Genomic DNA, 57671 nt, shown 5'->3' on the forward strand with positions numbered 1-57671 from the left:
ACAGACCAAGATTCGACATTTATGCGCATGAAAGACGACTATATGCAAAACGGGCAATTAAAAGCGGGCTATAACGTACAAGTGGCGACCGAAGGGCAATACACGTTGGCTTACGGTGTATTTGCCAATCCAACGGATACGAAAACACTCATTCCATTCCTAGATCAAATAGAAGAACAGTACTTTGAATTACCAGAACATATCGTTGCGGATGCGGGCTACGGCAGTGAACAAAATTACGATGATATCTTAACGAAGCGCAAACGCACACCACTCATTACGTACAACCATTATTTGAACGAACAAAAGAAGAAGTATAAAAACGATCCGTTCAAAACAAGTAACTGGGCATATGATGAGGAAAAGGACAGCTATACTTGCCCAAATGAAAAGCAGCTGACATTCCAATACAACGCCACACGTACCGATAAAACAGGATTCCAACGCCAATTCAAAATGTATGAATGTGAAGACTGTACAGGTTGTCCACTGCGAACGTTATGTACAAAGGCGCAAGAAGGTACGAACCGTAAACTCATGGTCAATAAGAAATGGGAACAACAAAAAGAATATGTACGAACACAGCTTTCAGAAGAAAAAACAGGTGCCATTTACCGTCAACGTAAGATAGACGTGGAACCAGTTTTTGGATTCTTGAAGGCTAATTTAGGTTTTACGCGATTTTCTGTTCGTGGTAAATCTAAGGTCGAACACGAAATCGGCCTCGCATTAATGGCCGTGAATATTCGAAAATATGCGGCAAGAGTATAAGCTCTTGTCCGTATAATCTTAAAATAAAATGAAAAAAGTGAAATCGCACGCGATTTCACTTTTTTCATTGATTGAGGCTACTTCTGTCCCAGCCTCTTTTCTATTTTATTAGGAATTTTCTCGCGCTCGCATACCTGCAAATTTCTTTTTCGTTTCTTTGAAAAGTTCGTCCAATTGCTTGAAGGCGGTATAATTATGTTTATTGTTTCGAATAAACGTAAATCGTTCTGAAAAGTTAATAGGAGTTAGATCCCCTGCTTTCCCTACCATATCTTCTAGTAGCTGAATTCCTTGCTCCATTAGCTCCACTCTAGTAATATCTTTTTCTTTAAAAAGCATCGCTAATTGTGGCCGCAAATCATCCCACTTCTCAAATTCGATAGTATTAAGCATTGACAATCTTTTTCATCCTTTTGGCACCTTCTCTACATACAGATAATAAAGGGCATTCAGGACAATTAGGGTTTTGTGCTTTACAGTGATAGCGACCAAAGAAAATAAGTTGGTGATGCGTTTTGGACCATAATTCGATTGGCGTTTTTTTCATAATTGTTTCTTCCACTTGAAGTACAGAATCTTTCCATCTGCATAGCCCTAATCGTTTCGTCACCCGTTCTACATGTGTATCCACTGCAATGGCGGGAATATCAAACGCAACAGATACGACGACATTGGCCGTTTTACGTCCGACACCTGGAAAAGTCGTAAGCAAGTCTCGATCTGCCGGTACTTCTCCATTGTATAAGTCGATCAGCTGTTGACTTAATGCTTGAATGTTTTTGGCTTTATTGCGATATAATCCAATCGAACGGATATCATTCTGTAATTCTTCTATGGGTACTGCTACGTAATCTTCGGGCTTTGTGTATTTTTGAAATAAGTCTTTTGTTACTTTGTTCACTAGTACATCGGTACACTGAGCAGACAGTAATGTTGCAACTAGTAACTCAAACGGATTTTTATGAACGAGTTCACAATGGGCATTTGGGAACATTCGCTCCATCTCATCTAGGCAATATTGCCATTGTACTTTTGAAAGCAAAACTCTTCCACCTACTCTCTCTCTTCTAACCAGTTATAAAAAGATACTTTAGCTGAACTTGGTGATGGTTGTTCCGCTTGTTTTTGAACTGGAATTTGCTGTCTAAATTGAGCTGTCTGATTTTCTGCTGCTTCTACGGTTTTAATATTTTTCTTTTTCCATTCAAATAAAATACGATCTATATAACGCAAGCTAAGTTTTTGCGATAACACTGCTTCTTTTAATGCTAGTCGAATTAACGCAGCGGAGTGTTTATCCTGATCAAACCACATACCAATTGTTTCGTATTCCATCGGTGATAATAGCCTTCCAAATTCTTGTTCAAACAGTTTATAAATTTCGCCTTCTTCTTCTTTTTCTTGTACGTCTTCAAAATGATTTTCTTCTTGTTCCACATGATCTAGTAAAAGCTCCCATAAATGATGGAAAGCATAGTACTCATAATGAACGCCATCCGCATCCATATGCTGATCAATTTGGACAAGCCCTTTTTGAACGAGGCGCTGTAAGATAGTGACTACTTTATGTTCATTGAAATGCGTACGATCTACCAAGTTTTGTGGCGTTGGAAAATGATTTCCCGCTTCTCCATAAGCGATTAAATGCAATAAAAGAATCGCTTCCTCATCTTTCACATTAATCGCTTTATAATGACTAAAAAAAAGCTGGGAAATGGTTACATTTCCCTGCTCAGTCCAAATACGGAGTCGATCTCGCTTTTGCATACTCATCGTCTCCTTATTTCTATATTCCAATGTATATATAACTTATTACGGATATAAACGGTTTAACAGACGTGGGAATGGAATCGTTTCACGGATATGTTCTACTCCACTTAGCCAAGCAACTGTTCGTTCTAATCCAAGGCCAAAACCAGAATGCGGTACTGAACCTTGCTTGCGAAGCTCTAAATACCAAGCATAGGCAGCTTCATCTAAACCATGTTCTTGTATACGTTGTTTTAGAAGATCATAGTCCCAAATACGCTCGGAACCACCGATAATTTCACCATATCCTTCTGGTGCGATTAAATCGGCACATAATACAACATCATCTCGTGTTGGATGTGGTTGCATATAGAATGGTTTAATGCCTACTGGATAATGCGTGATGAATACTGGTTTATCAAAACTTTCAGCAATAGCTGTTTCATGCGGAGCACCGAAATCATCTCCCCACTCGATATCATCAAATCCTTTTTCATGTAATAACTTGATGGCATCATCATAAGTAATACGAGGGAACGGCGCTTGAATATTTTCCAATTTCGATAAATCGCGACCAAGACGTTCTAACTCTAATGTACAGTTTTTCAAAACAGCTTGGGCGATAAATGCTACATATTGTTCTTGTATTTCTAAGTTTTCTTCCAGTTCACAAAAAGCCATTTCCTGTTCAATCATCCAGAACTCGATTAAATGACGACGTGTTTTGGATTTTTCTGCACGGAAAGTTGGTCCGAAAGAAAATACTTTTCCAAGTGCCATTGCTGAAGCTTCTAAATATAATTGGCCAGATTGAGAAAGATATGCATCTTCGTCAAAATATTTCGTATGGAATAATTCAGACGTTCCTTCTGGTGATGACCCTGTTAAAATAGGTGGATCCGCTTTGACGTAACCATTATTATTAAAAAACTCATACGTTGCACGAATTATTTCGTTGCGGATTTTCATCACTGCATGTTGTTTTCTTGAACGTAACCATAAATGACGGTTGTCCATTAAAAATTCAGTTCCATGTTCTTTTGGTGTAATTGGGAAATCAACAGCAGCTTGGATAACTTCAATTTCTTTTACTTGTAATTCATATCCAAATGCAGATCTTTCATCTTTTGTTACTTCCCCAATTACATACATAGAAGTTTCTTGTGTTAACCCTTTAGCTGTTTGGAAAATTTCTTCTCCAACTTCTTCTTTTACTACTACACCTTGTACGAAACCAGAACCATCACGTAATTGTAAAAATGCGATTTTACCACTTGAACGTTTGTTTGCAAGCCACGCACCAAGTTTTACAGTTTCGCCTACATGGTTTGCCATTTCATTAATCATTATTTTTTTCATAGTTTCCTCCATAAGAACAAAAGTTTAGTTATAAATTCGAAATTTTCTTCCACCAATCCCCGTTATCAAATAAAAGATAGACATAATTGAGATTGTTTTTTTCGTTTACATAGGTTACTTCCCAAACAGGACCAACTTCTTCAACGCCGAGCTTTGCATGCAATAATTTACCATTCTTTTCATTACTCATTGCAAGTTCAATTGCCTTCTCTTTCGAAATGCCGTCTTTTAAGTTCACTTCCATAATGGCGTCATCGTTTTTTTTCACTGGGACGAAAAATGCTTTTTCTTGTCCCTTTGCTGTTTTGCCGATAACGGTATGAAAAGTACTCGTACTATTATATACATAAGAGTCGTCTACTTGAGCGAGTAAATGGTTTTGCGTTACATAGATTTCCGCGTTTTCATTCGCTTCTGTAAATGGTTTTTTTGCTTGGAAATAAATAAGTAAACTAAGAATCACTGTTAAGCTAATTGCAAAAATAACGATAAACAGGAGCCATCTTTTAAGTACCATACGTTACGTCCTATAAATTGTAAAGACAGCTTTTTCTTGATCATCTTTATCCAGTGCTAAGCCAAACATCAAATCTTGCTGTTTTAATGTTCGATTCAATGCATCCACTAGTTTATATAAGTCAGATTGATAATTGACTGTGACAGTGGATAACACTTCTATTTTGTTTTCCATATTTCTACCCGCTTTCTAAAACTCATCCTTCATTAGTATACCAATTTTCAAGCTCCAAGACCATATTTTCTAGGGTCACTTTCTTAATAGGAATATTAGGAATTGCCTGTAAAAAATCACTCCCATAAGATTTTGTTTCAATTCGTCTATCCAATACGATAAAAACTCCTTTATCATTCGATGATCGTATTAAACGACCGAACCCTTGTCTAAATCGCAATACAGCTTCTGGAAGGGAATACGCGGTAAACGGATTTTGACCGTTTACACTCAATAATTCTGCTCGTTTTTTATACAAAGGATCATCTGGAGAAGAAAACGGCAAACGTACCATAATAATAACAGACAGTGCATCCCCTGGTACGTCTACACCTTCCCAAAAGCTATTTGTCCCAAATAGAACAGATTTTGAAAAGCGTTGAAATGATTTCAAAATACGCATTCTGCTACCCGAGGTCATTCCTTGAGCAAATAACATATAGTCTTCGAGTAAATTCGTGTCTTGTATGATTTCTACTGTTTTTCTTAGCATATCTTGCGATGTAAATAAAACGAAGCATCTACCTTCTGTTACGAGAACGGTTTGAACTATTGCTTCTGCTACAGCTTCAATATAATCACTTTGAGATACTTGTTTAATATCTGGCATATCCTCCATGATTAATAGCTCCGCTCCATTATAATAATCGGAAGCTGCTCTATATTGGTGAATCGGGACATTCGTGCTTAACCCTAATTGAGACGTGATAAAATGACGGTTAGAAGGCACTGTGAGCGTACCAGAAGTCCAGATTACTGCTCCAGATTCCCTCAATGGATCTAACGCCTCTTTAATATCTTTTTGATAGTTAAGCGATCGTTTAATAATGGTTAAACTTCCCGGAATACTTCTCGTATCCATTTCTAGCCATTTAGCCTCCACTGCCTCATCCTGCAAGAAAATTTCATCCCATTCACTTACTTTAATCTCAAGTTCTCTAATCCAATATTCCCATTCGTTCAATAATACATTAGCTTGATCGTCTAGCTTACTGTTACCATAAGCGGTGATAATAGATTTGGCAGATAAAATAAATGTTTGCAGCGAACTAGCAACTATAAGGAAAATGGAAGCTTGCAAATCTAAATCTTCTAATGCTGACATTCTTTTCGTCGTTTTGGAATGCCCTTTTATAGTAGGTACCGATCGAATAATAATAGAAATAGCTTGGTCAAATGACTCGACAACTTCTACGAATTGTTTTTCCAATCGAATTCGTAGCGCTAACGGAATATGTAGCAATGCAAGGTTACCGAGCAAGTGATCCGTATCTAGTGTACCAAATTGGCCTAGGACATACTTCCAGGTCGTATAAGAGAATATGCGTTCTTTACGAGACATACTTGCATGAATGACTTGATGTGCCTCGTCTATAATCATTGCACAACCATGTGATAATAATTTTTTATCCCGGTCGCGTTCTGCCATAATCATCGCATGATTCGTCACTAAAATATCGCATTTTTCGCTTTTGCGCAGCGCTCTTTCATAAAAATCTATTTCCCGCTCTTCCACAGCTTTTGAAAATGATGTTTTTCTAATTTTATCTACGAATAATTGCCCGCCACCAGAAACATTTAACTCTGTCAAATCCCCTTCATCAGTTATTGTGAGCCAAACTAATATTTGCATAATCGTAAATGTTTCGTCGTACGATTCATCGTCTAACTGTACATGCTGCCAAAAACGATACAAATCAATATAATGTTGCATTCCTTTTAGTTTGGCAACACGTATAGGAATGCTTAGAATAGTTGTTAGTTTCGGTATTTCTTCTAATACTAATTGATCGATTAAATGGGTTGTATATGTACTAATAATGACCGGTTTTTGTTGAGTAAGCCCGTAAATCGTGGCAGGTAATAAATAGCCTAATGTTTTACCAATTCCAGTCTCTGCTTCACAAACCGTTTCGGACCGTTTTTCTAAAGCGTATTGAATTTCGTCCATAAACGCAAACTGCCCTTGTCTTTCTTCAAAATGGGGAAGTCCTTTTAGAAAAAGAGTCGTTTTTAATTCTTTTGTATTTGGATAAGAAATTGAAAAAATGTGACTTGCAGCATGCTCTTTTTCCACTTCTTTTAATGGAATTCCCCGGTACATAGGATACTTAGCTGCATCATATTGTTTTCTTTTTTCCGCTAATACATCAAAAAATAATATCGATAAATTCGATTTTAATTGAAAGGATCTTTTATGTAATAACTCAATAGTTTTTAAAGGTAAACTTTCTAATCGTTCAATGCATTTTAATAATAAGTATCCAGTAGCTAACGCATCATCGTCTGCACGATGGGCTACCTCTAGTGGGATATGTAATTCGGTTGCAATATCTTGTAATTTATAACTAAACAGATTCGGGAACATAAGCTTTGTAAATTCTACCGTATCCATTGTTTTACATACAAGTTTTGGCAAGCCGACTCGTTGCAATTCTTTTTGCAAAAATGGAAGATCGAAGTGAATATTATGTGCAACAAAAATATGGTCTTGCAGTAGGTCTAACACTTTCGATCCTATTACTTCGAACAATGGTGCATGCTGTACATCTTTGTCCGTAATTTTCGTTAAATCTTGAATAAAGAAAGGGATTGATTTTTCGGGATTGATAAAGGTTGTAAATGTATCCACTATTTTACTATTTTCAATAAATACAATTGCAAGTTGAATAATACGGTCACCACTCGCCGATGAATGGCCTGTTGTTTCAATATCAACAACTGCATATTTATGATTTTCCATTATTCCTCAACTCGCTATCCATAATGTTCTAAAAAAATTGTACCACATTCGGGAATTAGAAACGAAAAATATGCAAAAAGAAAAGTTGCATATTCTAGAATATTTCTTTATAGGGATTGACTTAAGTTTATGTACGTTATAGGAATACTGCTTCCTAATGAAGTTTCCGTTAGGATTTCCACTGCAGGGCGGACGCGTCCGCCCGCGGAGTACCCCCCTTCCGCTCCAATCCATAAAACTTGCTAGCTAATCAGCGGCACTGTTTTAAGTTCAATCATATGTAGTAATTCCTGAAAGTGAAATTCAATAAACAGTTGAATGGACTAAATACGCTGTAGTATTTCGATGCATTGGTATCCAGTAAATGGGTAAGAGCAATCAATCAGTTATGGAAAGCAATCAGTTCTATTCGAAAAGCAACTAAATTAGCAATAGAGCAACCAAATTGCCGGTGAAAGCAACCAACTCATAAAATTTGGGTAGGTTTTATAAATATTGCGTAGTGGATTTGATAAATTTAAATCTCTGAAAACTGCAGACACCAAATTAGTGAGAAATTTCCATTGATTAGAGCACAAGGCGGAAAAATAAACAAGAAACTTCCCTTGCAAAAACAAAAGAGCTCCCGAAATTGCGTCTTCGGGAGCTTACATAATAAATAGAAGAGTATCTATTCTTTTATTTTCCTATATTACAAAACAGTAGCTTCTGGTTCATAATGAATTATTTGATTAATTGTGTTATCTGCATTCATAATTGCTACAGTTGGTTGATGTCCTGCGGCTTCTTCGTTCATCACATATGCATACGATAAAATAATGACAATATCTCCGCGTTGTACAAGACGAGCGGCTGCTCCGTTTACACAGATTACCCCGCTGCCTCTTTCTCCAGCAATAATATACGTTTCAAAACGTGCTCCGTTATTATTGTTCACAATATGCACTTTTTCATTTGGCAGCATGCCTACCGCATCTAAAATATTTTGGTCAATCGTAATACTTCCAACATAATTTAGATCCGCTTCCATTACGGTCGCACGGTGAATTTTACTATTTAACATCATTCGTAACATCACTTACACTCCCTTTACATCTACAAGAATATTATCGATTAAACGTGCTTTTTCAAAAAATACGGCTGTTGCAAATAAAAGCTGGCTCGCATGCTCGGAAACTGGTTGCAATAGCGGGTATGTTACGACTTCAAAATAATCTATTTTACCAGCTGTATGTTCTTCAATATGTGCTTTACCTACTGCGATGGCTTCATCCACATTTTTCGTTTGCTTCCATTGCTCTGTTGCTAGTGTAAGAGCTTTGTGTAAATGAATAGCCTCTGCTCTTTCCGATTCACTTAAAAACACATTACGAGAACTTTTTGCAAGGCCGTCTGCTTCACGAACTGTTTGGACACGAACAATTTGTACCGGGAAATTATAAGCATGTACAAATGTTTCAATAATGGCTAATTGCTGTGCATCTTTTTGACCAAAATACGCATTTGTTGGTTGTACAAGGTTAAATAATTTTGTGATAACTTTTAATACACCATCGAAATGCCCTGGTCTACTTTCTCCACATAGTTTGGTAGAAAGATTTCCTACTTGTATCGTAATCCCACTTTCAAATGGATACATTTCTTCTGGCGTAGGATTAAATATAAGATCCACACCAGCTTCTGTAGCAATTTTCAAATCGCGCTCGATGTCTCGTGGATATCGATCTAAATCTTCATTTGGTCCAAATTGTGCAGGATTGACGAAAATGCTCGCAACGACGAAGTCATTTTCTTTTCTTGCTCTATTTAACAATGCTTGATGGCCTTCATGTAAATATCCCATCGTTGGGACAAGACCGATTGTTTTATTTTTATTTGCTTTGAGTATATGTTTTAGCTCATCTATTGTTTGAACTGTTTGCATGAGTAGTGCCTCCGTACAATTGGTTTAGTTGCTCTTCTTTCATTGTAAATGAATGCTCTAAGGCTGGAAAAACTCCACTTTTGACTTCTTCCACATATTGCCTGATACCTGCTGCAATAGGCTCGCCAACATTGGCATATTCCTTTACAAATTTCGGAATATGATGCGTGCCGTATTTCACTAAATCGTGGAATACTAATACTTGACCGTCAGCTGTAGCCCCTGCTCCGATACCAATTGTCGGAATAATTAGAACTTCTGAAATTTTTTCGGTTAATTGATGCGGAATACATTCCAATACGACTGCACAAGCTCCTGCTAGTTCACATTTTTTCGCATCTTCGATTAATTTCTCTGCTGCTTCTGCGGTCTTTCCTTGTACTTTATATCCTCCAAGCACACCTGCAGACTGTGGTGTTAAGCCTAGATGCGCCACAACCGGGATTCCTGCTGATGTCAACTTCTCAATAACTAGCAGAACATCATCTGCACCTTCGACTTTTACTGCTTGAGCACCAGTTTGTTGCATAATTTTCACGGCATTTGCAAGTGACTGATCTAGTGATCCGTGATACGTACCAAATGGCATATCCACGACTAGAAATGTATTCGGTGCGCCTCTTCTTGTTGCTTTTCCGTGATGAATCATATCATCCATCGTAACAAGTACAGTAGAATCATATCCTAGCACAACCATTCCAACAGAATCTCCTACTAAAATCATGTCGATTCCCGCTTCTTCCGCAAATTTGGCAGTCGGGTGGTCATACGCTGTCATCATCGTAATCTTCTCTTCTTTTTTCTTCATTTCTACAAAATTACTCGTCGTTTTCAATTAAATTCCTCCTCTTTTAAGTGGAGAGAAAACCAACTAAAAAGCCCTCTGTTCCAAAAGTGGACAGAAGGGCAGAAAATGTAAAATCAAAGGTTTTCTCCGTCCCTGTCATCGTAGATCAAGGCAGACTATTCAATTACTTGTGCTATTTACTACTGGTGCAGTTCGCCAAACGATACTGCCCTTCGCTTACAGAATAACAGAAATTTGCTTTGGCGTCCAAATGATTTTACTTAACGGGTTGAACTTTTATACCCCAACGACACCTACCTCATGGATGCTTGTACTGTTTGTCCAATGAACATTAGCCTTCTTTTTCTAAAAAAAGACGTACTTCTCTTGGAGATTTTAAAACAATGATTTTCTTATTTTTAGGCAATTGCTCAAGCTTCTTTAAAACAATAGGTTTCTTTGTTTTCGGATAATCCCAAACCCATTTCAGAAAGCTAATATCTAACCTTTCTTTCATACCTACAGCCATATCTGGTCTTGATTTACCTTGGTAACGAACCATTCGTTTAAAAACACGATAGATGCATATTATTCGACTAATATCTACAAAAATAATAGTGTCTGCAGCATTTAATCTTATATCCAATGTACCGTTATAATTTCCATCAATAATCCATTCTTCTTGTGTAACTAATTCATTCTGCACTTTTCTTTGTTCCTCTTTTGATGTCATCACCCAATTTGGTTTCCAAAACAATGCATCCAAATGATAAACCTCTATGTTCAACTTTTCCCCTAGTTTTCTAGCAAGAGTGGACTTTCCAGACCCTCCTGAACCAATTAAAGCTATCTTTTTCATAATCCACCTCTTTGTAAATATCCCTTGCCTTCTATACTAAACAATTTGAACAATTTTTTGAATAATAGACTGAATCTCATCTGGTCTTTTGATGACAAATAAATGCTCTGCCTCGCCTTCTCTTGGTTCAATCACATCGCTATTATTTGTCTCTTCTTGCTGTCGTGACAACACTTCTTCAAAAGTTGAAGCAGTTCTTAATATCGCTGTACTACGCTGACTTTTCACAATCCGCTCATTAAGCACTGATTCTGGAAGATCAAAATACACTAGGATGGATGTGAATCCATTGTTCCGAAAATGATCAAGCAGTTTCAAACGAGCTTTGAGATTGCGATTTGCATTGCAAAGAATGAGATGGCAACTAGTATCATTCACTGCATAATTTACAATGGTTTGCGTGAGAGCGTACTTTATTATATTGCTTCCTTCTTTTGGTAGTAATGATTCGTAGTATGTATGAAGGAATTCAGCATGTATATCTTGATCGATCACCACTGAGTTAGGTAACTCTTTTTCTAAAGCTTTTGCAAATGTAGTTTTTCCACTATGGGTTAAACCGACAGTCATAATTATGAGCCTATTCATGACAATCGCTCCATTCTCAAAGATTATTTAATATTCTTCTAAATCATTGCTCTTATTTCACAACAGCACGGAAATGAGTTTTAAGTAAATCTTTCGCTTTTTTTGTATTAAGAGAAGTATCCAATGGTAAATGTCGTGCGTGCCCTTCTTCAATTAAATACGGATGTACAGCACTTCGATCATACCCAAGTTGCGTCAATCGCTTTTGATAAAAGGAATAATAGCTTTCTTTTTGCATAGGTCCCACATGTAACATGCCAGTAAATTCTTTCATTGCCACTTCAAGTACCGCATTTGATAAATCAACAACGTGCACAAAGGTTTTATATAAATTGGAAGCAGCTTTTGTTGGTTGACCTTCTTTGATTTGTTTGAGAATCCTTTTAGTTCGCTGTTCAATGTTTTGATTGAAGTTCTCACCATAAAGTGGGCCTGTCCGGAGTATGACATGATTTATATGGCAACTTCTAATTATATTTTCAGCCTTCATTTTAGCATTAACATAAGTTGACAAAGGTGCATCACTAGGAAGTGAGCCTGTCTTGTCTGATTCTACAAAGCCCCCAGTACCATCTACAAATAGGGCATCCGTTGATAGGAAAATAAGCCTGGTTTCCTTTTGGATAATTGTCAATAAATTTGTAAGACCTAAATCTGTAAGCAAGTTCTCTTTTTCCCCATCCATAATAGACCAAATTATTATTTCAGGCTCAAGTTGCGAGATAACATTTTCTATTGATAGTTTATCTGTTACATCTACTTGAATAATATTTACATTTTCATTTGGATAACGCGAGGTACCGTATACTACCACATTTTCTTTTCTTGAAGCCAAATCAAATAGAGTTGAACCTAAGTAGCCGGTTGCTCCTAATATGAGGATTTTCACTTTTTATCTACTCCTAAGTCTCTAGTTAATAGTCACAGTTTCTTATTTCGAGAATGACATCAATGATTCCTCTTTATTGTTTGTTTTATTCAATTCTTTATAATGTTCCGTAATTTTAGCGAATTTTAATAGGACTCGCAATATAGATGCAGCAGATCACTCCACAAAATACAAAAAAGCTCCCGAAATCATATTCTCGGGAGCTTGGATTATTTATTTATTCATCAAATGGATATCCGCCGAATAAATACCTCGGATTTCGCCATTATCCAGTTTAAGCTCTAGCACGCCATCATTCGTAATACCCAGTGCGACACCTTCTAATGTTTCGCGTAGCATGTTTGCACGAATGCGTTTTCCAATCGTACAATTATAACTTTCCCAAAGTAATTTAATCGGTTCAAAGCCATTTTCAACATATATATCTGCGTATTTTTCTAGATAGTATAATATTTTTGCTACGAGTTCTGCACGGTCTACTTCTTGTCCGGATTCCATTTTCAACGAAGTGGCAATCGATTGAATCGACTCATCAAATTCATCTACATCTTGATTGACGTTTACACCAATGCCGATAATAATCGCTTGTACACGGTCCATATCTGCTTGAAGTTCGGTCAAAATGCCTGTTACTTTTTTGCCATTGATTAATAAATCATTTGGCCATTTGATTGCTGGCGAACAATTGGTCAAATCTTCAATTGCACGTGTAATCGCAACTGCAGAAACGAGTGTAAATTGTGCCGCATACTGAGGACTTATTTCTGGGCGAATGATGACGCTCATCCAAATTCCTTTATTTGCCGAAGAATCCCACGGTCGTTCCAGCCTTCCACGACCAGCTGTTTGCTGTTCTGTAATGACGACCGTTCCATGAGATGCATGTTCACTTGCTTTTTCGGTTGCAATCGTTTGCGTCGATTCACAAACCGGATAATAGACTATATTTCTTCCAATAGACTTCGTTTCTAAATAAGATGTAATTCGTTCTTGTGACACAATATCCGGAATGGATTGCAAAATATAGCCTTTTTTCTTAATTGCCTCAATAACATACCCGTCTTCTTCTATGCTTTTTAAGTGTTTCCAAATCATTGTTCGTGAAATATTCAATTCATCGGCCAATTTTTGACCTGAAATTGGTTCACCATTTGCACTAATAAGTTGGGAAAGTATCTTTTCTTTTACTGACATATTCACGAAAAAACCATTCCTTTATCTAATTGTATTTTTCAAATTCTCCATACTTTTACAAATTAGCTTATCTATTACTCCCCTAATCACATCCGTAATTAAGGGTATTAATTTTGCTGGCGAAAAAACCATTCTTTTATCTGTTTTCTATCATTGGTCAATTCACCATTTACAATAGAGATGATTAATTTTTCAAGAACTTCTCTAATCCATGGGCCTCTTTTTTTCTGTGTCCACTCCATTAAATCATTGCCGTTTACGACTATTTCTTTGACGGATGAAATAGGAAGTGCAGCTTTTATCTGCTGTATTTGTTCAACTGTATATGCTACTTCCATGTTCATCAGTTGTTTTGCATAACTTGCGGCTGCTATTAACACATCCTCGTTAAATTGAAAAAAGTTATAAGGACTCCAATACCCTTTTTCTAGCTGCTCCACTGCAGCTAAAACATGTTTCACATGTGCTTTTTCGGCGTTCGAACATTTATAAAGGGAAAGGTAAGTCCCTAGTTCACTAGGCGGTTGCATAAGTGCAAAATATGCCCATCCGTTTGCTGCATTTCCGAAGCTAGAAAAACGTTCCCAACTATGGTAATACGTTTTCCAATCACCTCGAAAACTGTCTGATAACTGACTGGAAACAAATAAATTCATGCCATTTCCCACAAAATCACTTATCCAAATTTTCTCCAACTCTACTTTAACTCGTTCTAAGGAAACATGAGCAATCAAAGGATGAAGCGATTGAATGGCTTCCATTGTATCCGAGTGCAGAGAATAGTTCAGCTGTGCGGAAAATCGAATAGCTCGAAGCATACGAAGTGCATCCTCAGAAAAACGTTTAGTTGGATCCCCAACGGCTCTTATAATGTTATTTTCGATGTCTTCCCTGCCACCAAAATAATCGATGAGCTCATCCGACTTAGATAATGCCATTGCATTCATCGTGAAATCTCGTCTTTGTAAATCTTCGTGAAGTGTTCGAACAAATGTAACAGCGTCCGGTCTTCTATAATCGGTGTATGTGGCTTCAGTACGAAATGTCGTCACTTCAATCGACTCTTTTAATACAACAAGCACGGTACCATGTTCGATTCCTACGTCAATTGTGTGAGGAAATAACTGTTTGACCTCATTCGGTGTGGCATTCGTTGTCACATCTATATCATTTGCATCCACATTCCTTATGAAATCACGGACTGCACCTCCGACAACATATGCTTCAAAACCAGCATTTTCAAGTGTTTCGATTACTTTATAAGCTTCTGGCCACCGAGTTTTCATCATTTTATTTCTTCGCCACTCTTTCGTACATCGCTTCGTACTGTTCTACAATTTTTTTCGAACTAAATCGTTCTTCAATGAACTTTAATGAAGTTTCGACCATTTGTTTATGTAAAGTGGGATCTTGTAATAATTGAATCCCGTATTCCCCTACTTTTTCAATATCTCCAAGCTCTACTAAATAGCCATTTTCTCCGTGCATGATCACTTCAGGAATACCACCAACATTTGTACCTATACATGGTACTTCACAAGCCATTGCTTCTAATAATACTAAACCGAACGATTCTTTTTGTGAAAGTAGAAGCATTAAATCGGAAATGGAATATAGCTCGGACAAATTTTCTTGTTTCCCAAGAAATAAAACATCTCGTTCAAAAGACGTTCCTTTAACATATTCCATTACTGGATGTTTTTCAGGACCATCTCCAACTAAAAGAAGCTTTGCGGGTACCTCTTTACGGATTAGTTCAAAACTTTTCACTATATCAGGAACACGCTTCACTTTCCTAAAATTAGAAACATGAATTACTACTTTTTCATTTGGCGCAATCCCTAATAATTCTTTCAAATTACCTGCATCTTTTTTGTAATATTCTTGTTCATCTACAAAGTTGTAAATTGTTTCTATTTCTTGTTGTGGCGCTATTAATTCCATTGTTTGATTTACCAATGAATGCGAAACGGCTGTAACAACATCGGATTGTTCAATACCATATCGGATTGCTCCGGAAAGAGAAGAATCATCCCCTAATACGGTAATATCTGTTCCGTGCAATGTCGTCACAATGCCAATATCCGATTTTGCCATATCTTTCGCTAGAATTGCACACACTGCATGTGGCATTGCATAATGCACATGCAGTACGTCTAATTCTTCGTCTATAATCACTTCTGCCATTTTATTTGCTAAAGCAATATCATACGGCGCATATTGAAAAACAGAATAACTATTTACTTCCACTTGATGAAATGTAATGGATGGATACATTTTGTTTAATCGAAATGGCATACTGGAAGTGATGAAATGTATTTCATGTCCTTTTTCAGCAAGCATTTTACCAAGTTCCGTGGCAATTACACCCGATCCACCAACAGATGGATAGCATGTAATCCCAATTTTTAATTTACGCATACAATCACTTCCTAACGAGCGCGTCTTTCTTCCAATAAACGCCAATCTAAAAATCCTTTTTCAATACCTTTTAATAAAATCTCTGCTGTTCCCATATTCGTTGCAAGTGGGATTTGGTATACATCGCAAAGACGAATGAGTGCAGACACATCCGGTTCATGAGGTTGTGCTGTTAATGGATCGCGGAAAAAGATAACCATGTCCATTTCATTATTTGCGATTGCCGACCCAATTTGTTGGTCCCCGCCTAGTGGACCTGATTTATATCTAAATACCGATAGTCCAACCTCATTTATAATGCGCGTGCCCGTCGTACCTGTCGCAAATAATTCATGTTCGCCTAAAATTGATTTATAGGCAGTTACAAATTGGACTAAATCTTCTTTTTTCTTGTCATGTGCTACTAATGCAATTCTCATGCTGTCACGTCACTCCTATAAAATAATTTCTTCTAAGCCGTATATAAGTGTATTTCGTTTCATTATTTCTTGAATCGACAAAACGATACCAGACATGAACGAAGTACGATTAAACGAGTCGTGGCGAAGTGTGAGGAGTTGTCCCTCCCCACCCAGTAATACTTGTTGATGCGCTACTAAACCTGGCAAACGGACGCTATGAATATGCATTCCTTCAATATTGGCTCCTCTTGCACCAGCAAATATTTCTTCTTCCTCTGGATGTCCTTGTTCAAATGGATTCCTAGTATCTTGGATCATTTGCGCGGTTTTAATCGCCGTTCCTGACGGAGCATCAACTTTTCGATCATGGTGCATTTCAATTATTTCAACATCTGGCAAATATTTTGCTGCCGTTTGCGCAAATTTCATCATAAGAACTGCTCCGATCGAGAAATTCGGAGCGATAATACAACCAACCTGTTTTTCTTCTACTTTGCTACGTATCTCGTCTAATTGTAAATCAGTAAAGCCTGTAGTACCAATAACTGGCCTTACACCATATTCTAAAGCTGTCATAGCATGCCCAAAAACCGCTGTAGGTATAGTTAAATCCACTAAAACATCCGGCTCGGTTTGTTCAATCAGTTCCTCTAGTGACGTGAAAATTGGAATATTATCACCTGAATACTCTTCCTCTTTTTTATTATCTAGCAATCCTACTAAAAGAAATTCCTCATTCTTAACGATTGTTGCAACCGCTTCTTTCCCCATTCTACCTCTTGGTCCTGCTATCACTACTTTAATAACCAAAGTTAGTCCTCCTTCTTTGTCCATCGATCTTTATCACGTGTATTGAATTTATGTAAAACATTCTGCAAAGCGGTTTGTAAATCAATACCTTCTGCGTTTGCCATACATATCAATACAAAAAAGAAATCTCCCATTTCCTCCGCCAGTTCTTTTTCTACTTCTGTATGCTTCTTTTTCTTCATGCCATACTTATGTTGAACCTCTCGTGAAAGTTCTCCTAGTTCTTCTGTTAGTCTTGCTAACATTTCCATCGGAGGAAAGTATCCTTCTTTATATTGTTTTATGTAAGAGTCTACTTCTTGTTGTAGTTCAAATAATGTTTTATTTTTCGACATGTTTCTCACTCTCCTCTCTTCATCGTAATAAATTTAGACACCAGTTGTCAAAAGCAATCAAATAAAAGATAATAACTTTAGTATGAACTATAAAAAGAGGTGGAACAATGGGGCTTGGCTTAAAAATTAAAAATATCATCATGATCGTAATAGGATCCGCTATTTATAGTTTCGGGTTTGTTCATTTTAATATGCAAAATGAGCTTGGTGAAGGCGGTTTTGCAGGAATTACGTTAATATTATATTTCGTTTTTAAATGGGATGTAGCATTAATGAATCTTCTATTAAATATTCCGATGTTCATTATTGGATGGAAGCTATTAGGTAGAAAGGTATTTATGTATACAATAATCGGTACAGTTTCCGTTTCTGTGTTTTTGAAAATCTTTCATCTTTATGAAATACAAATCGGATTACAGGATGATATGTTTCTTGTTTCTTTATTTGCAGGGGTTTTTGTCGGAGTCGGATTAGGTATTATTTTCAGGTTCGGCGGGACTACGGGTGGTGTGGATATTATCGCAAGACTTGGACAAAAGTATCTTGGCTGGAGTATGGGGAAAACGATGTTCATGTTCGATGCGTGTGTCATTTTACTTTCCTGGCTCACATTTTTAGATATTCGGTCGGTGATGTATACACTAGTGGCAGTTTTTGTCGGAGCACGTGTAATCGATTTTGTACAGGAAGGTGGTTATGCGGCGCGTGGAGCATTTATCATCTCTGAACATCAAGACGCCATTGCAAACCGTATAACGAACGAAATGGACCGTGGAGTGACTGTATTAAAAGGTTATGGTCATTATACGAAGAAGGAACGCGAAATTTTATATTGTGTTATTGCTAAAAATGAAATAGTTCGTCTCAAATCGATTATTACAGCGGTTGATCCGCATGCTTTTGTATCGGTCACGGAAACGAATGATGTAATGGGCGAAGGATTCACACTCGACGACGAGAAAAAACCAATTGATTAAACGGTAAAAAATATGTGCTTACAATAAGAAAAGTGCATTATAAAAAGGATTGTCCTATGTCATAGAGATTGGACAATCCTTTTTTGCATGTCTTATTTTATTCGTCTCTACTAGTCATACCTGTGTAGATTAATACTAAACGTAATAACTCGAGAACTGCGACTGCAGTAGCTGCAACATATGTTAAAGCGGCAGCGCTCAATACTTTCTTCGCATGACGCTCCTCTTCGTTACGAATAATGCCTAACGAAACCATTTGGTTCATGGCACGGCTTGAAGCGTTAAATTCTACAGGAAGGGTAACGATTTGGAACACGACACCAACTGCAAGTAACGCAATACCTAATAGTAACATTTGAGTCATATAAGCAAATATACCAATCATGACAAAGATCCATGATGCGTTAGACGAAATATTCGCAATAGGTACTAGCTTATGGCGTAATGTTAAAAAGGAATACGCTTCTTTATGTTGAATTGCATGTCCTACCTCATGTGCTGCAATAGCGGATCCTGCAACGGAAGCCTCATGATAGTTATGTGAAGACAATGCAACAATTTTAGTCATTGGGTTGTAATGATCGCTTAAAAAACCACTACTTTCAACTACTTTTACTTCATATAATCCATTTGCATCTAAAATAGTTCTTGCTACTTGTGCACCAGTCATACCTGAAGTTGAGCGTACTTTTGAATATTTTTTATATGTGCTTTTTACTTTCATTTGTGCATATAACGGCAATAACAAAATTATCGCAAAATAGATGATATAAGAAACCATCAAACATTTCCCCCTTTCTAATCTATACTTTTATTCTAATGGGTAAACGACTTGCAATCAACTAATTCGATTTGACCTTTTTTGATATACTATCAATGCTATACTAATACATGCAATCGATAACCAAAATGTAAAGTAGCCAATTTGAGCCGCATATTTATCCAGACTGCTATAAACAGGCATTTGACCAAATACATAGTCAATCACATCATTATGCAATGTCCAAACTGATGCGATAAAAATATGTACAAATTTAAACTTGTAATTAGGAATATACAGAACAGCTTGTAACGCCATCGCAAAATGTGATGCAACGAGCATCCAACCCATCCATCCAAGATAATCATTTTCCACATAAGTCCAAATGTTCATGACTACTGCCCAGACACCATACTTGACTAACGTAATGAGCGCAAGTGCCTCGATTAACTTCCAATTTTTCTTCCATAGCCACCCAAGTAATGCAATCGTAAAAAACAAACTTGCTGTTGGGCTATCCGGAACAAACAGTAGAAATTTAGGTTCCGTATTAGAAAGTTGGCTTTCATACCAATAGTATCCGTATATCGTCCCTACTAAATTCACGATAAACAATAACCACATAAACGACTTATTAAAGAGCACTAACTTCACATACGTTTTCATCTCTTTCATAGAAACGCTCCTTCGTAGGTAAATAAGAATGGGCTCAAGCGCCTTCGTTTGCGACGAGCAGTGCGCAGGTACAAGGCGCTGGAGCTGGATCGATACTTAGTAAAAAAGTTTATACTTTCTTTCCTTTAAAAAAAAGAGAGTCAGTTTCCCGACTCTCTTTACTTTTATTTATATCTAGGTTTGTGAATTATTTTTCCGTTGGTTGTAGCGTTGTAATAAACTCTGCTAGTTTATGAAGCTCTTCTTCCGTTCCTTGGTATGTACCACCTGGCATACCACCACGACCTTCATGTGCGATTGTAACGATTTCATCAGCAGTTAAATCTACACCTACTAGAGGTAGACCTAAACCGCCTTCAAATGCATTACCATGACAACCGATACAAGATGACGCTTGATACAGCTGGTAACCTTCCGAAGTTTCATCAAATTCTACTGAAACTTCTTCTTTAATTTTACCGTATTCTGCAGCAGCTTTCCAGTCATGGTTAACAACAGATTCCCAAGTTAAGAAAATCATTGCAGCAAGCGCTAGAAGCATAAATCCTGTTGGTAACGGACGTTTCCATGGACTTCTTTCTTTGCTTGTATCTAAGAATGGAACTAATAAAAGTGCTCCGAAAGCTAAACCTGGCATGATGATTGCCCCGATTATGTTAAAAGGACCTGAAGCAAACTCATATTTTAATAACTGGTATAAAAATAAGAAATACCAGTCTGGAACTGGAATATAGCCTGTGTCCGATGGATCAGCTGGACGTTCCAGTGGAGACGGATGTGCAACAGTTAATACTAGATAACCTACTAAGAAAACAGCACCGACTAACCATTCTTTCAGTAAAAAGTCAGGCCAGAAAGCTTCTGTTTTACCTGGATACTCAGAATAGTCTTTCGGAGTTTTCTTTGGGCGTATAGAAGGATCTGTTACACGTGAATCTCCAACAAATTTCATACCTTTTCCCTTATGCATAATGTCCCCTCCTTATTAAGAATTATCCGTACCACTTACCCATTATAGCGGTCCAGAAATACCTTGACGACGAATCATGATAAAGTGTGCCGCAAGTAAACCGAATAATGCAGCTGGTAAGAAGAACACATGAATCGCAAAGAATCTTGTTAATGTTTGTGCACCGATGATTACTTCATCACCAGCAAGTAACGTTTTAATCATTCCACCGATAAATGGAACTGATCCAGCAATTTCAATACCTACTTTTGTTGCGAACAATGCTTTCATGTCCCAAGGTAGTAAGTATCCCGTAAATCCTAAACCTAACATAACAGCGAAGATTAATACTCCGACCATCCAGTTTAGTTCACGAGGTTTTTTATAAGAACCAGTAAAGAATACACGTAATGTATGTAAGAACATCATAACAATAACAAGTGACGCTCCCCAGTGATGCATCCCACGCACGATTTCACCGAATGCTACTTCATTTTGAAGATAGTAAACAGATTCCCATGCATTTTCAATATCTGGTACGTAATACATAGTTAAGAACATACCGGATAGAATTTGAATAACTGTGATGAAGAATGTTAGTCCTCCGAAACAATAAACAAATGCAGAGAAATGGTGTGCAGGGTTTACGTGTTCTGGTACTTCGTGGTCTGCAATATCACGCCAAATAGGTGTAATATCTAGACGTTCATCCACCCAATCATAGATTTTATTAAGCACTGATGTCGTACCCCCTTACTTTTAAACTAATGTGTTAGGTATAGCTTTTCCAATTTCTAAGAAACCGTCATTCTCACGGACTTCAAATTGATCCAATGGACCTTGAGGTGGTGTTTTTGGAACATTCTGTCCGTTTTTCTCATAACGACCTGCGTGACATGGACAAAAGAATTGATTTTTGTGAGCTGGGTCAGCTTCCCAGTTTACAGTACAACCTAAGTGTTTACATACAGGAGAAAGTGCGATAATCTGATCTCCTTCTTTATAAACCCATGCTGCATTTGTTACGTCAGACTTGTACCACGCATCCACTTGTTCATAAGTGAAATCTACACGCTCGGGAACTTCTGTAATATCGGCAATTTTCTTATCCGTTAATACGAAATCTCCACCTTCTTTTTTCTGCAATACAGGATCAATTGCAAAACGTACCATAGGCATAAGCATTCCTGCTGCCATGAAACCGCCAACACCTGTTAGTGTATAACTCAAGAATTGACGTCTTGATACTTTATTGTTACTCATCCTTTTCCCCCCTCTTACTTAAAGGTCAGTCCAATGGACATACTTGCTTGAAATAATAATACTAGGACATATCCATGATATATCAATAAAAAAGGAAGGTCAATATTCCTTTGACATGAATTATGAACTTTGTGAACATTTCTTGCCACATTTTGTCACTAATTCGCCCATTTTTTTGTGAAAATTGGAACTAGTTGTCGTAGTTGATCTTCTAACACTGAATTTCTTATTTTTTGATCCATTGATTCTAGTGGAACAGATGGTGTCCAGATGACATCATGTTCTTCGCTCATCGTACTCCATTCACGATCGGAAGTAACGAAAAATATGTATTTAAAATCCGCTTTTGCAAGTTCTTCTTTCCATATTTCTAGTAATGACTGCTTGTCCTGACCTGCTGTATAAGAGAAGGAAGGAAATAAAACAATCCTTCCTTTAAATTGATTTTCAATTAGATTGGCCAACGATAACGTAAAATCCGCTGCCGATGCAGCAAATGGAAATCCATGCTCCGAACCATCTATGATAATTAATGGGATGACTGCTGTATCTATATATTCTTTTTGTGCTTGAAAAACTGCACTATCTTTTCCGTTCCAATGCATGGTTAATCTCTCCTAATTTCCTCTATGTTGTAGTTGTTTCCATAATGCTGAAAGCTCCAGAAACTTTTCTTTGTTATTTTCATCAATCGCTTGATCAATTTGTTTTTTTAATTGTTCTACTTGAAATGAATGAAGACTTTCCGCTAACATATCCTCCGCGATTCGTTTATCCTTTTCACTAATATGCAAATACTTTGGCATAAAAGGATTTTCTTCTAGTACTGCTAAGTACTCGGGGCTTGGTGGGAGCGTTTGAAAGTTCAATTGAATGTACATGTCTTCTTCTGGATGTAATCGTAAATCATGAAATGACTTTTCTGCATCCGCCGTCATCACACTACCCTTATAAAAGCGAAAAGGAATGCCAGATGATGTGGTAACCGACATAATCATCGCTCTCGGACAGTAGTGTGCTTCCTCTACAAAATGTACGTTATTCAACAATGTTTCGTGACTTATTAAGTAATTCAAAATCCAGACGCATTCTCTTCTTTTCATTTGATACTTTTTTAAAAACCAACGAACAAATTCTTTTTTCTCGCCAACTGAAACAGAAGCAGTCACGTAACCTCTCCTTCCTATTTTTATTCCAATAACTCGAACCATGTACTATTCTCAGGCTGTAACTTTTGCAATATCGTTACTACTTCTAATGCTTCGTCTCGTTTCCCTTCTTCTAGCAGGAAATAGACGTATTGTTCTAAAAATGCAGCATCCTCTTTATGTTCAGTATATGCTAGTTTATAAAATGCATATGCTTTTTCATACAATTCTAAACGCTCATATGCTGCTGCTATAAATGGATACATAGAAGACCACTCAAAGTGTTGTTGTTTCAACGTTTCATACAGTTCGATTAACGCTCCATCCATCTCTTCAGTTGAATATAAAGAGGAAAGAATAAAAATGGCATCCATATATTCTGGATCCAGTGCAATGGCTTCGCGTAAGAAGGATTCTGCTTCTTTCACTCTTCCCAATTTAAGCGAAATTTTACCTGCAAATAAATAATATTCTTTCTCAAATTCATCTCGGGCAATACCATCCGTTATTGCTTTTAATGCCTCTTCATTTTTTTCTAGCATCGCATACGTTTCTGCCAGCAGCATATAACCTGAAAAATAATCCGGATCGATTTCCAGTAAGCTTTCTAGATGCTTCACTGCTGTTTCATAATGCTGTACTTGGAAGGAAGCATATGCCGCGTGGAATAAAACATCTGGTGCCACTTCCTTTTGCAATGCTTCTGCATAGTATGGAATCGCTTCTTCATACGCCGCTCCAGCACTATAAATCTCCGCGAGCTTTAATGATAAGTCAACAGCTGGAATAGCATCTTTCACCGGGATTAAGTCTTCCATTATTCTAGCGGCTTCTAAATATCTACCAGTTTCAAATAGTAGTTCCCCTTTGGCGTAAAGAAGTAATGGCTCATTTGGCATAATGCCGATTGCTTCATTAATTTTTTGCTCAGCTACTTCATGTAGTCCAATCATTTGATAATAGTCAGCTAATGTAAGTAGTGCTTGTGGGTAGGCATCACTCGATTTGTCGACTGAAGTAAGTAATTCTAATGCTGCATCTTCTTTATCCATTTCTAGATAAAGCTGCGCCTGATCAATTTTTAATTGATTTTCTTCTGGGAATAAATAGTGCAAATGATCTAATAATTGTACCGCTTCTTGTAAAAACCCATATTGGGCTAATAAGTCCGCAAGTTCGTATTGTTCATCAGGGTTTCCTTCTAGTAAAAAAGCATCTAACTGCGCTCCTAGTTTTTCTAAGTCCCCTTCTTCCATTGCTCGGATAAAAGGCATCATTTTTTCCATATCATCACCATACTTTCTCTATGTCTTTATCGTACAAGAACATTTGGTTATGAACAAGAAAAATACTCTCCAATTTGATGGAGAGCTTGAAAAAAGTGTTATCCAAATAAATAATCTATTTCTATCTTGGACAATCTAGCGAAAAAGTCGAAGATTCGTAGAGAACTTGGACGATCTCTACAGAAAGTTGGACAATCTTTTATGAAACCTGGACAACACCTTCCTATAGTTGGACAATCTAGCGAAAAAGTCGAAGATTCGTAGAGGGCTTGGACGATCTCTCCACAAAGTTGGACAATCTTTTATGAAACCTGGACAACACCTTCCAATAGTTGGACAATCTAGCGAAAAAGTCGAAGATTCGTAGAGCACTTGGACGATCTCTCCACAAAGTTGGACAATCTTTTATGAAAACTGAACAACACCTTCCAATAGATGGACAATCTAGCTTCAAAGTTAGTGGTTGCCGCATAATGTAGCCAAACCGAATGTACTTAACACTAATTAACCAGTACAACTTTTTGAATATAAGCTAATTAATTTAACTTCTATCAGTTGAATTTCCTTATTTTGTATTTTGTTATATATCATCTTTTTTTAAAATGAAAAAGAAGTAACCGCCCCCTCTCGCAAAGGTTTAACGGTTACTTCAACATAACTTAGTTTAGAATAATTAAAGTTTGAATTGATTTACTATAACTTGTAAATCCTCTGCCATTTTAGATAAACTGGTAGCAGAAGCTGTAATTTCTTCCATAGAAGCAAGTTGCTCTTCCGAAGCGGAAGCTACGTTTTGTGTATTAGAAGCAGAGTTTTGGGCAATAATTGCCATTTCTTCGATCGAGGCGTTCACCTCTTCTACGCTTGCGGACATTTCTTCGGAAATAGCGGAAACCTCTTGAATTTGAGCGGTAACTTGTTCAATGGAAAGTAAAATCTTCTCAAAACGTATTCCGGTTTCATCTACGATTACTTTGCCGGTCGCTACTTCTTTCGTACCGATTTCCATTACGTTTACCGCTTCGGTGGTATCTTTTTGGATTTGGTTTATTATACCTGCTATTTGGTCTGCTGAGTCTCTAGACTGTTCTGCAAGTTTACGAACTTCATCCGCCACTACTGCAAATCCTTGTCCATGTTCTCCAGCACGAGCGGCTTCTATTGCTGCATTAAGAGCCAATAAATTTGTTTGGTCAGCTATACCGGTAATAACTGCAATAATCTTGCCAATTTCCTGAGAGTGATTACCTAATTTTTTTATGCCCGAAGCAGAATCTGCTACAGCTTTGTGAATCGCGTCCATTTGATGAATCATTTGTTGAAGTGATTCATTCCCCAAGTTAGCTTCTCTATTTGTTTCGATTGCTGATTCGGAAACAGTGGATGAGGTTTCTGCTACTTGTTGAATGCCAATAGCCATTTCTCTCATAGCTTCGGAAGATTCATTTGCATTCATAACTTGTGTCTCTGAACCACTAGCGATATCTTGGATAGATGATGCAATTTGTTCGGTTGCTTGGGATGTCTGCTCGGCGCTTGCGGTTAGTTCCTCTGCGGACGATGCTACATGATTTGAGTTCATACTAACTTGTTCAATTACCGTCCGAAGATTTTCAGCCATAAGATTAAAAGAACCAACTAAATCACCAATTTCATCTTGGTTTTTCACTTTTACCATATTACCAGAAAGATCCCCATCCGCCATTTTTTTAGCCGAATTGGCCAATGCAATAACTGGGTTGGAAATAAGACGCCCCATAATTAGTGCTGTGGCGATTCCAGCTAGAATTGCAATAATTCCTATAGCTAAAACTAGCTTGATTGTATTTTTTACCTTTATCGTGTTGTTAGCACTACCTTCGACTAATAAATCATTTTGAAAGTTTGAAAGTTTAGCTACCGACGCGTCAAGTTGGGCTACAATATCTCTTCCTTCCGAAGAAACAAGTGCCTCATATTCCGTATTTTTATTCTGCTTTTTTAGATTGAACACCTTCTCTGTGAACTGTGCATACTCATCTTGAATCTTGTTGATATCTTCTAACATCTCAATTGCTACTGGAATTTTAAACTTAGAAAATAAGGCATTATATGCTTCATTAAAATTAGAAAAAGCGGTAGTATAGTCTTGGAGTGATCGATCATCCCCTAAGATTAAATACCCTCGCATCGCAATTATTTCTTGTTTGGCAGCCACTTGCAACGCCTTAATTTCAACTGCTTTCATTGCTTTATCTTCTACTAAATCAGTATATGAATTATTCACAGCTGTAATTTGGCTGTAGCTAATACCAATCATAATGACTAATAATAGTAGAACTGCTGAAAATCCACTAAGCAGTTTTTTGTTAATCGTCCATTTCATAGAAAAACACCTCAACACTTTTTATTATTATTATTCAAATCATTCAAACCTACTGTATATTAGTTATGTCTAAAGTAGGGAAAATGCACCTATATAAAGTTAGCACAAAGGACTAGAAAAGGGAAGTTCCTTTACAATTTTTTAATAAAAAAACTAGTAAATAAGTATTAATTTAGACACAATTGCTAAAATTTGTGGTGATCACAGACAAGTTGATTCCTTCAAAACCTCATGTCTAAGTCATTATTCCAAAATCAAAACTACTCTCAGTTGCTGTTCTATCCATCACATTTTATCTACCAACCTTGCCAGCCAGTTTCTAAAATAAAAAAACAGACCTAGGAACGACTCCAACTCGCTCCTAGGTCTTTTTTTTATTTACTGATTCGCACACTGTCCAATTGTTCAAAGAAGTTTGGATAGGAAACCGATATACAAGCTGGATCATCGAGCGTTACAGCACTTGAAGTAATAAGCGCTGCAATTGCGCCCATCATGCCGATACGATGGTCACCATATGTCTTCAAGTCGCCACCATTTAGAGCAGTCGGCCCTTCAATAATCATCCCGTCGTCTGTAGCGGTAATATTCGCTCCGAGCTTCTTTAGCTCATTTACGACTGCATCGATTCGGTTTGTTTCTTTTACTTTTAGTTCTTCTGCGTTTTTAATGACTGTTTTTCCTTTAGCTTGTGTTGCGAGTAAAGCAATGATTGGAATTTCGTCAATAAGTCGAGGTATTGTATCTCCGCCAATTACTGTGCTTTTTAGTGAAGAGGCCTCGATTTCAATTGTTCCCATTTCTTCATGGCTATTATTTTGGGAATCATTGATCGACAAACTCGCTCCCATCGCTTGCAGGACGTCGATTATACCTGTTCTCGTTTCGTTTAGACCAACATTCGTTAATATTAGCTTACTATTTGGGACAATTGCTCCTGCAACTAAAAAGAATGCTGCGGACGAAATATCTCCTGGTACAACTACATGCGTTCCGGTAAGTTTTTGTCCACCTTGCAGTCGAATCTTTTTGTTCTCGACTTTAATCTCTGCTCCAAAATGTTGTAGCATTTTTTCGGTGTGATCACGGGAAGTTTCCATTTCTTCCACAACTGTTTCACCTTCTGCGTGTAATGCAGCGAGTAAAATGGCAGATTTCACTTGTGCACTTGCTACTGGCATTTTGTAGTGGATAGACGAAAGTTTCGTACCTTCCACGGCTATTGGTGTAAATTGAGCATTATCTCTACCAATAAAATGCGCTCCCATTTGTTTTAGCGGTGCAGTTACCCTTTTCATCGGACGTTTCTGGATAGACTCATCCCCGATTAAAACAGACGAAACATTGGAACCAGCTAAAATGCCGAGCATAAGTCTAGTCGTTGTTCCCGAGTTCCCTGTATACAAAATTTCACTCGGTTCCTGCCATGCACTAATTCCATCACTTTTAATATGGACGTTTTCCCCGTCTACTGATATTTCAATCCCTAGCTTTCGGAAGCAGTCAATCGTTGCTAAGCAATCGTCACTTTGTAAAAATCCCTCTACAGTAGTTGTTCCTTCAGCGATTGACCCAAACATAATGGAGCGATGGGATACAGACTTATCTCCAGGAATTCGCAAGACGCCTTGTAAGGAAGGCTGTGCATAATCTAATATTTTTCCCATAATGATTACCCTCCTAAGAAATATACGTTTCAAATGTTGTATTTTTGGCGATGCATGCGACTGCTTTTGCCCGATCCTCTATCGTTTGAAAACTAATGACCAAAATACCAAAAACATCTACACGAGTTTCGACAATTCTCAAGTTTGTAATACTAATACGGTCTTTTGCCAGATAGCCCGTAATTTCTGAAATAACCCCGGGATAGTCAGGAACATCCACATACAAGTCATATACAGTGAACATCGCACCCTGTGCGGTAATCGGCAGTTCATCTCGCACTTGTTTGGCCGTTTGAAAATAGTTTTCAATATCCTCTTCATCTGCATGAAGCAATAGATTTTGAAGCTTAATCATCTCTTCTGTCCACATTTGCAACTGGTTACTAAGTTCTTGTCGATTTTGAACTGTAATGTCTCGCCACATAATTGGATTCGATGAAGCGATTCTGGTTAAATCGCGAAACCCACCTGCAGCAAGTTGCTTCGTGAAAGGATATTGTTCATTTTCACCTGCAAGTTGATGTACTAAGGAAGCTGCAACTAAGTGCGGAAAATGACTGACTACAGCTGTCATATGATCATGCTCTTTTGCATTCACTTGTACGATCTTTGCCTTTGTCACTTGCAGTAAGTCTGTAAGTATATTTACTTCTTCTTGATTTTCGTTTGGAAATGGGGTGAGCAAATAATACGCATTTTCAAATAAATGCGCTCTAGCTGCTTCTACCCCACTTTTATGCGAGCCGGCCATTGGATGACCACCGATGAATGTAATACCTTGTTCTTTTAGCGAAAGTGCCGCTTTCATAATTTCACTTTTTGTACTACCCGTATCTGTTACAATGACTTGTTCCTTCAGTTGCCAGTTTGCCAACTCGTTCATCAACGAAAGCGTTTCATTTACAGGAGTGGCGAATATAATAATATCTGCAAACCCTGCAGCGTCTTTTATATGAACTGCCATCTCATCGATGACACCAATTCTTTTTGCTGTTCGAAGAGCATGAGTATTCGCGTCATACCCAATAATCTTTACATCATTATTTCTTTTTAAGCCCAGCGCTAATGAGCCACCTATTAAGCCAAGCCCTATGATGAAAACTGTTTGTTTCATTACAATACGCCTTCCTCGTGTAAAACTTCATCTAATTTTTGTAATAGCTCTGTATTTTGTTCTTCCGTACCTATTGTAATTCGAAGGTATCCCGGTTTGCCTAGAGCATTTCCGCTACGAACGATAAATCCACGTTTCATCAATCCTTGGAACACTATATCACTATCTGCTTTCACTTCCATCAACACAAAGTTCGTGTGTGAAGGATAGAAATGGAGATTGCGTTCTGCACAGTATGCTTCATATTGTGCTTTTCCAGCATTATTTTTTTCCTTACATGATTCGATAAATGATTGGTCTTCCAATCCAATAATTGCGACTTCTTGACTTAGCACTGTGTTATTAAATGGTTCGCGCGTTGGCTCTAATTGGCTAATGACTTCTTCTGAACCGATCGTATACCCTACACGGAAACTAGCTAAGCCGTATGCTTTAGAGAAAGTACGCATGATTAATACGTTTGGGTGTTTGTCTAATAAATGAATCGAGTCTTCATATGTTTCATCTGTTATGTATTCTGTATAAGCTTCGTCTAGCACGATTAATACATCATTCGGTACTTTTTCAACGAATGCTTTAATTTTATCGCTAGTAATAAGTGTTCCAGTTGGATTATTCGGATTACAAACCCATACGATTGCTGTATTTTCATCGACCGCTTCCGCCATTTTATCTAAATCATGTTCGCCGTTTGGAAGTAATGGAACCGTACGAACTTCTGCTCCCTCTACAATCGCATTATGCTTGTATTGTCCAAATGTTAAATCTGCAACTACTGTATTTAAACCTGGTTGTAAGAGTGCTCTCGATACGATTAATATATTGTCGTCTGAACCATTTCCAAAAAGTAATTGTTTTTCTGAAACGTTCACGTGTTTTGCTACAGCTGTACGGAGCTTCGATGCATAGCCATCTGGGTAAATAGCATAGTCGATACTTACACTTTCTAAATAAGCTTTTACATTGGGAGATGCTCCGTAAGGATTCTCATTGGATGCAAGTTTTGTTACTTTGTCTAAGTTGAACATTTTTTTTACTTCGTCTGTAGTTTTTCCTGGTTGGTATGCTTGTAAGCCAGCAATTTGTTTTTTGAATTTCATCTCAAAGATCCTCATTTCTTTTCGTTATTTTACTAAGTCGGGTCTTAATGTAACAGCATTATTTAAATAGATATGTTGGATATCTCGTTGCGCTTTATTTGTATTAATATGCATTAAAAGCCTGACACACTTTTCTAGTGCGTTCGGAACATCCATTTCATGTGTACACATTACGGGAACATATGCCCATCCTTCTAAGCTTCTCACTGCTCTTGCAGGGAATGCGGATGTAATATCTGTCGTCGTTGAAATGATGACTGATGCTATGTCTTCTGGCTGTACATCATTTGCCTTAGCCATTTCTTGTACAAGACGCGCAGTTTCTTGCAATACTTCTTCATTTGAATCGGCTTTTACGGTTGTTGCGCCTCTTACTCCCCTAATCATCTACATTCCCTCCTTTATCCACTTTCTCAATCTCTCATCACAAATTAGCACGTCGCTCATCGAAATCACTTGTACAAATGGTTCTCCAATTTCTTGAAGTAATGCAAAATGGAGTTCCCCATTAGTTGTTTTTTTGTCTTTTAACATAAATTCCGCTAGTCTCTTAAACGGACAATTAAGTACATGCCCAAAATTGTAGCCTAGTCTAATAGCAAGTTCATATACTTTTTTGGCATAACCTTTTTCTACATTTCCATGTATTTCACTTAACATTAAAGCAGGGATCATTCCGATCATCACTGCTTCACCATGCGTAATTTTCCCGTAACCAATGGTAGCTTCGATCGCATGTCCATATGTATGGCCAAAATTTAAGTATTTTCGGAACGATTGCTCTTTCTCATCGAGTTCCACAATATTCGCTTTGACCCGAATCCCTTTTTCAATCCATTGTAATAATGTTTCTTTGTCGATAGATTCGATGTTTGGTAATGCAAAAAATTCATTCACCCATTCTACATTACTAATCAGCGCATGTTTAATCACTTCTGCTAGTCCCGAACGAACTTCCATTGCTGGTAAAGTAGCTAAAAAATGAAAATCATAAATGACCGCTTGTGGTTGATAAAAAGCTCCAATCATATTCTTCCCATTCGGATGATTAATGGCCGTCTTTCCACCAACTGCACTATCATGCGCTAAAATGGTCGTCGGTATTTGATAAAATGGAATGCCTCGCATAAAAGTAGCTGCAACAAATCCTGTCAAATCCCCTACTGCTCCCCCACCTAAAGCAAATAAAACAGAATTTCTAGAACAACTTTGCTGCAATAAAAATGTTTGAACAGCAAAATACGACTCGAACGTTTTACACGCTTCTCCATTTGGCACTATATATACTTTAAATGGGAATGCAAAATGCTCGCGAACATATTCTTCATGTAAAGTCCAAACATGTTCGTCCGTTATAATCACTAACTGATCCGCTTTTTCGAGTGCGGTTTTATATTGAACACAAAACTCCTGTAATATATTTTCTCCTAAATGCACTTCATACGAAGCATCGGTTGTTTTTACTGGGATATTCACGACTTAAAACCCCTTTGTATAAGCTCGATGTCTTTCTATTTCTGCTTTTAATGAATCCATTTTGTCTCCGTTAAATGTATCTAATACTGCTTGCGCAATTTCCCATGCAATTACGGCTTCGGCAACGACAGAAGCCGCTGGTACTGCACAGCTATCGGATCGTTCAATACTTGCTTTAAACGGTTCCTTTGTATCGATATCAACGCTTTGTAATGGCTTATAAAGGGTTGGAATTGGTTTCATAACACCTCGTACTACGATTGGCATTCCTGTCGACATACCGCCTTCTAGACCTCCCAGACGATTCGTATCACGTGTATATCCTTCTTCTTCACTCCAAGCAATTTGGTCATGGACTTGACTTCCAAATAAATTCGCCATTTCAAACCCTAATCCAATTTCTACACCTTTAAATGCATTAATACTCATCATAGCCATTGCCAGTTTCGCATCTAATTTACGATCGTAATGAACGTAGCTCCCTACACCTGCAGGCATTCCTGAAATGATTACTTCTACGATACCACCGATTGTATCTCCCGCTTTTTTCGCATGATCAATCGCTTCAACCATTTTTTCTGAAGCTTCAGAATCCAAACAATAGACTGGGTCAGCTTCGACAATTTCACGAATCTCTTCCATCGTTTTGCCGGTTGCTAAATCTAAATTCGCTTCAATTCCACCAATTTTCGTTACATGGGCAACGATAGAAATTCCTAACTCGCCTAATAATTGTTTTGCCACTGCTCCTACAGCAACTCGTACAGTCGTTTCACGTGCAGAAGAACGCTCTAAAACGTTGCGTAAATCACGATGACCGTATTTCATCCCTCCGACTAAATCTGCATGCCCTGGACGAGGTCTTGTAATTTGTCGTTTAATATCATCTGGATCTATTTCTTCACTTAACGGTTCAATGCCCATAATATTCGTCCAATGTTTCCAATCATCGTTATTTACGACAAGACAAACCGGAGATCCTAATGATTTTCCGTGACGAACGCCTGCAGTAATGGCTACTGTATCCTTTTCAATCTGCATTCTTCTGCCGCGACCATGGCCGCCTTGGCGACGTTTCAATTCTTTATTTATCTGATCACTCGTAATTTCTAATTGGGCTGGTAACCCTTCAATAATTGCTGTAAGTTGTGGTCCATGTGACTCACCGGCTGTTAAATAACGCACAACACTTTCCCCCTTCAACTCGCTAAAGTATTTATATTCCACTATAACATAAAATCTATTTCAAAGTATAGAAGAAAACTGTCTATTTTCTTAGACAGTTTATTTCTTCCTATAAAAAAATGTGTCTTCCGTTTCAAACCCATATTTCCCTGGATTGAAAATCTGTTCTGTACTACCGACGAATAAAATGCCACCCGGCTTGAGGGAGTTACTAAAGTTTTGATATATTTGATCTTTCGCTTCTTCCGTAAAATAAATCATCACGTTTCGACAAATAATTAAATCAAAATTCTTATCATATGTATCCTTTAACAAATTATGTTTTTTAAATGTAACCGTCTTTTTTATTGCATCGTCCACTTTATAAAAGGCAGCTTGTTTCTCGAAATATTTCGACTTCATATTAACCGGAACTTCTGCAAGCGAACGCTCTGGATAAATACCCACTCTCGCACGCCCGATTGCATTTTCATCTAAATCTGTCGCAAGAATAGAGATTTGTGAAAGTGATTGATGGTTGGATAGCACCATGGCAGTCGTATAAGGCTCTTCCCCAGTTGAACAAGCAGCACTCCATATTTTTAAGCGGTTGTTCTCTGCAAGTAGTTTAGGAAATATTTTTTGTTCTAAAACATCCCATCGTTTTGCATTTCGATAAAATTCGGAGACATTAATCGTCATTCTATCTAAAAACTCATTCAATAAATCTCTGTCTTTGTCTAATGCTTGAAAGAAATCGACAAAGCTTTTAAATCCTTTTTTTTCATATAATGAAGTAAGGCGTCGTTTCATTTGTGCTTCTTTATATGCAGCAAGATCAATTCCTGTTTTTCGTTTTACGGAATCTACAAATTTAATATAATCTGGCAACTGACATCGTTCCTTTCTAAAGACCTATATCTAGTATATCGCAATCCGATCATTTAGAATATAGAAAAAGACAGACAAATGTGAACACTTGTCTGCCTTTTTAATTTAATTAATGTCTAGCTACACCGCCTTGCCCCGACAGACATAGGCGGTTCTGCATTTCATTTTAGTTAATCCAGTTGTTAGCGTCTTTTGCGTATGCTACTAGTTCTTCTTGTTTGAAGAATAGACCGATTTCGCGTTCAGCGCTTTCTGGTGAGTCAGAACCGTGGATAATGTTTTTACCAACAGTTACTGCGAAGTCTCCACGGATTGTTCCTGGAGCTGATTCTTTAGGGTTTGTAGCACCCATCATAAGACGAGCTGTTGAAATAACATTTTCCCCTTCCCAAACCATTGCGAAAACTGGACCAGAAGTGATGAATTCTACTAATTCACCGAAGAATGGGCGTTCTTTATGTTCGCCGTAATGTTGTTCTGCTAATTCAGTTGGAATTTGCATTAATTTTGCTCCAACTAATTGATATCCTTTTTTCTCAAAACGACTTACGATTTCACCGATTAAGTTACGTTGTACGCCATCAGGTTTTACCATTAAAAATGTTTTTTCCATAATTAACACTCCTCAAATATATATAATGGGATAAATTTTCTCCACCGTTAAAAATAGTATCACTAAGCACTATTATTTTCAATCAAAACTTACGTTTACTCATAAACAACGCGATATTTTGCAAAGATTTTTTAGCAGAATTCGCAGGTAATTGTTTCACTTCGTTTAATGCTTTTTGTAAATATAAATTACTTACTTGTTTTGCCTTCGTAATGCCATCCGAATTTCGTATTTCCTTTAATAGTTTTTGTTGATCGGCAGCAGAAATAGTTCCTTCAAACATAGCATGAAGTAATGGGGCAACAGCAGGCTCATTTTTTGCATAAAGTACAGGTAATGTAATGTTCCCTTGTAATAAGTCACTTCCTGCCGGTTTGCCTAATTGTTCATCTGTCGAAACAAAGTCTAATATATCATCTATAATTTGGAATGACATCCCAACATAATAGCCAAATAGCTTTAAATGCCTTACCGTTTTTGCATCCGTCCCAGACGCAATAGCACCTAGCTCGCAACTTGCAGAGATTAAGATAGCGGTTTTCCGCTTTATTCTTCTCAAATAATCTCGCACTGTTTGGTTTAACAAACGCTTATCTTCGACTTGAATAATCTCACCAATGCAAAGTTCGATCATCGTGTGAGATAACACTTCATGTGCATATGTATTTTGTACTTCTGTTATGTATTCTATTGCTTTGGCAAACAGAAAATCGCCCGTATACATTGCGACACGATTATTCCACTGCGCTTTGACCGTTTCCCTACCTCTTCTTGTTTCCGCATCGTCTATGACATCGTCATGCACGAGGGACGCCATATGTATAAGTTCTACCGGAACAGCCACATTTTTAATAGATTCAATTGAATAATTTCCGAACTTCGCTGCAAGTAGAACAAAAACGGGACGAATTCGTTTTCCTCCAGCGAGAAGTAAATGAAGAGAGGCTTCATTCAATAAGTGAGAGGAAGAATTCACAGCTACTGTTAGCTCTTTTTCTATGACTTCTAAATCCGATTTTAAATCGGAATAAAGTAATTTCAACTTCATCTTATCCACAGATCCAAACCTTCTCCCACTTAAATATCTTTTTTGAAACCAATATGTCTTGCCGCTGCACCGCCACTATACGGTTTACTCGTTACATGTATCATGTCAACTTGTTCAAATAAATTCGTAAGTTCCGCTCTATTTGGAAAGTCTTTAGCAGACTCTTGTAACCACGAATACTCTTTATAGCTTTTCGCAAATAATTTACCAAACATCGGCATAATATAACGAAAATATAGACGAAATCCCACATTGAATAGTTTTGAGTCTGGTTGTGATGTTTCTAGACAAACAATCATTCCACCTGGTTTTGCCACGCGATTCATCTCGCTAAGTACTTTTTTGTAATCGGGCACATTTCGAAGACCAAAACCAATGGTGACATAATCGAATGTGTTGTCTTCAAAAGGTAATTCCATGGCATTGCCTTGCAATAATTCAATTTGAGGAATATTTTTAACTTTTTCTTTCCCGACATTCAACATATTTTGGCTGAAATCTAGTCCTTTTACTTTGCCAGTCGGTCCAGTTGCTTCTGCTAATGCAATCGTCCAGTCTGCGGTACCACAGCATACATCTAATGCTGAGCTCCCTGGTTTCACTCGCATTGCTTTCATTGTGTCACTACGCCATATTTTATGTTGTTGAAAACTGATGACAGAGTTCATCGAATCATAATTATCTGAGATTTTTTCAAACACTTCATGTACATGTTGCTCTTTTGATTTTTCCACCGTTTAACCTTCTCTCAACTGCGTTTCCAGCGAACATTTAGTTACCCGTTCAATTATTGCTTGTTTTACATGTTCTTTTAATAATTCCGAAGAACGAACGTCTTGTATTAAACCATTTTCTATTTTTTTGATCTCTGCTTGAAGTAAGTTTACATTCGATTTAAGGACGGATGACTTATCGATATATAAAGTAACTTCCTTTTGTTCGTATGCAGCAATCTCTTTTTTCAATGATGCTAGTAATAACGCTTCTTTCATAAAAAATACATATTCATGAAAAGAATAGTATTCCATAAATTGTTCAATCGGCTTACTTTCAATCAGTTGAATGGACCCAATTTGTTGTTCATACGTATAGTTTTGCTGATCGTAAAATCTCGTTTTATGTTCGGTAATAGATGTGACACATTCTGACAACTGTCGTATTAAATCTATCTTTTTATCTTTTGCTAACAGTTGATAGTATTTCCCACTGTAATAATCTCCTGCTAGTACTTGTAATTGCTGTTCTCTCGACGTTGCATTTTGTTCTTTCACTAAATCATGTGCAGCAAGTGCCGAGAAAATAAGAGAAATGGCAAAAACAGAAATTCTTTCTGATTCGTTCCAATCTTCCCCATTGAGTAGTGGTAAAAGTGTAAAAAACAAACGTTCTTCGTCAATGATAGGAGTCCCTGTATGGTTTAACAAAGTACTTTGCCGAATTTGCATGAGAATATCGCTTTTATATTGTTTTACCTGTTGTGTGATCATAGCTTCGTTCATACACTTTACTCCATTTCCCAACCGCGCTTACTTTACTTTTGTAGGTCTTTTATTTTTTAGATTCACTTTGTATAATACCGTTTGCTGTGTGAACAGATGCTTTTCCTCTAATTTTCATCGCGGAAGTATGCTCTGTAAACTGAGCAATCATTACTTCACCTGTATCTAGTTTTTCAGAATGATGGAACTTCGTATCTGTGCCCCGAGTAAGCCCAATAACATGCACACCATCTTCTTCTGCTTTTATAACGATAAAATCTGAACTAGACATTTTTTAATCTCCTTTACCGAACAGTCTTTTTCCATCATACCATATTCTAAAACTTTCTCCAAAGCAGTTACTTCATCTGTATAAAAGACAATATTTCGGAGCGTTTTACTTCGTCTGTTTCCAAAACTCCTTTAGCTACCGCCGTTACTGTTTTTGCACCTGGTTTTTTAATCCCGCGCATCGTCATACACATATGTTCTGCCTCAATAACAACGTATACACCATGTGGGTTTAACATTTCCATTATATCTTCTGCAATACTAGATGTAATTCTTTCTTGTAATTGCGGACGTCTTGCGGTTGTTTCCACTGCTCTTGCTAATTTGCTTAATCCAGTTACGACTCCATCTCGTGGAATATATGCTACATGTGCTTTCCCGTAAAAAGGAACAAGATGATGTTCACACATGGAATAGAAAGGAATATCTTTTACTAACACGAGTTCTTCGTGATCTTCGTTAAATACGGTTTTAAAATATTCTTTTGGATCTTGATGTAAGCCTTCAAACATTTCCGCATACATTTTAGAAACCCGTTTCGGTGTTTCGAGTAGTCCTTCTCTTTCTGGATCTTCACCGACTGCTTCCAAAATCATTTTTACTGCTTCTTCTATTTTTTTCAGATCGACATTCGCCATCTGTTAACCCCCTAGACCAAACTATATATACCATTAGCATCTTAGCATACGTATCGAATATAATAAATATTTTTAACTATGTATCCCGATAAATTCTTTTATTCTTACTAACCAATTGAAAAGAACGGCTACTATGAAGCAAGCTTCACAGTAACCGTTCTATGTACTACAACATCAGTTATTTAACTGCGTCTTTAAGTGCTTTACCTGGTTTAAAAGCAGGCACCTTGCTAGCAGCGATGTCGATTTCTTCACCTGTTTGAGGGTTACGTCCTTTACGTGCTGCACGTTCACGAACCTCAAAGTTACCAAAGCCGATTAATTGAACTTTACCTCCATCTGCAAGAGCAGCTTGAATTGATTCAAATACAGCTTCAACAGCTTTAGATGCGTCTTTTTTAGAAAGTTCTGCAGCTTCCGCAACAGCGTTTACTAATTCTGTTTTATTCATACCATTCACCTCCTCTCAAAGGAAGATAGCTTTAACTCTTTAAAAAGAGTATCACAACCGAAATGGCTTCGCAACACTATTTACACGTGTTTAGGGAAGATTCCTTAAAAAAACGTGAATTTCATAAAATAACAGGACTTTTCGCATAGTCGCGAAAAGCCCTGTATCAGATTTACAGTATGAATGTTACCATTCCTCGATCGCCTTCGTTTACCATTCGTTCGATTGTTTGACGCATTCTGTTCTTCGCAACTGCCGAAACACTTTCTGTTTTATAACGCAAGCTTTCTTTCATCACTTCAACTAAGGAAGTACCGAAAACTTGTGTTTGCCATAATGCATCTCGGTCGTGTAAATATCCGTGCTTTAAATCTTTTAATAATTGCTGGCTATGAAATTCGGAGCCAATGAGCGGTGCAAATTCTGCTTCCATATCCACACGAATAATGTGAAGCGAAGCGGCTTTTGCTTTTAGGCTAACTCCGTAAAAGTTATTTTGTTTTATAATTTCCGGTGCAGAAGGTTGAAAATCTTGAATGGTTGGGAGAGATACACCATAGCCATGAACTCTTGCAGCTTCTAATGCTTCCGAAAATTTATTGTATGCTTTTTTCGCAGTAGACGCATCTTTGACGAATAAAAGCCAATCTTTTTTGGATTGAATCGGTTCTTCTAACCACTCATCGCATACTTCTTGGAATACCTCAGGTTTCAAACCAATTTGAATACAAGCAGATCCACGGCCGGGATTTGCTTCAATGACTTCAGCTGATTGAATAAATGGAACTTGTTTAAATCTTGCAGCAAGTTCTTTTACATCTTTCATTTTGGACACAATTTGTAACCACTCGTGTAAAGAAGAAGTGATGGCATTATTCACAAAGTGATCTGGTTCCAGTACATCTGTCCAATCCGGTTTTACAACTTCTATATCGGTAATCGGAAATTCATAAAGTGCCTGTTGGAGTATGTACTGAATTTCCTCCGCAGTCATTCGGTCAACAGCTACTGCGATTACTGGCACTTCATGTTTTTTCTGTAATTCTTCACATAATTGAATCGTATCAATATGACCAGGAGTTTTGCTATTTAATACAATGACAAATGGTTTACCAATTCCTTTTAACTGCGAGATTATTTGTTCTTCTGCTTGTTCCGCTGCTTTTCGCGGAATATTATTTACTGTGCCATCCGTCGTTACAACTATTCCAATCGTTGAATGATCACGAATTACTTTGTCTGTCCCAATTCGAGCAGCTTCTTCGAATGGAATTGCTTCACTATGCCAAGGGGTGTGTACTAGTTTCTGTCCGTCTTCTCCAGAACCAGTGTTAATCCCATCGATCATGTAGCCTACACAATCCACTAATCGAATCTGCAATCGTAATTGATCTTCTCCTAGATGAATATTCGTTCCATGTGCCGGGACAAATTTCGGTTCTGCGGTCATAATGACGTTACCTGGAGAACTTTGCGGAAGCTCATCTTGCGCTCGTATTCTTTCCGCTTCATCTTGAATATTCGGAATGACAACGAGCTCCATTACTCGTTTGACAAAAGTAGATTTACCTACCCTAACTGGACCTACAACACCAATATACACATCTCCATTAGTTCGCTCTGCTATTTGTTCATAAAGTTGATTTGACATGGATAGTCTCCTTTCTTCGCAATCTAATATATGTAGCAAAAAAACGTTTCATGCATAAAGCATAAAACGTTTTTCTGGGTATTGATTATCGTTGCATTTAGGCAGTATAGGGATAATGCTCACTAAAAAGCTCGTTTAAGTTTCCGCTATGATTTCCGCTGCTGGGCGGACTCTTTCCGCTTCAATCAAAGGAAATTGATTACTTATCAGCACCCACTTGATAAAATCCAATTTTTTCAAATATGTGAATCCAATAAATGGCTTAGGGCAACAAACCGATGATTGAAAACAACCAATTCTTAATATAACAAGTCTACTTGAAGTGAAACGTCACTGACTGCGACGCATTATTTCAAAACATTGCGCATATGGATTATAATGTTGCGAGCTCGAAGGGAAATGTTGCACATATGTCCTACAAAGTTGCTAGTAACGACTGATATGTTGCGCATTATTTATTGGTCATTCTTCTCCAGATAAATAAAGTTGATACTTTTGCCGTAGCGCGCATGAGCCGCAAGTTCGAAGGCTAGTGTAAACTCCATAAGAGATTTTCTAAGAAAATATTTAGGGAGGTGACAAAGTCACCTCCCTAAATATTTATTATATACCCACCATTTCGACCAAAGCGGACCGAAACATACAAGTCTAAGCCAAAGTCACTTCTTGAATTTGTTAACTTGTAAGAAACGGCTACTTGGAAGGCGTGAGCATAAATATTGGCTCGTTATTTTCATCTACCGTATAGGGAAGCGAGTATGCAGGAACAACGGCAAAATTATCCGTTAATAAAAAGCGGATGTCGTCTCCCGGTTTCACTTCTACTTCATTTTCTTGTAGTAGACGATTTAATTCGATGGAATAGTCCACATACACTTTCCCGTCACCAGTTGCTACTAAAGGCAGCTGGGTGTCGGAATAAGGGCTTTGCACCGATAGTTCATTTTTATAACCCATCATCTTGTAATCTAGCTTATATACACCTTCTGCAACTATTTGGGCAACAGGTCCATATCCATTGATCCCTTTTCGGTAGTTAATATCACGTATCGCATCTGCAAGTCGCAAATCTACCAATTTAACAGTAGGATTTTCCTCTGCATCCATAATCACATATTGGTAAATTCCGCCCGCTTCATAAGAATTTGCTGGTACTTTTCCCATATATGCAGGAACTACTTTTTTAAAGTCAATTGGATATTTGATATATTGATCTGTTTCCATATCACGTGTTTTGATCGGTAATAAACCACCTGAATCTTCTTTAAAGCTATCGACTGCATTTTGTACAGTAGTCAATTGATCTTCATATGGCAATAAATTTTCTGGTTCGTATCCACTTTTATAACTACATCCGGCTAATACTAGCATGCCGAAAATAAGTACAGCTAGTAAACGTAACTTTTTCATATGAATCTCCTTACTAAGCTTTTGTTGGATTAAAAATAATATAAATCATCGTGATGAAACCTATAAATAACAGTATGTATGCGATTAAACCAAAGATAAACTTTAAGAAAGCGTTTTTAAATTTCGTTTTGACAAAAAACATAAAAAGCATTGCCAAAAACATACAACCCATGGATCCAAATGATATCCACATTTTATCCATTGATGACACTAACAACACAGGTAACACAGGACTTTCCCACCTTTCTTTAACTTATGTATAGTTGTCCACTCTGTTGTATTACGAAGCTTGCTGCTTGATTTCCGCTTCAGGCGGTCGCTTTTTGCTCTAATCAACACAAGAAAAACAATCCTATTGTTCTACCTTCTAAAAATTAGTTATACTAAATTAATAGCTTACCAAATGTATATACTTTCTTGTACTTCAAAAAAGAGTTGCTGTTAAACAACTCTTTTTTTGTGACAATTTTAGAACGATTTATAATCATCCAGCTCATGCTTTTTTGTACGATGCATCAAAATATCGACTGCTTCTTTTGGATGAATACCTTCAAATAAGACAGAATGCAATGCTTCTGTGATCGGCATATCGACCTGTTGCTTTTTCGCAAGCTGATAAGCAGCTTTCGTCGTTCGTACGCCTTCTACGACCATTCCCATCTCATCTAGTACAGTTTGCAAGGACGCACCTTTTCCAAGCATATTACCTGCCCGCCAGTTTCTAGAATGCACACTTGTACATGTAACGATCAAATCGCCCATGCCAGTTAACCCTGAAAACGTCGAGGCATCTGCTCCTAAGCTGATGCCCAGTCTAGTGATTTCAGCTAAACCTCTTGTAATAAGAGCTGCCTTCGCATTATCTCCATATCCTAGCCCATCCACGATTCCAGCAGCTAAAGCAATAACGTTTTTTAAAGCTGCTCCTATCTCTACACCTACTACATCATCATTTGTATAAACACGGAAATAATTGTTCATAAATAGATCTTGTATTTTTTCTGCTGCTTCCATTTTTTCACTTGCTACTGTAACTGTTGTAGGATGTTGTAACACGACTTCCTCTGCGTGACTAGGACCAGATAAAACTACTATGGCATCCACAAAATGAGCAGGTAGCTCTTCTTCTAGCATTTCTGAAATGCGTTTTAACGAATCGGGTTCAATCCCTTTCGAAACATGTACAAATAATTTTTTCTCCGTTAAAAATGGCTGCATGTCATGACAAACTTCACGGATCGCTTTTGTTGGTACTGCAATCACTATAGTAGATGCATGTTGAATCGCTTGCTCAAAATGACTGGTAGCTCTTAAATTACTTGGTAATGAAGTATTTGGTAAATACTTTTTATTCGTATGATGATCATCTATTTCTTTTGCTTGGTCTTCCCGGTGCGACCACAAAAGACAATCATTATCATTATTTGCGAGCACCATTGCTAGCGCTGTTCCCCAGCTACCAGCACCAAGCACTGTTACTTTCTCCATTATCTTACGCCCCCTTGACACTTAAGTTCTTGCGCGAGTAATGATGCGTATTGGAGTCCCTTCAAAATCAAAGGATTCGCGAATACGGTTTTCTAAAAAGCGCTCGTATGAGAAATGCATTAACTCCGGTTCGTTTACAAACACAACAAAAGTCGGTGGTTTAATCGCCACTTGTGTTGCATAGTAAATACGTAATCTTTTTCCTTTATCGGTTGGAGCTGGATTACGTGCAACAGAATCTTCAATTACTTCATTCAAGACAGAAGATTGAACGCGAAGTGAATGATTTTCGCTCACCCTGTTTATAATTGGAAACAAGTTATTAACACGTTGCTTTGTTTTTGCTGATACAAAAACAATTGGTGCATAATCTAAAAATTGGAAATGTTCACGAATAGATTTAGTCATTTCGTTCATCGTCTTATCGTCTTTTTCTATTGCATCCCATTTATTCATCACAATGACAACTGCTTTACCGCCTTCATGGGCATATCCAGCAATTTTCTTATCTTGCTCTTGGATACCTTCTTCTGCGTTTAGTACGACTAATACAACGTCTGAACGTTCGATCGCCTTTAAAGCACGAAGTACACTGTATTTCTCCGTTGTTTCGTATACTTTTCCTTTTTTACGCATTCCAGCTGTATCAATCATGACATACTCTTGCCCATCAAACGAATATTCTGTATCAATTGCATCTCGTGTTGTTCCAGCAATATCACTGACAATAACGCGTTCTTGTCCCAAAAATGAATTAATCAAAGAGGATTTCCCAACATTCGGTCTGCCGATTAAAGAGAATTTAATGACTTCTTCACCGTATTCTTGATCTTCAACATCTGGGAAGTTTTTCGCTACTTCATCTAGTAAATCTCCTAGTCCTAATCCGTGAGATCCTGAAATAGGGAATGGTTCGCCCATTCCTAGTGCATAGAAATCATAAATCATTTCACGCATATCCGGGTTATCAATTTTGTTTACTGCTAAAACGATTGGTTTTTTTGTTTTATACAAAATTTTAGCAACATACTCGTCCGCTGAAGTAATTCCTTCTCGTCCATTTGTTAAGAAGATGATGACATCTGCTTCGTCCATTGCGATTTCTGCTTGTTGTTTAATTTGCTCTAGAAAAGGTTCATCGCTTAGTTCGATACCGCCTGTATCGATAATATTAAATTCATGTGTTAACCAATCGGCAGAACTATATATACGATCACGTGTAATACCTGGAATATCCTCCACGATAGATACACGTTCTCCTACGATTCGATTAAATATAGTCGATTTGCCGACATTTGGCCTACCAACGATTGCTACTACTGGTTTTGTCATTACTTTTTCATCCTTCCAACTTCGTCTATTTTGTATTATACAACAAAAAGACAAAAGCAGGCGACTTCTTTGTCGAAGTCACCTGCTTTGTGATACTTTTAGACTAATTTTATTTCGTAAAGTCCTTAAGCTTGTCCCCTAGTACGTCGCTAATGGAGAATCCTCTTGATTCCTCTGGTAACTGATAATCCGCTAAATTGAATGCTTCTTCGTTTTCGACTAACTCTTTAATACTTAAGGACAATCTTTTTTCGCTACTATTTACTTCTAATACTTTTACTTGTACTTCTTCGCCTTCTTTTAACACTTCTTGTGGTGAACCGATATGCTTGTGGGAGATTTGTGAAATATGCACAAGCCCTTCTACTCCTGGAAGTACTTCTACAAATGCACCATAAGAAACAAGTCGTTTTACTTTACCTGTTAAAATAGTTCCTTTTGCAGCTTTTTCTTCGATTGCATCCCAAGGTCCAGGCAATGTATCTTTAATCGATAGTGAAATTCTTTCCGCATCACGGTCGATCGATAATACTTTTACTCTCACTTGCTGCCCTTCTTTTAAAACGTCCGCAACATTATCTAAATGCTCGTACGACACTTGTGAAATGTGAACAAGCCCGTCTACTCCGCCGATATCAACAAATGCACCAAAGGACGCTAAGCGTTGAACCTTACCATCTAATACGTCACCCGGCTGGATAGAATCTAATGTTTTTTGTTTATTAACCGATTTTTCATCTTCCACTACTGCTTTATGGGAGAGGATTAAGCGATTTTTGTCTTTTTCTAATTCTACAATTTTAAAGGTTAACACTTTCCCTTTATAATCATCAAATGATTCAACGAAATGGTCCTCAATTAAAGATGCAGGGATAAATCCACGCACTCCTAAATCGACTACTAATCCGCCCTTTACAACTTCTTTTACTTCGGTTTCAATAACTTCTCCCGATTGGAATTGCTTTTCAAGCTGTTCCCATGCTTTTTCAGCATCTACTTTTCGTTTGGAAAGTACAAAATTAGCTTCTTCCACTTTTGTAATCATTAGTTCCAGTTCATCACCGATGGAAACGGCGTCGGATGCTTTTTCAATATGCAAGCTAGATAGTTCACTTATAGGAACGATGCCATCAAAAGGTGCACCTTCAACTGATACGATTGCCGATTTTTCATCTACTTGCGCAACCGTTGCTTTTACTAGATCTCCCTCTTTAAACTCATGTGTGTCATTTAAGTTCATTTCTTCTGACATATGATATTCCTCCTTCACAACGTCTCTTATCTATTTTATGCGAACTAGCACAGAAATACAAAAAGAAGCACTTTAGAAATGGAAAAAGTCTAATTATTTCGTTTTATATTGTTCCAGTAATTCTGCAATATGAGCCATAATGACTTCTGTCACTTCCTCAGCGGATGCTTTTCTATCACGGTATGGCTGCATATCAATCACATCCCCATACACTACTTTTAGACGCTTAAAACGCTTATAAGGTCCAATAATGGCACAAGGAACAACATCCGCATCTCCTCTTAACGCAAAAAATCCTGCTCCACTGAATCCTTTACCTAGTTGTCCATCTCTACTTCTCGTCCCCTCTGGGAAAAGACCAACTACTTCTCCGTCTTTTAAGAGTTTAATAGCCCGGCGAAGCGCATCCCGGTCACTCATCCCTCTCTTGACAGGAAATGCACGGACACCTGGTAATATGCTTTTTAAAATCGGCAAGTTGAACAATTCTTCCTTTGCCATAAAATTTACTGGTCTTGGAGCATTTATTCCAACAACCGGAGGATCTAAATTATCGATATGATTACTACATAATAAAATGCCTCCCTCTTTCGGAAATTTGTCAGCTCCAATAACTTCAAATCTGTAAATTGGTTTTAGAATGCCATAAACAACTGTTTTTGCAAAGGAATAAAGATACATTTTACACCATCCTTTCTTTTGCGAGCTGCATAATTTGTTCAGATACTTCTTCAATAGAAAGAGAGGTTGTATCGATATAGATCGCATCTTCTGCTTGCGTTAACGGTGATGCTTCTCGCTCACTATCCAGTTTATCTCGAAGGGCGATCTCTTCTATTAATTCGTCTAAGCTTGTATGAATACCTCTTTTTTGGTTTTCCAAATATCTTCTGTTTGCTCGTTCTTCCACACTTGCCGACATGAAAATTTTCAGTTGTGCATTCGTTAATACATGTGTTCCAATATCTCTGCCATCCATAACAATGCCGCCATTTTTTCCCATGTTCACTTGCCTTTTGACCATTTCTTCACGTAAGTTTGCATGTGCAGCGACTGCTGATACGGAACTTGTGACTTCTTTTGAACGAATTTCTTCTGTTACTTCTACGTTGTCTAAAAATACTAGTTGTCCTTTTGGAGAAGGTTTTAACTCGATTACAGTGTCGTGTAATAAGTTCGTTAATTTTTCCCCGTCTTGCAAATCTATGTTTAAGCGAATTGCTTTATACGTAATTGCGCGATACATTGCACCTGTATCGACATATGTATACCCTAATAATTCTGCTGTTTGTTTAGCTATTGTGCTTTTTCCGGCAGCTGCCGGCCCATCGATTGCGATTTGTATTTTCTTTTTCATTCTTTTGCCTCCACTCTATTCGAATCTATTTTAACATACAACTTGAAAAGCGTAAGCGCCTATGTCTGCCCCGACAGGCAAATGAGGCGGGAAGGCATCCTAAGTGTGCCACATCCTGTGGCAACGGATGCATGACCCGCATCGTGCTGACCCAGGAGGCATCTCCTTAGCCACCACAGCTTTTTAACATTTGACCCCGAGGGTAGCATTCTTCTGCGACGAGCTGTGCGCAGGAGCAAGGAGCTGAAGCTAGATCGATACTATGTAAGATATTTTTTTAGGAAAGCGCAATTATCAACTAAGGGTATCTTGGTGTCCGCTTCTTTGATTTTCACTTCTAGCGGACGCTTTCCGCTTCAATCAACATTAAATGCAATTTTCTATTTCACAATTTTTTTATAATATAAACACACTTCATTAATATTATGTGAAAAGTTGTCTATATGTAAGACTCATGACTTCTCAAAGAAAAAAAGCCTGTTTATACAGACTTTTAGTCCTTGCTTTTTTTCCTTAGAAATACTTGTCGTTCGAAACAATAACGGACAATATGTTGCTTATCCACTTCATCCGTATCCGAAAATTGCAATGATGCCAAAGTGATAGAATCCCTTTGCCAGATTCGAACCACTTGAGCAGTTGTCGATACGTATTTAATATCCCCATTATTAAACGCAAGTGGGATCAATAAAGAAACTTCATCATCTGCGTTAAATTTCACAGGACGATTTAATACAACAGCGGTCCCCCCGGCACTAATATCATCGGTTACAAATTGATACTTTTCGTCTTGAAATTGTACCGATATATCGAGCGTAGCGACTACTCGGACAAAATCTCTGCGCTGTATTTTGATAATTTCTGCATCTCCTGGAAAGGAAAGTTTAACCATCGGGATTTGCCCTTTTCTTTTGCCTAAAACTTCTGTTTGAAATGCAAAAGCTGCCTTTGATTCTTCAGTGTATGAAACGCGAAGCTGTGTCCCGTCCATTAGAAAAACGGTTCGATTGGAAATTGTATCTACTGGATAATCTACATAAATCGCATGATCATCTGCATCCACAATTTTGCAACGATACTTTTCCGCATTTTCCGAAACGGTTGGCTCTAAAGTGAGAACTGTCCCAAGTTTAATATTCATAAGCAACCCTCTTTAAGTGTCATAATATATTTATTATGACACTTAAAAGGACTTATTTCTATCAAAATTTATTCTTACGGTAGTTTTTCCGTGTGTAATATCTCATGTGTTTCCGTATCAATATATGTTTTGTGTGTGCCAATTGAATCATTTCTTGTTAACACTTCATAGGCAAGACGTTGCTGTAACTCTCTATTTTCTACATAAGCTAACCTTTCTTCTTCGATTGTAAAATCACCTGAGAATATTTCCTTATAATCTATGGGCACAACTTTTTGTTCCCCAATGTTTTCTTTTTGAATATATTCCATCGCATTCAAGCCTAAAAGCTCCCCATTATCTTTTGCGATTTTCAGATGCATGCCGTCCGCGTATATCAGTGCATCGTTATTTGGATCAATACGCGCATAAGCTAAATGCCAGGCTATATTGTTCTCTCGAAACTCCACCAATTCCGTATCTGTATAGCCGAAAGATTTCATATAAGTACTAGCTTTTTCTTTCATCTTTTCTGCACTGATTGCCGTTTTATCAAAAGGTCGCTCCAATAAATAAGAGAGCAAATGACCACCTTTTTTTGTAAAATCAGCATATCCGATTCGTATCCCTTTATGAAATTGAACGTGGTAGAAAGGGTACGGAGCATCTTTGGAACTTTCTGTTATATGAATCGTTGCACCTTGAAGCTCTGGAAATGACCGGAAGAATTTTTGTTTCACCTGCTCCACGGTTACTTCGGCGTCCTTAATATTTTGCAAATCTTTCTTTTTTTGTTTGTCCGTTTCACTTGCTGTCATAGGAAAGTCACTTTCTGTATAAGCTTTTACTGAATCCCCAAGCGTTTTCCAGTTTTTTTCGTTATCTTTATTTGCTTTATTGTTCACAAAGGAAGTAACGATATAATCTTTATTGCCACCATTTCTATTCGTAAAAGCCCATTGATCAGATAGCGATATTAAATTTTCTCTCGCACCTTTCATATTTTTTTGCCATTCCTCGACCGATATTTTTCCGTCTTTCACGAGGGAAGCACTATTTCCAATTCGGTTTAAGTAATTCATCCATACAGTGGAGGTTTCGTGATCTATTGGTAGAGCAGATATCGAATCGCGAACATCTGAAGAAAGTCTCCATACGTCTTCTAAAGGCTGATCGAGTACTTTTTTATCGTGGAAAAGCAAGGTTTGATCTATCGAATCACTTAGTTTAATTAATTTTTCGGATGCACTTGTTAATTGGTTGGAGTATTGATTTGCTAGGGCGGTTTCTAACCGAGTATTTTTAGATTGTACAGAAAAGTGGTACACAAGGAATATAGCTGCAGCAGTAACAACGATTACCCATGTAAATTTTTTCATATGATCTCCTTATGCACAAAAAATATGCTGTCCGATTGTTTTTATTTGTGGTCGCGACCAAATCCATTTACTTGTAGCGGTCTTCGGGTTAAAATAGTAAATCGCATTTTCTGTAGGATCCCATCCATTTAAAGCATCAAGTACCGCTTCTTTTGCACGTTCATTAGGCTCTAACCAAATTTGACCGTCGGCAACTGCGGTAAAAGCCAATGGTTGGAAGATTACCTCTGAAATTGTATTTGGAAAATCGGGATGCTCTACTCTATTTAAAATAACGGCAGCAACCGCCACTTGTCCTTCATAAGGTTCTCCCCTAGCTTCCCCGTATACGGCATTGGCAATGAGTTTTAAATCCTTTTCCGAATACTGCGGTGGAAGTTGCATATTTGTACTTTCGGCTTGTTTATTTTTCACTTGTTTTGCTAAATCCTGACCACCATAAGTAGTAAAACTATTTCCTTTTTTAATTTGTTCATGGACGAATTGTTTGTTGAACTCAGAAGCACTTACAAGCTTGTTTTTCGTTTCTTCTCCTAAAAGTCCATCGACTGGGAGTCCATATTTTTCTTGAAAGTTTCGCAGTGCCCAGTATGTGTTATATCCAAACTTCCCATCTATTTGACTCGTGTAAAATCCAATGTATTGAAGTCTTGACTGTAATTCGATCACATCGTCTCCATACGCCCCACGTTCTACTACTTGCGTGGAGAAAGCCTGTGTAGGTTGTTCTTCCTGTAAGAAAGCATAGCTCGCTACGCAAAATATTAAGCTAAATAAGATATACTTTAGTTGTTTCAAACGACATCTCTCCTTTTTTATTTAGCTTGGATAAAAAGCGCTTAAATATACAAAAAAAAATCTAGCACGAGGCTAGATTCTTTCTTTCATATAATATGGATGCTGTTGCATTCTTCTATGACGCGATAAAACATGGGCTTTTTTCGCTTTAGATAAACCTAATAACCATAAAAATAACATGAAAGGTACGATTAATAGTAATTCCATTCCTTTAATAATTAAAATACTATTATAAATAGTATGCAAAATAAATGCAGCCAAAAAGGCATACGTAATTTCACTTTTTGCTTTTCTAGCAGAAAATTTCGCTCTTCCTAAATAATAGCCCATTACAACACCAAATAACGCATGGCTCGATACAGGTAATAGCGCGCGAATAAATGCCGCATCCATTCCAAAGTTTAGTAAAAATAATATATTTTCTACCGTCGCAAAACCGAGCGCAACACTTGCTCCATACAATATCCCATCATATGGGTCATCAAAATCTATATGTTTGTAAATAGCAATAACTAATATAAGCCATTTAAAAAATTCCTCCATAGCACTTGTAAGAAGCGCTTGATGAATAAATAAAGAAGAAAATAGCGCTTCCTCTTGAATAACGTGTTGGATAAATAATATTGGGAATGTTAATATGGCACCATATATAAAAGAATGTAATAATAATTTGGAAGGCTCTTTGGCGATTTCTTTACGTAAGTAGAAATAGCTTAAAAGTGCAAGTGCTGGCGCAATTGCAACGGAAAGCAGTATGAACATAAGCGTACTCCTTCCATTAGATTATCTTTATTATACAACTTTTTTTCGATAAATTGTAAAATTCCGGAGGTTTTATTATGAAATCCATCTTACTAATTCATACAGGCGGAACTATTTCCATGCAAATACAAGCAGATTCAGGTGCTGTTGTACCTACAGAAAATAATCCGCTTACGTTCGAAGCCGAAAAACTCAAACAATATGCTAATATTTTGGAAATAGAAGCGTTCAATTTACCTTCTCCACATATTACACCGAAAGAAATGCTAATTTTGAAACAGTTAATCGAGCAATACATGGAGGAGCATTCTATTGAAGGTGTAGTAATCACGCATGGAACCGATACATTGGAGGAAACTGCTTACTTTTTAGATTTAACGATTGATACAACTATACCGATTGTGTTGACCGGTGCAATGCGGTCTTCTAACGAGATAGGATCGGACGGTCTATACAATTTAGTGTCCGCTGTACAAGTTGCTAGTTCGGATGCTGCAAAGGATAAAGGAGTTCTTGTCGTTTTAAATGATGAAATTCATACTGCAGAGAATGTGACTAAAACGCATGCCAGTAATGTCAGCACATTTCAAAGCCCGCAATACGGACCTATTGGGTTTATTTCCAAATCGATTGTGCATTTTCACCATTCGCCAAATCATCGGAATGTGCTTCCGATTCAACATATTTCCAAAAGGGTTGCACTTTTTAAAGTGTACGCGGGAATGGATCCTGATTTATTAGCAGCATCTATCCAATTAGGATATGAAGGAATTGTGTTAGAAGGGTTGGGTCAAGGAAATGTTCCACCGAGCCTCGTTCCAATTATCGATGATATTTTGAAAAAAGACATACCGATTGTGCTCGTCTCTAGATGCTTTAACGGTATTGCGCAGGATGTATATGGCTATGTTGGTGGAGGAAAACGATTAAAAGAAGAAGGTGTACTGTTTGCGCATGGACTGAACGGTCAAAAGGCAAGACTAGCACTACTTATAGCACTCCATCACACCGATCCTAAAAACGCCATGAACAGTATTTTTTCTATCTAGGAAATAAAAAACTTTCATTATAACGGATAATTTACTCTGTATAGGAACAATGCGTCTTAAGGAAGTTTCCGCTAGGATTTCCGCTGCAGGGCGGACGCTTTCGCCGGGTGAGCGATGAGCCATCGCCGACGCTTCGCGTTCGCCTGCGATGGCTCTGTCTCACTCATCTGGTCGGAGTCGCCGCCCTTCCGCTACAATCCACGAAAATTGCTAGCTAATACGCGGCACTGTTCTCGAAAGTGGCAAATTAACCAGTGAACATGGCTAAACCATTCCAACAGATGCCATTGGTGTGCTTTATCCCTATACGGTGTAGTATTTCTATGTGTAAGTATTCATTAAATAGCTAAAGCAATCAATCAGTTAGGGAAAGCAACCAAATGGCCGGTGAAAGCAACCAACTCTTAAAATAAAGTTTACTTGGATAGGTATTATAAATTTTGCGTAGTGGATTTGATAAATTTAAATCCCTGATTAATGCAGACACCAAATTAGCAAGAAATTCCCATTGATTGGAGCGCAAGGCGGCGACTCCTGCGGGATCAAGCGGGACAGGTGTAACCCCACAGGAGCAAAGCGACGAGGAGGCTCACCGCCCGCTCCGTGGAAAGCGTCCGCCTGGAGCGGAAATCCTAGCGGGCAATTAATAGAGCATCTTTTTAAGACGCAGTATCCCTGTGTTGCGGTTAAAATAAAAGACGGGCATACCTTATGCTGTATAGAAAAAGTTATCTACACTCCATAGATTTTATAATTTCCTAGAGCGAGGAGAAAAGCGCAAAGATATTTAGTTTTCTTTACGCTTTTTTTCTATTTCTTTTGATATCTGGTCTCCGTGGAAACGACCATTTTCAATAAATATTTCATTCGCATTATTACCAGCAGCAATGACTCCCGCTATAAAGACTCCATCCACATTCGTTTCCATCGTTTCTGCATTATAGGTAGGGCGGCCGGTCTCTGGATCAATTTGAATACCTATTTTTCTTAAAAAACCATGGTCCGGATGATAACCAGTCATGGCAAATACAAAATCATTCGTTATTTGGAATTCCCCATTTGGTCCTTTTAAGGTGACCAACTGTTCATCAATAGATGCTACTTCCGTGTCAAAATGCATATCGATTTCGCCATTTCGAACGAGTCCTTCAAACTCTGGCAATACCCATGGTTTTATGCTCGGAGAATATGTACTTCCACGATACACAATCGTTACCTTTGCTCTTGCTTTGTTTAACTCAAGCGCCGCATCAATGGCCGAATTCTTCCCACCAATTACTAACACATGCTGATCAAAAAATGGATGCCCTTCTTTAAAATAATGGCTTACTTTCGGCAAATCCTCACCAGGTATGCCCATGAAATTCGGATGATCATAATAACCTGTTGCAATTATTACGTACGTCGAATGATACGTCCCTTTGGATGTTTGGACGATGAAATGATCGTTTACTTTTTCCACCTGTCTAACATATTCATATTTGTTCACTTGTATGTTTTTCAACTTTGTAACTTCTCGATAGTAGACTAATGCCTGGTTTCGCTTTGGTTTCCTTTCTTCTACAATGAAAGGAACATCTCCAATTGCTAACTTTTCACTTGTGCTAAAAAATGTTTGATGCGTGGGATACTTATAAATTGCTTCTACAATATTCCCTTTTTCAATCACTAGTGTATGTAAACCAATATTTTGCATAGAAATAGCTGCTGCTAGTCCACACGGTCCCCCTCCAACGATTATTACATCAACTTGTTGTACCACTTGTAAAAACTTCCTTTCTTTTCCCTTTCAAACAGTGTTTTTATTCACCGTACATTGTAATAATATGACATTCTGATTTTGCTCCTAATCGAAGGGGCACACCTGTTGTTCCAAAACCATTACTAACAAGCTCCGCACTATGTTCTTTTTCTCTAAAAGCACCATTTTCATAAATACCAAAAGGTCCGAATCGAATCTGTCCACCATGAAGATGCCCTGCTAATAATAAATGCGGTTTACTAACTTTTTTAGCGTTATTAAAGTATGCAGGAGCATGTGCGATGAAAATAAGAATATCTTCATCCCTTACCTCTTGAAATGCGTCATATATATTCACTTTACCACTAAATCCATCGTTGACTCCCACAAGGCGGATTAATGTACGATCAATGACTCGTTCTACGGATTGATTCACCAACAAATGAACGTCATTCTTTTCAAGTAGTTGAATTAAATTTTGCTCTCCCACTTCCCGGTCATTGTTGCCAAATACGTAAAAGACGTCCCCCAATTTTTTTAGTTGCTCAATATTATGTTTCGTTCGTTGTAAAGGAACCCCTTTTTCGGTGAGATCCCCACCGATAATTACAATATCTACTTTGCCTATAAGCGAGTGGATAAGGTTGCTACCTATCTTTCGACGATGAATATCAGAGATAAAAAAAAGATGTACTTGCACACCTGGTCTCATTTCTTCCACTCGCAGTGTATGTGTTTTTACATTTACTTGAAAAGCCAAGTAGAACATGTAAAGTAAAAGGCAAACAGCTAAACCGGCTACTACTAACAGGAAATATACCAACGAAAAACCTCCTAATCATAACGTGAAAAGGACAGGGAAGTCCCCCCCTGTCCTTTCAAGCCCTTTCACTACCTAATCATATGAATCCACTTTTTCAAAATATAACCGTTTGTTAAGGCAAGATCAACTTTTGGCCAGTAGAAATATCATTGGATGATAACCCATTTGCAGATTTAATTTTTTCGACAGCATTTGGGTCATTATAATAATTGATCGCAATGCGGTAAAGTGTTTCATTTTCTTTGACAATATGCGTTTTAGATGGGGTTTCCTGTTTTGGTTGTTCTTTTTTTGGCTCTTCTACTTTCGGTTGTTCTGTTTTCGGTTGTTCTACTTTCGTTTCTTCTACTTTTGGTTCTTCCGGTACGGGAGCCTGTTCTACCTCTTTATCTTCTTCTGGAGTTTCATTTTCTTCTTCCTTTGGACTATTCGTAATAGTCTTCGTTTCTACTTGGATGATGCCCCCTTCTTGCACCTCTTCCGTATCCTCAGGCGTGTAAATAAACTGCACATAAAGAAAAAAACAAACAGGAATTAGTATAAAAATACAAAATAATGTCGGAATTAACACATTTCTAGATTTTTTTTTCGATTTTTTTCCGGAATTAGATCTCCTACGACTTCTTAGTTCTACTTGCTCATCCTCTACACCGATGGATTGTCTATGTTCATCTATTTTTTTTTGATAGTCGTCTTGATTCATATTTTTCAAACTCCATTTCTGCCTTTATATCTATTACTATTATGCCGAATTTTGTTGAAAAAGTAAACTTCTCATCTATTTTACGAACGTAGTAGTTCATCTAATTGCATTTTCCAATCCAATTCTTCCCTTTTTTCCATCGGTTGTTTTCTAGTATGTATAATTTCTTGTATATGAAGTGAACATTTGGAGCAACAATGCACTGGACGGTTTGTTAATTGCTCATCAAAGTAGTGCAACAGTTGTTCTCTTATACATACTCCGTTTTGCAGCATCGTATATAAGGCTTGAATTTCAGTCCATTTATTTTGTTTAATCGTTTGAAATAAGCGTGTCGTCTCTTGTTCTGTTAGCTCTTCTTTCCAATAATCTAATATTCTAGCCGTCGTTTCTGGTAATTGGAGTTGTATATGATCGGACTCATATGCGAGATGAATATCTGCTTCTTCTGGGAAATCTTGCATCGCGACATAGAAAGCTTGTTCCACATCCGTTGCTGTAAATAGTAACGAAGCGATCGATTGCGCTCCGTCTCGCGCAGCCCTTCCCACTTCTTGCATATAACTCGCAATGGATGTCGGAATATGATCATGAATAATTTGTCGAATGTTATCTTTATGTATTCCCATCCCAAAAGCATTTGTTGCACATATCCACTCTAGCTGGCCTTGTTGAAACTGTTGTTGGACTAAAATACGATCATCTTGATCCATTTTCGCATGATAATAAGCAACTCGAATACCTCTTTTTTGTAATTCATTCGCATACATCTCTGTTTTTTTACGCGACTGTGTATATAAAATACCTGGACCACTTGTAGAAGTGATTCGACCGATGATCCAGGCAAGTTTTTCTTGTGCATCTTTCACTTCTGTCGCTTCATATGCAATGGCAGGTCGGTCAAGGGAATGGATATATTCAAAGGGCTCCCTCATTAGTAACGTTGATTTAATATCTTTAACTACACTATTAGTTGCCGTAGCAGTTAAAGCGAGGACATTGGTTTGGCGGAATTGTTGTAACCATTTAGCGATTCGTAAATAGTCTGGCCTGAAATCAAATCCCCATTGGGAAATACAATGTGCTTCATCCGCCACGATATAGGCGATCCGGATAGCAGATAGCGCATGATTAAATCGCTCATTTTGCAACATTTCTGGGGAAGTAAATATAAATTTATACGCAGATAAATTTCGAAAAACCATCTCTTTTTGCTCAAAGGATAAAAAAGAGTTTATCGCAACAACACGTTTTTCGCCTAACATTTTCAATTGTTCCACTTGGTCTTGCATTAAAGATAGTAAAGGGGAAACAATAACGACAGAGCCTTCCATCAAATAACCTGGCAATTGGTATAGTAACGATTTCCCCATACCAGTCGGTAATATGGCAACAACATCTTGTCCTGATATGACATGTTCGATTATTTCTTTTTGTCCTTCCCTAAATGAATCGTAACCAAATTTACGCGTTAGTACTTCCGTCAACTTATCCATTTACTTCTTCTCCTTTAGTTAGCGCTAATCTAATTTGGAAATAACTTAAATCGGTAACTTGCTCTCGAATTATTTTCAACTTTTTCGTTTGTCGTTTCTGCGCTATTTGTAAAACTTTTTGAACTTGCTCATCTGTTATAAAAGCACTGATAGGAAAGTTTGGATCTACGGAAACTATTTCTATGACATGGTCTTCAATCGTGTTTTCCTTTAAAAAACGCATACGTGCGATTGCTTCGATCGAATATCCTTTTTCAAATAATTTACTTGTTTTCAAAGCAGAATCGGTTAAAGGAGTTTGAACATAAATACCCTTCGTTAGCGCGTGGAAATCCGAGGATTTCTCTTCGGTTATCTCATCTAATAAAATATGTAAACACTCGATGAATATAAACT

The 57671-nt window shown here is 37.6% G+C and carries 62 protein-coding genes (1 of these 62 running past the window's edge); 3 read left to right on the forward strand and 59 right to left on the reverse strand.

Annotated elements, in window-relative coordinates:
- A partial coding sequence (locus ACIQYS_RS10790) for a transposase (protein ID WP_402979026.1) occupies nt 1-771 on the forward strand: 771 nt, incomplete at its 5' end.
- Between the two features lie 108 nt (nt 772-879).
- Here ACIQYS_RS10790 and ACIQYS_RS10795 read toward each other — a convergent pair.
- The 19 genes from ACIQYS_RS10795 to ACIQYS_RS10885 form a co-directional block, all read right to left on the reverse strand.
- Nucleotides 880-1164 carry a YpoC family protein gene (locus ACIQYS_RS10795; protein ID WP_402979443.1) on the reverse strand — a complete coding sequence of 95 codons (285 nt, stop codon included), beginning with the start codon at nt 1162-1164 and terminating at the stop codon, nt 880-882.
- Nucleotides 1157-1813, reverse strand: coding sequence for an endonuclease III (gene nth / locus ACIQYS_RS10800; RefSeq protein ID WP_402979029.1), 657 nt, complete (start codon nt 1811-1813; stop codon nt 1157-1159). The genes ACIQYS_RS10795 and nth overlap by 8 nt, the downstream gene beginning before the upstream one ends.
- 11 nt (nt 1814-1824) lie before the next feature.
- Nucleotides 1825-2538 (reverse strand): DnaD domain-containing protein, encoded by a 714-nt coding sequence (locus tag ACIQYS_RS10805; protein ID WP_402979032.1) that lies wholly within the window; start codon nt 2536-2538, stop codon nt 1825-1827.
- 45 nt (nt 2539-2583) lie between these two features.
- Nucleotides 2584-3879, reverse strand: coding sequence for an asparagine--tRNA ligase (asnS, locus tag ACIQYS_RS10810; RefSeq protein WP_402979035.1), 1296 nt, complete (start codon nt 3877-3879; stop codon nt 2584-2586).
- Between the two features lie 28 nt (nt 3880-3907).
- Nucleotides 3908-4396: a cell wall elongation regulator TseB-like domain-containing protein gene (locus ACIQYS_RS10815; protein WP_402979038.1), complete on the reverse strand. Its 489-nt coding sequence runs from the start codon at nt 4394-4396 to the stop codon at nt 3908-3910.
- 3 nt (nt 4397-4399) lie between these two features.
- Nucleotides 4400-4570 carry a YpmA family protein gene (locus ACIQYS_RS10820; RefSeq protein ID WP_402979041.1) on the reverse strand — a complete coding sequence of 57 codons (171 nt, stop codon included), beginning with the start codon at nt 4568-4570 and terminating at the stop codon, nt 4400-4402.
- Between the two features lie 22 nt (nt 4571-4592).
- Complete coding sequence (gene dinG / locus ACIQYS_RS10825) at nt 4593-7352, reverse strand: ATP-dependent DNA helicase DinG (protein ID WP_402979044.1); 2760 nt, start codon at nt 7350-7352, stop codon at nt 4593-4595.
- 691 nt (nt 7353-8043) lie between these two features.
- Nucleotides 8044-8427 (reverse strand): aspartate 1-decarboxylase, encoded by a 384-nt coding sequence (gene panD, locus ACIQYS_RS10830; RefSeq protein WP_402979047.1) that lies wholly within the window; start codon nt 8425-8427, stop codon nt 8044-8046.
- 3 nt (nt 8428-8430) lie between these two features.
- Nucleotides 8431-9276 (reverse strand): pantoate--beta-alanine ligase, encoded by an 846-nt coding sequence (gene panC, locus ACIQYS_RS10835; protein WP_402979050.1) that lies wholly within the window; start codon nt 9274-9276, stop codon nt 8431-8433.
- Entirely contained in the window at nt 9251-10111 is an 861-nt protein-coding gene (panB, locus tag ACIQYS_RS10840; protein ID WP_402979053.1) for a 3-methyl-2-oxobutanoate hydroxymethyltransferase, read from the reverse strand. The genes panC and panB overlap by 26 nt, the downstream gene beginning before the upstream one ends.
- Nucleotides 10112-10415: 304 nt before the next feature.
- Nucleotides 10416-10922, reverse strand: a complete 507-nt coding sequence (locus tag ACIQYS_RS10845) for a DNA topology modulation protein (RefSeq protein ID WP_402979056.1) — start codon at nt 10920-10922, stop codon at nt 10416-10418.
- 36 nt (nt 10923-10958) lie between these two features.
- Entirely contained in the window at nt 10959-11510 is a 552-nt protein-coding gene (locus ACIQYS_RS10850) for an ATP-binding protein (RefSeq protein WP_402979059.1), read from the reverse strand.
- 52 nt (nt 11511-11562) lie between these two features.
- Nucleotides 11563-12399, reverse strand: a complete 837-nt coding sequence (locus tag ACIQYS_RS10855; protein WP_402979062.1) for a sugar nucleotide-binding protein — start codon at nt 12397-12399, stop codon at nt 11563-11565.
- Nucleotides 12400-12612: 213 nt separating this feature from the next.
- The gene (locus ACIQYS_RS10860) at nt 12613-13599 is read right to left on the reverse strand and encodes a biotin--[acetyl-CoA-carboxylase] ligase (protein ID WP_402979065.1); all 987 of its coding nucleotides are present in this window, start codon (nt 13597-13599) and stop codon (nt 12613-12615) included.
- Between the two features lie 101 nt (nt 13600-13700).
- Entirely contained in the window at nt 13701-14882 is a 1182-nt protein-coding gene (locus tag ACIQYS_RS10865) for a CCA tRNA nucleotidyltransferase (RefSeq protein ID WP_402979068.1), read from the reverse strand.
- Between the two features lies 1 nt (nt 14883).
- Nucleotides 14884-16014: an N-acetyl-alpha-D-glucosaminyl L-malate synthase BshA gene (gene bshA / locus ACIQYS_RS10870; protein ID WP_402979071.1), complete on the reverse strand. Its 1131-nt coding sequence runs from the start codon at nt 16012-16014 to the stop codon at nt 14884-14886.
- 11 nt (nt 16015-16025) lie between these two features.
- The gene (gene mgsA / locus ACIQYS_RS10875; protein ID WP_402979074.1) at nt 16026-16433 is read right to left on the reverse strand and encodes a methylglyoxal synthase; all 408 of its coding nucleotides are present in this window, start codon (nt 16431-16433) and stop codon (nt 16026-16028) included.
- 15 nt (nt 16434-16448) lie between these two features.
- Nucleotides 16449-17225: a 4-hydroxy-tetrahydrodipicolinate reductase gene (gene dapB / locus ACIQYS_RS10880; RefSeq protein ID WP_402979078.1), complete on the reverse strand. Its 777-nt coding sequence runs from the start codon at nt 17223-17225 to the stop codon at nt 16449-16451.
- A 2-nt stretch (nt 17226-17227) separates the two neighbouring features.
- On the reverse strand, nt 17228-17560 hold the full coding sequence (locus ACIQYS_RS10885) for a nucleotide pyrophosphohydrolase (protein WP_402979081.1): 333 nt from the start codon (nt 17558-17560) through the stop codon (nt 17228-17230).
- 107 nt (nt 17561-17667) lie between these two features.
- Between ACIQYS_RS10885 and ACIQYS_RS10890 the strand changes: the two genes are divergently transcribed.
- Nucleotides 17668-18537 carry a YitT family protein gene (locus ACIQYS_RS10890; protein ID WP_402979084.1) on the forward strand — a complete coding sequence of 290 codons (870 nt, stop codon included), beginning with the start codon at nt 17668-17670 and terminating at the stop codon, nt 18535-18537.
- A gap of 97 nt (nt 18538-18634) precedes the next feature.
- On the opposite strand, the gene ACIQYS_RS10895 is transcribed toward ACIQYS_RS10890, so the two are convergent.
- The 35 genes from ACIQYS_RS10895 to prsW all read right to left on the reverse strand — a co-directional run bounded on the left by ACIQYS_RS10895 (nt 18635) and on the right by prsW (nt 51463).
- Nucleotides 18635-19318 carry a zinc metallopeptidase gene (locus tag ACIQYS_RS10895; protein WP_402979087.1) on the reverse strand — a complete coding sequence of 228 codons (684 nt, stop codon included), beginning with the start codon at nt 19316-19318 and terminating at the stop codon, nt 18635-18637.
- Nucleotides 19319-19375: 57 nt separating this feature from the next.
- Nucleotides 19376-19972, reverse strand: a complete 597-nt coding sequence (gene lhaT, locus ACIQYS_RS10900) for a lipoprotein heptaprenylglyceryl N-acetyltransferase LhaT (RefSeq protein WP_402979090.1) — start codon at nt 19970-19972, stop codon at nt 19376-19378.
- A gap of 187 nt (nt 19973-20159) precedes the next feature.
- Nucleotides 20160-20942: a menaquinol-cytochrome c reductase cytochrome b/c subunit gene (locus ACIQYS_RS10905; protein ID WP_402979093.1), complete on the reverse strand. Its 783-nt coding sequence runs from the start codon at nt 20940-20942 to the stop codon at nt 20160-20162.
- Nucleotides 20943-20984: 42 nt separating this feature from the next.
- Nucleotides 20985-21659: a menaquinol-cytochrome c reductase cytochrome b subunit gene (qcrB, locus tag ACIQYS_RS10910; protein WP_402979096.1), complete on the reverse strand. Its 675-nt coding sequence runs from the start codon at nt 21657-21659 to the stop codon at nt 20985-20987.
- 21 nt (nt 21660-21680) lie between these two features.
- Nucleotides 21681-22184 carry a QcrA and Rieske domain-containing protein gene (locus tag ACIQYS_RS10915; RefSeq protein WP_402979099.1) on the reverse strand — a complete coding sequence of 168 codons (504 nt, stop codon included), beginning with the start codon at nt 22182-22184 and terminating at the stop codon, nt 21681-21683.
- Nucleotides 22185-22342: 158 nt separating this feature from the next.
- Complete coding sequence (locus ACIQYS_RS10920) at nt 22343-22789, reverse strand: DUF2487 family protein (RefSeq protein WP_402979102.1); 447 nt, start codon at nt 22787-22789, stop codon at nt 22343-22345.
- A 12-nt stretch (nt 22790-22801) separates the two neighbouring features.
- On the reverse strand, nt 22802-23353 hold the full coding sequence (locus tag ACIQYS_RS10925; protein ID WP_402979105.1) for a ReoY family proteolytic degradation factor: 552 nt from the start codon (nt 23351-23353) through the stop codon (nt 22802-22804).
- Nucleotides 23354-23373: 20 nt separating this feature from the next.
- A complete protein-coding gene (locus ACIQYS_RS10930; protein ID WP_402979108.1) occupies nt 23374-24618 on the reverse strand; it encodes a tetratricopeptide repeat protein in 1245 nt (414 codons plus the stop codon).
- A 673-nt stretch (nt 24619-25291) separates the two neighbouring features.
- On the reverse strand, nt 25292-26983 hold the full coding sequence (locus tag ACIQYS_RS10935) for a methyl-accepting chemotaxis protein (protein ID WP_402979111.1): 1692 nt from the start codon (nt 26981-26983) through the stop codon (nt 25292-25294).
- Between the two features lie 374 nt (nt 26984-27357).
- Nucleotides 27358-28650 (reverse strand): 3-phosphoshikimate 1-carboxyvinyltransferase, encoded by a 1293-nt coding sequence (gene aroA, locus ACIQYS_RS10940; RefSeq protein WP_402979114.1) that lies wholly within the window; start codon nt 28648-28650, stop codon nt 27358-27360.
- 13 nt (nt 28651-28663) lie between these two features.
- On the reverse strand, nt 28664-29764 hold the full coding sequence (locus ACIQYS_RS10945) for a prephenate dehydrogenase (RefSeq protein WP_402979117.1): 1101 nt from the start codon (nt 29762-29764) through the stop codon (nt 28664-28666).
- Nucleotides 29764-30864, reverse strand: a complete 1101-nt coding sequence (hisC, locus tag ACIQYS_RS10950; RefSeq protein WP_402979120.1) for a histidinol-phosphate transaminase — start codon at nt 30862-30864, stop codon at nt 29764-29766. Before hisC ends, ACIQYS_RS10945 begins: the two co-directional genes overlap by 1 nt.
- A gap of 24 nt (nt 30865-30888) precedes the next feature.
- Nucleotides 30889-31251, reverse strand: a complete 363-nt coding sequence (gene aroH / locus ACIQYS_RS10955) for a chorismate mutase (protein WP_402979123.1) — start codon at nt 31249-31251, stop codon at nt 30889-30891.
- On the reverse strand, nt 31252-32340 hold the full coding sequence (gene aroB / locus ACIQYS_RS10960) for a 3-dehydroquinate synthase (RefSeq protein ID WP_402979126.1): 1089 nt from the start codon (nt 32338-32340) through the stop codon (nt 31252-31254).
- A 3-nt stretch (nt 32341-32343) separates the two neighbouring features.
- On the reverse strand, nt 32344-33525 hold the full coding sequence (gene aroC, locus ACIQYS_RS10965; RefSeq protein WP_402979129.1) for a chorismate synthase: 1182 nt from the start codon (nt 33523-33525) through the stop codon (nt 32344-32346).
- A 99-nt stretch (nt 33526-33624) separates the two neighbouring features.
- The gene (locus ACIQYS_RS10970) at nt 33625-34395 is read right to left on the reverse strand and encodes a CheR family methyltransferase (RefSeq protein WP_402979132.1); all 771 of its coding nucleotides are present in this window, start codon (nt 34393-34395) and stop codon (nt 33625-33627) included.
- Between the two features lie 166 nt (nt 34396-34561).
- Nucleotides 34562-35008, reverse strand: coding sequence for a nucleoside-diphosphate kinase (ndk, locus tag ACIQYS_RS10975; RefSeq protein ID WP_142537214.1), 447 nt, complete (start codon nt 35006-35008; stop codon nt 34562-34564).
- Nucleotides 35009-35090: 82 nt separating this feature from the next.
- Nucleotides 35091-36065 carry a heptaprenyl diphosphate synthase component II gene (gene hepT, locus ACIQYS_RS10980; RefSeq protein WP_402979135.1) on the reverse strand — a complete coding sequence of 325 codons (975 nt, stop codon included), beginning with the start codon at nt 36063-36065 and terminating at the stop codon, nt 35091-35093.
- A gap of 20 nt (nt 36066-36085) precedes the next feature.
- Entirely contained in the window at nt 36086-36790 is a 705-nt protein-coding gene (locus tag ACIQYS_RS10985) for a demethylmenaquinone methyltransferase (protein ID WP_402979138.1), read from the reverse strand.
- A gap of 3 nt (nt 36791-36793) precedes the next feature.
- The gene (locus tag ACIQYS_RS10990) at nt 36794-37555 is read right to left on the reverse strand and encodes a heptaprenyl diphosphate synthase component 1 (protein WP_402979141.1); all 762 of its coding nucleotides are present in this window, start codon (nt 37553-37555) and stop codon (nt 36794-36796) included.
- Between the two features lie 49 nt (nt 37556-37604).
- Entirely contained in the window at nt 37605-37826 is a 222-nt protein-coding gene (gene mtrB / locus ACIQYS_RS10995) for a trp RNA-binding attenuation protein MtrB (RefSeq protein WP_402979144.1), read from the reverse strand.
- A gap of 67 nt (nt 37827-37893) precedes the next feature.
- Nucleotides 37894-38463: a GTP cyclohydrolase I FolE gene (gene folE / locus ACIQYS_RS11000; protein WP_402979147.1), complete on the reverse strand. Its 570-nt coding sequence runs from the start codon at nt 38461-38463 to the stop codon at nt 37894-37896.
- 178 nt (nt 38464-38641) lie between these two features.
- Nucleotides 38642-38914 carry an HU family DNA-binding protein gene (locus ACIQYS_RS11005; protein ID WP_093273151.1) on the reverse strand — a complete coding sequence of 91 codons (273 nt, stop codon included), beginning with the start codon at nt 38912-38914 and terminating at the stop codon, nt 38642-38644.
- Nucleotides 38915-39086: 172 nt separating this feature from the next.
- Nucleotides 39087-40565 carry a stage IV sporulation protein A gene (gene spoIVA / locus ACIQYS_RS11010; RefSeq protein ID WP_402979150.1) on the reverse strand — a complete coding sequence of 493 codons (1479 nt, stop codon included), beginning with the start codon at nt 40563-40565 and terminating at the stop codon, nt 39087-39089.
- A gap of 693 nt (nt 40566-41258) precedes the next feature.
- Entirely contained in the window at nt 41259-41975 is a 717-nt protein-coding gene (locus ACIQYS_RS11015; RefSeq protein ID WP_402979153.1) for a hypothetical protein, read from the reverse strand.
- Between the two features lie 13 nt (nt 41976-41988).
- Complete coding sequence (locus tag ACIQYS_RS11020) at nt 41989-42204, reverse strand: DUF2768 domain-containing protein (protein ID WP_246097079.1); 216 nt, start codon at nt 42202-42204, stop codon at nt 41989-41991.
- A gap of 239 nt (nt 42205-42443) precedes the next feature.
- Nucleotides 42444-43463 (reverse strand): NAD(P)H-dependent glycerol-3-phosphate dehydrogenase, encoded by a 1020-nt coding sequence (locus ACIQYS_RS11025; RefSeq protein WP_402979156.1) that lies wholly within the window; start codon nt 43461-43463, stop codon nt 42444-42446.
- 21 nt (nt 43464-43484) lie between these two features.
- Nucleotides 43485-44795, reverse strand: coding sequence for a ribosome biogenesis GTPase Der (gene der, locus ACIQYS_RS11030; RefSeq protein ID WP_402979159.1), 1311 nt, complete (start codon nt 44793-44795; stop codon nt 43485-43487).
- 109 nt (nt 44796-44904) lie between these two features.
- Nucleotides 44905-46047, reverse strand: a complete 1143-nt coding sequence (gene rpsA / locus ACIQYS_RS11035; protein ID WP_402979162.1) for a 30S ribosomal protein S1 — start codon at nt 46045-46047, stop codon at nt 44905-44907.
- 93 nt (nt 46048-46140) lie between these two features.
- Entirely contained in the window at nt 46141-46728 is a 588-nt protein-coding gene (locus tag ACIQYS_RS11040; RefSeq protein ID WP_402979165.1) for a lysophospholipid acyltransferase family protein, read from the reverse strand.
- Between the two features lies 1 nt (nt 46729).
- On the reverse strand, nt 46730-47404 hold the full coding sequence (gene cmk, locus ACIQYS_RS11045; RefSeq protein ID WP_402979170.1) for a (d)CMP kinase: 675 nt from the start codon (nt 47402-47404) through the stop codon (nt 46730-46732).
- Between the two features lie 493 nt (nt 47405-47897).
- Nucleotides 47898-48545, reverse strand: coding sequence for a flagellar brake protein (locus ACIQYS_RS11050; protein ID WP_402979175.1), 648 nt, complete (start codon nt 48543-48545; stop codon nt 47898-47900).
- A 74-nt stretch (nt 48546-48619) separates the two neighbouring features.
- On the reverse strand, nt 48620-49903 hold the full coding sequence (locus ACIQYS_RS11055) for a PepSY1/2 domain-containing protein (RefSeq protein ID WP_402979177.1): 1284 nt from the start codon (nt 49901-49903) through the stop codon (nt 48620-48622).
- 9 nt (nt 49904-49912) lie between these two features.
- Nucleotides 49913-50668, reverse strand: coding sequence for a spore cortex-lytic enzyme (gene sleB / locus ACIQYS_RS11060; RefSeq protein WP_402979446.1), 756 nt, complete (start codon nt 50666-50668; stop codon nt 49913-49915).
- A 105-nt stretch (nt 50669-50773) separates the two neighbouring features.
- Nucleotides 50774-51463 carry a glutamic-type intramembrane protease PrsW gene (prsW, locus tag ACIQYS_RS11065; RefSeq protein WP_402979181.1) on the reverse strand — a complete coding sequence of 230 codons (690 nt, stop codon included), beginning with the start codon at nt 51461-51463 and terminating at the stop codon, nt 50774-50776.
- 74 nt (nt 51464-51537) lie between these two features.
- Here prsW and ACIQYS_RS11070 point away from each other — a divergent pair, with 74 nt between their 5' ends.
- The gene (locus ACIQYS_RS11070; RefSeq protein WP_402979449.1) at nt 51538-52512 is read left to right on the forward strand and encodes an asparaginase; all 975 of its coding nucleotides are present in this window, start codon (nt 51538-51540) and stop codon (nt 52510-52512) included.
- 787 nt (nt 52513-53299) lie between these two features.
- On the opposite strand, the gene ACIQYS_RS11075 is transcribed toward ACIQYS_RS11070, so the two are convergent.
- From ACIQYS_RS11075 to ACIQYS_RS11095, 5 genes are all read right to left on the reverse strand, one after another.
- The gene (locus ACIQYS_RS11075) at nt 53300-54274 is read right to left on the reverse strand and encodes a YpdA family putative bacillithiol disulfide reductase (RefSeq protein ID WP_402979184.1); all 975 of its coding nucleotides are present in this window, start codon (nt 54272-54274) and stop codon (nt 53300-53302) included.
- Between the two features lie 40 nt (nt 54275-54314).
- Entirely contained in the window at nt 54315-55076 is a 762-nt protein-coding gene (locus ACIQYS_RS11080; RefSeq protein WP_402979189.1) for a metallophosphoesterase, read from the reverse strand.
- 112 nt (nt 55077-55188) lie between these two features.
- The gene (locus ACIQYS_RS11085) at nt 55189-55779 is read right to left on the reverse strand and encodes a LysM peptidoglycan-binding domain-containing protein (RefSeq protein ID WP_402979193.1); all 591 of its coding nucleotides are present in this window, start codon (nt 55777-55779) and stop codon (nt 55189-55191) included.
- Nucleotides 55780-55859: 80 nt separating this feature from the next.
- The gene (locus ACIQYS_RS11090) at nt 55860-57275 is read right to left on the reverse strand and encodes a RecQ family ATP-dependent DNA helicase (RefSeq protein ID WP_402979196.1); all 1416 of its coding nucleotides are present in this window, start codon (nt 57273-57275) and stop codon (nt 55860-55862) included.
- A protein-coding gene (locus ACIQYS_RS11095; RefSeq protein WP_402979199.1) for a YpbB family protein crosses the window boundary here: on the reverse strand, nt 57268-57671 show its final stretch. Its footprint extends 631 nt past the window's final position; only the last 404 of its 1035 coding nucleotides appear in the window; its start codon lies beyond the right edge, outside the window; it ends in the stop codon at nt 57268-57270. The genes ACIQYS_RS11090 and ACIQYS_RS11095 overlap by 8 nt, the downstream gene beginning before the upstream one ends.

Source organism: Psychrobacillus sp. NPDC096426, from assembly GCF_044762745.1.
In the GTDB taxonomy this organism is placed as follows: Bacteria; Bacillota; Bacilli; order Bacillales_A; family Planococcaceae; genus Psychrobacillus.

What these genes read in the sequence shown, in the direction of transcription:
- ACIQYS_RS10820 (WP_402979041.1), bottom strand. Translation starts at nt 4,570, where the DNA reads ATGGAAAACAAAATAGAAGTGTTATCCACTGTCACAGTCAATTATCAA.
- prsW (WP_402979181.1), bottom strand. Translation starts at nt 51,463, where the DNA reads ATGTTCATACTGCTTTCCGTTGCAATTGCGCCAGCACTTGCACTTTTA.
- ACIQYS_RS10890 (WP_402979084.1), top strand. Translation starts at nt 17,668, where the DNA reads ATGGGGCTTGGCTTAAAAATTAAAAATATCATCATGATCGTAATAGGA.
- panC (WP_402979050.1), bottom strand. Translation starts at nt 9,276, where the DNA reads ATGCAAACAGTTCAAACAATAGATGAGCTAAAACATATACTCAAAGCA.
- mgsA (WP_402979074.1), bottom strand. Translation starts at nt 16,433, where the DNA reads ATGAGAATTGCATTAGTAGCACATGACAAGAAAAAAGAAGATTTAGTC.
- ACIQYS_RS11025 (WP_402979156.1), bottom strand. Translation starts at nt 43,463, where the DNA reads ATGGAGAAAGTAACAGTGCTTGGTGCTGGTAGCTGGGGAACAGCGCTA.
- aroH (WP_402979123.1), bottom strand. Translation starts at nt 31,251, where the DNA reads ATGATTAGGGGAGTAAGAGGCGCAACAACCGTAAAAGCCGATTCAAAT.
- ndk (WP_142537214.1), bottom strand. Translation starts at nt 35,008, where the DNA reads ATGGAAAAAACATTTTTAATGGTAAAACCTGATGGCGTACAACGTAAC.
- ACIQYS_RS10905 (WP_402979093.1), bottom strand. Translation starts at nt 20,942, where the DNA reads ATGCATAAGGGAAAAGGTATGAAATTTGTTGGAGATTCACGTGTAACA.
- ACIQYS_RS11015 (WP_402979153.1), bottom strand. Translation starts at nt 41,975, where the DNA reads ATGAAAAAGTTACGTTTACTAGCTGTACTTATTTTCGGCATGCTAGTA.
- mtrB (WP_402979144.1), bottom strand. Translation starts at nt 37,826, where the DNA reads ATGTCTAGTTCAGATTTTATCGTTATAAAAGCAGAAGAAGATGGTGTG.
- ACIQYS_RS10895 (WP_402979087.1), bottom strand. Translation starts at nt 19,318, where the DNA reads ATGGTTTCTTATATCATCTATTTTGCGATAATTTTGTTATTGCCGTTA.
- ACIQYS_RS11055 (WP_402979177.1), bottom strand. Translation starts at nt 49,903, where the DNA reads ATGAAAAAATTTACATGGGTAATCGTTGTTACTGCTGCAGCTATATTC.
- ACIQYS_RS10915 (WP_402979099.1), bottom strand. Translation starts at nt 22,184, where the DNA reads ATGAGTAACAATAAAGTATCAAGACGTCAATTCTTGAGTTATACACTA.
- folE (WP_402979147.1), bottom strand. Translation starts at nt 38,463, where the DNA reads ATGGCGAATGTCGATCTGAAAAAAATAGAAGAAGCAGTAAAAATGATT.
- ACIQYS_RS10815 (WP_402979038.1), bottom strand. Translation starts at nt 4,396, where the DNA reads ATGGTACTTAAAAGATGGCTCCTGTTTATCGTTATTTTTGCAATTAGC.
- spoIVA (WP_402979150.1), bottom strand. Translation starts at nt 40,565, where the DNA reads ATGTCAAATCAACTTTATGAACAAATAGCAGAGCGAACTAATGGAGAT.
- ACIQYS_RS10990 (WP_402979141.1), bottom strand. Translation starts at nt 37,555, where the DNA reads ATGAACGAAGCTATGATCACACAACAGGTAAAACAATATAAAAGCGAT.
- der (WP_402979159.1), bottom strand. Translation starts at nt 44,795, where the DNA reads ATGACAAAACCAGTAGTAGCAATCGTTGGTAGGCCAAATGTCGGCAAA.
- ACIQYS_RS11040 (WP_402979165.1), bottom strand. Translation starts at nt 46,728, where the DNA reads ATGTATCTTTATTCCTTTGCAAAAACAGTTGTTTATGGCATTCTAAAA.
- ACIQYS_RS10935 (WP_402979111.1), bottom strand. Translation starts at nt 26,983, where the DNA reads ATGAAATGGACGATTAACAAAAAACTGCTTAGTGGATTTTCAGCAGTT.
- ACIQYS_RS10795 (WP_402979443.1), bottom strand. Translation starts at nt 1,164, where the DNA reads ATGCTTAATACTATCGAATTTGAGAAGTGGGATGATTTGCGGCCACAA.
- cmk (WP_402979170.1), bottom strand. Translation starts at nt 47,404, where the DNA reads ATGAAAAAGAAAATACAAATCGCAATCGATGGGCCGGCAGCTGCCGGA.
- ACIQYS_RS10945 (WP_402979117.1), bottom strand. Translation starts at nt 29,764, where the DNA reads ATGAAACAAACAGTTTTCATCATAGGGCTTGGCTTAATAGGTGGCTCA.
- bshA (WP_402979071.1), bottom strand. Translation starts at nt 16,014, where the DNA reads ATGCGTAAATTAAAAATTGGGATTACATGCTATCCATCTGTTGGTGGA.
- ACIQYS_RS10930 (WP_402979108.1), bottom strand. Translation starts at nt 24,618, where the DNA reads ATGGAAAAAATGATGCCTTTTATCCGAGCAATGGAAGAAGGGGACTTA.
- ACIQYS_RS10850 (WP_402979059.1), bottom strand. Translation starts at nt 11,510, where the DNA reads ATGAATAGGCTCATAATTATGACTGTCGGTTTAACCCATAGTGGAAAA.
- ACIQYS_RS10845 (WP_402979056.1), bottom strand. Translation starts at nt 10,922, where the DNA reads ATGAAAAAGATAGCTTTAATTGGTTCAGGAGGGTCTGGAAAGTCCACT.
- ACIQYS_RS11090 (WP_402979196.1), bottom strand. Translation starts at nt 57,275, where the DNA reads ATGGATAAGTTGACGGAAGTACTAACGCGTAAATTTGGTTACGATTCA.
- ACIQYS_RS10920 (WP_402979102.1), bottom strand. Translation starts at nt 22,789, where the DNA reads ATGCATTGGAACGGAAAAGATAGTGCAGTTTTTCAAGCACAAAAAGAA.
- rpsA (WP_402979162.1), bottom strand. Translation starts at nt 46,047, where the DNA reads ATGTCAGAAGAAATGAACTTAAATGACACACATGAGTTTAAAGAGGGA.
- panD (WP_402979047.1), bottom strand. Translation starts at nt 8,427, where the DNA reads ATGTTACGAATGATGTTAAATAGTAAAATTCACCGTGCGACCGTAATG.
- ACIQYS_RS10805 (WP_402979032.1), bottom strand. Translation starts at nt 2,538, where the DNA reads ATGCAAAAGCGAGATCGACTCCGTATTTGGACTGAGCAGGGAAATGTA.
- ACIQYS_RS10865 (WP_402979068.1), bottom strand. Translation starts at nt 14,882, where the DNA reads ATGATGAAAACTCGGTGGCCAGAAGCTTATAAAGTAATCGAAACACTT.
- ACIQYS_RS11050 (WP_402979175.1), bottom strand. Translation starts at nt 48,545, where the DNA reads ATGAATATTAAACTTGGGACAGTTCTCACTTTAGAGCCAACCGTTTCG.
- hisC (WP_402979120.1), bottom strand. Translation starts at nt 30,864, where the DNA reads ATGAAATTCAAAAAACAAATTGCTGGCTTACAAGCATACCAACCAGGA.
- asnS (WP_402979035.1), bottom strand. Translation starts at nt 3,879, where the DNA reads ATGAAAAAAATAATGATTAATGAAATGGCAAACCATGTAGGCGAAACT.
- ACIQYS_RS10885 (WP_402979081.1), bottom strand. Translation starts at nt 17,560, where the DNA reads ATGTCGAAAAATAAAACATTATTTGAACTACAACAAGAAGTAGACTCT.
- ACIQYS_RS11005 (WP_093273151.1), bottom strand. Translation starts at nt 38,914, where the DNA reads ATGAATAAAACAGAATTAGTAAACGCTGTTGCGGAAGCTGCAGAACTT.
- lhaT (WP_402979090.1), bottom strand. Translation starts at nt 19,972, where the DNA reads ATGAAAGAGATGAAAACGTATGTGAAGTTAGTGCTCTTTAATAAGTCG.
- aroA (WP_402979114.1), bottom strand. Translation starts at nt 28,650, where the DNA reads ATGGGAAAAATATTAGATTATGCACAGCCTTCCTTACAAGGCGTCTTG.
- dinG (WP_402979044.1), bottom strand. Translation starts at nt 7,352, where the DNA reads ATGGAAAATCATAAATATGCAGTTGTTGATATTGAAACAACAGGCCAT.
- ACIQYS_RS11085 (WP_402979193.1), bottom strand. Translation starts at nt 55,779, where the DNA reads ATGAATCAAGACGACTATCAAAAAAAAATAGATGAACATAGACAATCC.